Here is a 54,605-nt window from a genome sequence, read left to right as displayed (position 1 = left end):
AAAAGCACCCGATCCCCGAGACAGGCATGACGGTTCAGCCCCGTCACTTCGACCACTGCCTCGCGCAATGCGGAGACATGTCCAGAGATCCGATGGAAGCTGTGACCGTCAATAGAAGCGGCGAGGCTGGAGAAATCGGTCTGCATGGGCGGCCTTTCTGTGCCGGGGAATGTTCACTTACTGTTTCTAAAGGAATCGGGGTTAAGCGTTGGTTGAAGCCATCGAGGGAGAAGCCCCGATATGAAAAATTTGACGATCCTTAACACTGCGAGCGCAATGGCGGCCCACGCCACTGAGCGACACAGTGCCATCGCTCGAAACATCGCCCACGCGGACACGCCGGGCTACCGCGCGCAGGACCTGCGCAGCTTTGCCGAGAGCTATCGCGAGATCTCGTCCTCGGGTCTGCGCGCGACGCGGGACGGTCACGCCTTTGGTGTGCATCGCGATCTCGACCTCACTCTCTTTGACATCACCGACACGCCCATCGCGCCCAACGGGAACTCCGTCTCGCTGGAGCACGAGATGGTGCGCATGGCCGAGAACCGGCACCAGCATGAGACAGCGCTCGCGGTCTATCGCAGTTCCATGAACATCCTGCGCACAAGTCTGGGTCGGGGGTGATTGATCATGAGTGACCTTCTCAAATCCCTTTCGGTGTCGGCCACAGGGCTGATCGCGCAGGCCCACCGCCTGAACGTAGTGTCCCAGAACATCGCGAACGCAGACACGCCCGGCTACCAGCGCAAGCAGTCCGAATTTGTGCAGATGCTCAACAACTTCGATGGCAGCGACGGCGTGAAAATGGCGCGCATCTCGCTTGATGACAGTGCATTGCGCAAGATCTACGACCCCGCCCACCCGTTGGCGGATGAAACGGGCCATTACAATGGCTCGAATGTCGATGTCATGGTCGAGGTGGCCGACGCGCGCGAGGCGCAACGCAGCTACGAAGCCAACCTTCGCAGCTTTGACAATGCGCGGCAGATGTCGCGCTCCCTCCTTGAACTTCTGAAACGCTAAGCCCCGAGGACAGAATGGATATCACCTCCAGCACCGCCGCCCAATTATACACCCGCTCCAGGGACGCCATGGCGCCCACGGGCTCCGGCCCCGACTTTCTCGGCGCGGCCCGGAGCTTCGCGCAAACCATCCAGGAAGGGGAGGCCGCCGCACAAGCCGCCATGACCGGCGGCGCAGATCCCCACGCTCTGGTCGAGGCTCTCGCCCAGACCGAGCTTGCGGTCGAGACCGCCGTGACCGTGCGAAACAAGGTCGTCGAAGCCTATCAGGAAATCCTGCGGATGCCCGTCTGATGACCGAGATCATCTTCTTTGACACCTTGCGGCAAGGGCTCTGGATTTCGGTCCTGATGTCTGCGCCGATCCTCACTGTGGCCCTGGTCACAGGGGTGATCGTGGGCCTCTTTCAAGCGCTCACCTCGGTGCAGGAGATGACTCTGACGTTTGTGCCAAAGGCCGCCCTGATGCTGGCCGTGTTCTGGGTCAGCATGAGCTTCATGACCGAGACCCTGACCGATTTCTTCCACGCGGAAATCATCCCGACAATCGCGTTGTTCTAGGAGGCGCGCATGGACAGTACGCAATATACAACCATCTCGCGCCAGAGCGGCCTGAAACGGGAAATGGCGATAATCGCGAACAACATCGCGAATATATCGACCACCGGCTATCGCGGCGAAGGGCTCGTGTTCTCCGAGTTTGTGCAGACGACAGGGCTCGGGCAGCCCTCGATCTCCATGACGGATACGGGCGCGAAGAACACGAACTTCGCCCAAGGCGTGCTTCGGGAAACCGGCGGCACCTTTGATATGGCCATTGAAGGCGAAGGGTTTTTCCAGATCGCCGCCCCGGAAGGCATTCGCCTGACCCGGGCGGGCGCGTTCGAGCCCAACGCCGCAGGAGAGCTGGTAACACCCGACGGCTATGCCCTGCTCGATGCTGGCGGCGCGCCGGTTTTCATCCCGCCCGATGCGCGCTCCATCGCCCTTGCCGCGGATGGCACGCTGAGCGCGGATGGCCGCCCGTTGACCAATATCGGCATGGTGGTGCCGGTTGAGCCCGAGCTGATGGAGCGCGCCAAGGGCGTGTCCTTCATCCCCAATGGGGAAGTTGCTCCGGCCGAAAACGCGACGGTGCATCAGGGCTTCGTTGAAGGCTCGAATGTGAACCCCATCGTCGAGGTGGCGCGCATGATCGAAGTGCAGCGCCGCTACGAATCCGCGAAATCCTTCCTCGAAAAGGAAGATGACCGGGTGAAAACCGTGATCCAGACCCTGGGCCGATAAACGGCCGGAAAGAGAGGCAGAATGCGTGCTCTGAAAATTGCAGCGACCGGGATGAGCGCCCAGCAGATGCGGGTCGAGGTGATCTCGAACAATCTCGCGAACATGAACACGACCGGCTATAACGCAAGGCGCGCCGAGTTCGCGGACCTGCATTACCAGCAGGTCAAACAACCAGGCACGATCAACGCCGCCGACGGCACGGCCCTGCCCACCGGCGTGCAACTGGGTCTTGGTGTCCGCGCCGCTGCTGTGACCGTCGAGCTCGCCCAGGGCTCGCTCAGCCAGACCGGCGGCGATCTGGATCTCGCGATCGAAGGCAAAGGCTATCTCGAGGTGACGCTGCCCTCCGGCGCGTCGGCCTATACCCGGGATGGCGCGCTGAAGCGATCGGCGGAGGGGCTCATCGTGACCTCCGACGGCTATTCGGTCGTGCCCGAGATCGTGATTCCCGAGGGCACATCCCGGATCTCTGTCGATGCCGAGGGCGAAGTCTATGCCTATTTCCGCGATACGGTCGAGCCGGAGCTTCTGGGTCAGTTCTCTCTCGCCGGGTTCAGCAATGCCAAGGGTCTTGAGGCCATCGGCAGCAATCTCTTTCTGGAATCCAACGCCTCGGGTCCCCCCCTGATCGGAACCCCGGGGCAAGACGGGCTTGGCACCTTCCGCCAAGGTTATCTGGAGGCCTCTTCCGTCGATGCGGTACGCGAGGTGACAGAGCTGATCGAGGCCCAACGCGGCTATGAGCTGAACTCCAAGGTGATGAGCGCAGCGGACCAGATGATGGGCGCAACGTCGCAAATCCGATGACCCGTCTGATTGCCCCTCTCCTCGTCGCACTTTGCGCGACCCCGGTTGCGGCGGATACTCTGGTCGCCGCACGGACCATCCGCGCGCAGGCCGTGCTAACGGCCGAGGACATCAAACTCGTGCCCGGCACCACGCCCGGAGGGATTTCCTCGCCTGCCGATGTTCTCGGAAAGGAGACCCGCGTGGTGCTCTATGCGGGGCGCCCCATTCGCGCGGATCAGATCGGCCTACCCGCGCTGGTAGAGCGTAATGCTCTGATTTCGCTCGTCTATGCAACACCCGTGATGCGGATCAGCACAGAGGGGCGGGCCCTGGGCCGCGCGGGCCTTGGTGAGACGATCCGTGTGCTCAACATCTCCTCCCGGAACACGGTCTCCGCGACCGTGACAGGTCCGGGCGAGGCCACCGTCAAAGCGCCCTGAGCGGAAAGGACCCCCGATGCGGATCATCACAGGCCTGATTGTGTGCCTCTCCCTTGTGTCCGCCTGTGCGCGCATCGCAGATGTGGGCAAGGCGCCGGATTTCACAACCGCTTCCGGTGGGAGCGAGTACCAGGCGATGGTGTCAGCCCCATTGCCGACCGACCGCGTTTTGCTGCGTGCCCCGGATTCGGCTTCGCTCTGGAGCGGGGCACGCAACTCGCTGCTCGGCGACCGGCGGGCGGGCCAGAACGGTGATATCCTGACGGTCGTGATCGAGATCGACGAAAGAGCGGAGATTTCCAACAGCTCCGAGCGCTCGCGCTCCGGCAGTGAGAGCCTCGGCATCGACAGCTTCTTCGGTCTGCCCGAACGGATCAATGAGGACCTGCCCGAAGGCGCAACGTTGGGCTCGGCTGTGAGCACCAATTCGACGAGCAGTTCCGAAGGCGACGGGTCGGTCACACGGCGCGAAAAGCTGACCTTGCGCGTGGCCGCGACGGTGATTGGTGTCATGCCCAACGGCGTGTTCCAGATCCAGGGCACTCAGGAAGTGCGCGTGAACTTCGAGCTCCGCGAGCTGATCGTCACCGGCTTTGTGCGGCCCGAGGACATCTCACGCCAGAACGAGATCACCTATGACAAGATTGCCTCCGCCCGGATTTCCTATGGAGGCCGCGGACAAATCACCGATGTACAGCAGCCGCGCTACGGCCAGCAAATCGCAGACATCATCCTGCCCTTCTGAGGTCGACCATGGCGAAACTCCTCCCCCTGATCCTGTTGATCATCGGTTTGGCCGGTGGTGGCGCGGCTGGCTACTTCTTGCGGCCACCGCCCCCTCCGCCGCCGGAGCCCGACGTGGCGGAGGTCGAAGAAGAGACGCCGGAGCTGACCAGCGAAGAGGTCTACGACCAGAATGGCAACTACGAATATGTAAAGCTAAACAATCAGTTCGTGGTTCCGGTGGTACGCGACGGACGTGTCTCGTCCCTGGTTGTTATGTCGATCACTCTCGAAGTCACGAACGGGGTTCGAGCGGATATCTACGCGCGCGAGCCTCGGATACGTGACGCGCTGCTGGCGGTTCTGTTCGATCACTCAAATTCGGGCGGGTTTGACGGCGTCTTTACCGAGAGCTTCACGCTCAAGACCTTGCGCGTCGCTCTGCGTGAAGCGGCCCGCTCCATGATCGGTGAAGACATCAAGGATGTGCTTGTGATGGATATCGTCCGTCAGGACGTGATCTGATTGGACAGCGCAACCCGGGCGTCTTCCCGGGCCTTGCGCTGCTCCCTCTCCGCATCATCGAGCAATGTGTCCGCAACGTCCTTGCGCGCACTCGCAGTCGCCAAAGCCGGTGAGATCTGCGCGATCCGAGCCTCCACACGGCTTAAATGAACAAGGCGCTCCTTGAGCTTTTGCTCCAAAAAATCCTTGTGAGCTGTATCTTGCAGCATGAGCACCGGATCAGATGGGTCCGTCGGCGGAGCGGCAATCCTGTCGCGCAAAGACGCAACCTCCCGGGAAATTGCCTCGCGCAAACTCAACTCCGGCTGCAGACGCCCAAGTTCGATCTGCTTTTTTAACTCCGCCAATTTCGCAAGGTCTCGCAACTCATCGGGTGTCATGTGGCGCGTCCCTTGGCTTTCTGGCGCATGGCTTCTGCGAAGCGAATAGCCGCCGCAACCGCCTTGAACTGATCGCGCGGGATCTCATCTCCGAGTTTGCACGTGGCATAGAGCGCGCGCGCAGTCGGCGGATCGCGATGGATCGGAACGCCAGCCTCCTGGGCACGTTCCCGGATGGCGGCCGCGACGTGATCCACGCCGGAGGCCACAACGATGGGCGCATGGGGCGAGAACCGATCCCATTTCAACGCAACCGCATAGTGGGTCGGGTTGACCACAACGACACTCGAGTCCGGAACATCCGCAAGCATTTGCTGGGTTGCGATCTCGACCGCACGCTGGCGTCGGTATTGCTTTGACTGAGGATCCCCTTCGGAGGCCTTGGCCTCGTCCATCATTTCCTGACGGGACATGCGGTTTTTTCGCAAGTGCTGCGCCCTTTGCCAGAGATAGTCGACGGCCCCGATGAGAGCCGTCACGACCAGCGTGAGCGCGAGGAACTCCAGCAGAAGAAAGAAGATGAAAACGATAATCGCACTCACCGGCTGTGCGGCCAGCGCAACGATTTCGTCGAGCTCCCAAAGCAAGAGCAAGCTGAGCAATGTCGTGAAGATCACCAGTTTGATCGCGCTTTTCAGGAACTCAAAAAGCCCGTCACGACCGAACTTGTTCTTCGCATTGGACAGGACCGAAATGCGGTTCAGCTTCGGTTCAAGTTTCGTGGGAGCAAAGACGAGCGCGCGCTGCAACAAGACACTTGTCAGAGCACCCGCCATGGGGATCAGGAACCATAGTCCCAAGGCGCCAACCGTCCCGACAATCAGAGATAGGGACACGGTGGATCCGCCACCAGCGAACAGCTCCTCTGCAAGGCTATCGGCGTTTCTCAAAAGCGCTTGCATGGTCCCCGCGGCCTGCGACAGCGTTCCCGCGCCGATCGCAAGCAACCCAAGCGTCAGCCCCCCATAACTGCCAGCGGCGATGAGATCCGTCGACTTGACCAATTCCCCTTTCTTGCGGGCATCCAGAAGCTTTTTCTCGGACGCTTCAAAGGGCTTATCGTCGGGATCTTCTTCGCTCATCGCACCGGACCAAAAGGCGCAAAGAGGGAGGCCTCAAATAGCTCCCACCAATGGGCCAGCAGGAAGGGAACGCTGAGTGCGGCGAGCGCCAACCCGCCCGCTGTGAGAGCCGGAGCGCCAACGAAGGCCACCATGAGCTGAGGCATGGCGCGGTTGATCGCGCCCAACGCCAGATTGTAGAGCATCGCGGCCGCGACAAAGGGCGCGGATAAGGAGAAACCGATGATGAACATGCGGCTCACATCCGAGATGGCCCAAGCGCTCAGGGTTGATGCATTCGGCAGCGTCCCGAGCGGAAGGAGCGTGAAGGACAGAAGGAACGCTTCGGTCAGATGCACGTGAAACCCCGACAAGGCCGCCAGCGCCAGACCGGACATCAGGAAAATATTGCCTAATGCGGGCTGAGGATCGGGTGTCACGCCGCCGCCAAAAACTTGCGCGAGGGAAGTGGATTGCGCTGCGATCGAGCCCGCGACTTGGAGCGCGAAGACCATCAGGCGAAAGGTGAACCCGAGAAAGATCCCGCTCAACACCTCCGCGCTGCCGCGGGTGACCCAATCGCCAGGGCCCGAGATCGGTTCGAACGGCATGACGAGAAGAACTGGGAACACGAGGGCCACGAGGGCTAAGGTCAGTGCGAGTTTGATCCGAACTGGAACGGCGCGCTCGCCAAAGGCGGGCAGGAAGGCCATTGCGGCACCAATGCGAAGGACCGCCAGAACAAGGATCGGGAAAGCCTCCCCCACCAAGTCCAGAAGGGCCATCGTCATACGCCAATCACCCCAACCAGCGCCGGTTTGCTGGTTTTTCCCAGTTCTTCGAAGGAAAGAACCGGGACCTGAATGCTCTTGCTCATCAGGACAGTCGACAGGAAGCGGCGACGCCGGACGGACGTGACGATCGCAGGTGTCTCCCCGGTTTCGCTGGCCTTGAGGACTTTCTCGGTCGCGTTCTGAACCAGCGTCTGGAAGAGCTCCGGGGGAAGAGCCACGTCAGAGGCGCCATCTTCGCGTCCGACAGAATTCGCCGCAAAGAGCGGTTCCCAGTCGGGAGCAAGTTGGATCAGGGGAATGGAGCCGTCGGCTCGCTTGATCCCGGCCACGATCTGAAACGCCAACCTTTGACGCACATATTCATGGATGCCATCGATCGAACTGCTGATCTGTTTGGCCTCGGCAATAGCCTCAAGGATCAGCGGCAGGTTCCGAATGGACACCCGCTCTTCTAGAAGAAGACGAAGAATGGCAATCAGCGTGTCATTGGTCACGCGATCCGGAATAAGCTCTTCGATGAGCATCCGGTTGCCTTCGTTGCGGGCGGCGTCGGCTGTGTTCGTCAACTCGGAGATCAGGCGCCGCAATGCTTTGAGGCTCATCAAGCGCGCGAGGTTGGCCTTCATTACCTCCAGCAAATGGGTTGCGAGCACTTCCGTCGCCGCGACGGTTGTCATGCCTAGGAGAGACATCTCTTCCCGGTCTTTTTCATCGATCCAACGGGCCGGGGCGCCATAGACCGGTTCTTTCACGTCAAAGTCGGTGGGCTCACCGTATCCTTCCTCGGGGAGAAGCAAAAGGATGCGCCCGGGGTGCAACACGCCTTGGGCTTCTTCAACACCGTGCATGTGAATGGCATAGGATGAGGCTGGCAGAGTTGGGTCATCCGTCAGACGGATCTCCGGCAGAATGACACCGAACTCCGTCGCGATATGGTTGCGCATGCTCTGGATGCGGCTGTCCAGACCGCCGGCGGAGTCAAGGATTGCAGATACGAGATCCGTCGAGAAAGTGACATGGATGTCGTCAACGTCGAGCACATCGCCCATGGTCTCCGGCTTCGCAGACGCTTCCTCAGGGGCGTCGAGCGCTGCTTTTTCCTCCTCAGGCTCGGTAGAACGATAGAGGAAGAGCGCGGCAACACCCAATAGGACAGCTCCAAGGATGAAGGGAACAAAGGGCAAACCGGGAACGAGAGCAAAGAGCACCATCATGAACGCGACCGTTGCAAGGGCGGCTGGGTGTTTACCGAATTGAGCGGTGATCGCGATGTCCGCTTTTTCGGAAGACCCGCCCTTGGCCAGCAACAGCGCGGCAGCAATCGAAATAATGACAGCCGGGATCTGGGTCACAAGCCCATCGCCTACTGTCAAAATGGAATAGCTCCGGAAGGCTTCACCGAAGGGCATATCATGCAGCGTTGTGCCGATAATCAGACCCATGATCAGGTTCAGCGCTGTGATCAGAAGACCCGCAATCGCGTCCCCTTTGACAAACTTCGACGCGCCATCAAGCGAGCCGAAGAACGTTGTCTCTGCCTGTTCTGTTTCTCGCCGTTTCTTGGCTTCTGCATGGTCGATCGCTCCTGCAGACATGTCCGCATCAATGGCGAGCTGCTTGCCTGGCATTCCGTCCAGCGCGAACCGGGCGCCAACCTCAGCCATGCGCGAAGCGCCCTTTGTAATGACGATGAAGTTCACAATGAGAAGGACAAGAAACACAACGAGCCCTAGGAACACGCTGCCGCCCATGACGAAATTCGCAAACCCCTCGATCACACCACCAGCAGCGCCAGTTCCCTCATGGCCGTTTCCGATGATCAGCTTGGTGGACGAGACGTTCAATGAGAGCCTGAGCATCAAAGATGCCAACAGAACAGTCGGGAACGCGGAAAAGTCCAAAGGCCGCTGAATGAACAAGGTGACGGTGAATATCAGAATTGCCAAGGCGAACGAGAGAGCAAGACCGACGTCCAACACAAAGGATGGCATCGGTAGGATCATCATGATGATGATGCCCATGAGTAGAACGACGAAAAAGATCGTCGGTTGTACGATCTTTCGTCCTTCTTCTGCTTTCACTGCAAGGCCTTCTGCACTCACAGGGTGTCCTCCTACCTGGCGTCGAGTGTCATGAGGACGCCGGTTTTTCTGGCTGAAAGCTTGTCCTTCAACCCTTCAACAACCGATCGGTCTCGCAGACTGCTGCGATCCAGCAGCGTTTGAGCGATTTCGAGTAAACCGCCGTCGATCAAGCGCTCGACCACGGCCCCGTAAACGGCGGCATCAGCCGTGCGCGCCTCCAAACGCCCAGCAAAGGCCAGTGCGAACCGTCCGAACGCAATCTCACTGCCAGTGTCGGTTGCCAGGTTGAGAAAGGTATCCAGCTCTTGGTCTGTGAATCCTCGTTCACTGTCCTGAAAGCGTGCCATCACAGACAGCGCATCATTGAGTCGACCCTCTCGGATAAGGAATTCGACCTCGCGGAGCGTCAATTGCGCCCCCAACGGGGTGCCTTGCAGCTCAAAACTGTAGCTCGAGATCAGCGCCATGAACTTCTCAGGGGCCGGACGATCATGCGTGCTGTAGGCGTCAAAGAGCCGAAGCAGCGCGGTCGGGGCGTCCGCTGTGTCTTGCAAGACAAGCTCTTCCAGGTGCTTCACACCATGGGCAGCATCTTTCGTTTCGAGCGCCATGGAAGCGTCAATGCTTCGCAATGCGGCAAACTCATTGGTCTCCGCACGCACAAGGCTGTTGCGAATAACCTGAGCTACTTCGACATACCCAGCTTCAGCGAGCTTCACGCCAAGTTCTGGCCCTATGCGACGGCGCAACTGCTTCGGTAGTTCAAGGAAGTGCAGCTGAATCCCGCGAAGATGTTCCTCGTCCAAGCGGCTAGCCGTATCACGAGACAAGACTTCCCAGATGACATAGCCACCCCGGCACTCGATCTGACCCCAAAAGGGGTTCTCAGTCGTGATCGGTTGTTGTTCCAAAATTGCGCCGATTGCTTTGAAGGCGATTGTGCGAGAATCGCTTTGATCCACGAGTTCGAGGATCTCGAGCGCCTCAGCACCGAAACCCAAAGAAAGATAGGCAATGGCAAGTTCAAAAGCCGAGCTTTGCGAGAGGCGTCCCATGGGATCGTATAGTTTAGCCCGCTCCGTGCGGACACCGCTCAGAGGATCAGTATTGTCGAGCGTGAATTCCAGATCCTGGAACTTTGCGCATTGAGACGTCGTTCTTTGTGGATCGGCCAGAAAACGACGCAGCCTGTCGAGTTCGACCTGAGTGAGCGTGGTACGCCCGACTGAGGCGGGTAGTTCGACCTCCTCAGAGGGTATGGGTGGGGTATCTTCCGCAGCAAAAACCGGTTTTCCTTGTGCCTTAGGCGTCACATCCAACGAGATACCAGGGGCAATCAGACCCTGGGTCATTGCTTTTGAAAGCCCTTCCACGAGCTCAGCGCGAAAGGTGTTTCGGTCGAGGCTGACTGCAACTGGTTCGGGTGGAACTGGTGTGGGTTCTGGCTCGACCAACACCAAGGCCGGCGGCTCTGGTTCTGGAGGAGGCACCAAGTCTGCAACCAGTAGGGGCACCTCGAACGCAGCAGTGGGTGGGGCTGGCCCGTCTTTGACATCAATCACAACTCGACCTTCGCGCAACTCAAACGCGTCGGCATGGCAATCGCATGAAAGCTCGACCTCGAACTCCATACGATCCTGAGCATGATCAACGCGTGCGATCCGGGTACGCGGAATGAGACGGAATACTTCTGAGAGGTCTAAGTCACTCTCAAGACCTTCGGACCTCAAAAGGTAGCCAGTATCCGTGCGCCCGAATTCCCAGTCCACAGCCTCATCAAACTGAATCACAAGCCGCGAGAAATCAGCATGCTCGCCGGATCGTATGTTCGCAGCGGCTGCTGGAACGGCGGAGACCACCGCCAGAGCGATTGGCAAGGCACGGATCATGCGGCCTCCTGCTTCAGCTGCTTGAGGGCTTCCTCAAGGTCGCTGAAAGAGGGGCGGATGTGGCTCGGTGTGTTCTGTCGACCGACCTCGATGCAGTTATTGACAGCATGCTTATGCAGGTTTGCGACAAGCACCTCGCGAATGAGGAGGTAGAAGTGCGAGTCCTCCTCCACGACTGTTTTCACTTTCGTGGAGAACGGCCCCACGAGCCCGTAGGCCAGAAACACCCCTAGGAACGTACCAACAAGCGCACCGCCGATCAGTTTACCCAGAATCTCTGGCGGCTGATCGATCGAGCCCATCGTTTTGATAACACCAAGAACAGCCGCAACAATTCCAAGCGCAGGAAGCCCGTCGGCGACCGTTTGAAGCGCGTGGCTGGAATGCAGCGCATGCTCGAGATTGGCATCGATCCGCTTGTCCAACACCTCTTCCACCTGATGCGGATCGTCATAGTTCATGGATGCGCTGCGCATGGTGTCTGCGATCAGATCAATCGCTTCGCGATCTTCCAGTATCTTCGGATATTTCAAGAAGATATTGGACTCAGAGGGGTTCTCGATATGCTCTTCCAGCCCGACCGGATTCTGCCGCGCCAGGCGGATCAACTCGAACAGCAGGCACAGCAAGTCTCGATAGTCGTCCGGAGCCCAGCGCGGCCCCTTAAAGACTTTCTTGATGTCTTTGAGCGTGTGCTTGATGCCCCCCATATCGTTACTGATCACAAACGCCCCAACGGCGGCGCCCCCGATCATCGTCATCTCGAATGGGAGCGACTTTAGGATGATCCCCATCTTGCCGCCCGCAGCGAGATACCCGCCAAAGACCATGACGAAGATGACAACGATACCGATAATACCAATCACAGTCTTACCCTTCTCAGGTGGGAGGCCGCTACGCAGCCGTCGGTTAGTTCGAGGCGTTCAGCCCGGCGCTATGCCCGGCCATCAAAACGCTGACGGAGTACGCGAAATCGGGTGACAGCCCTGCGAGAATCGAAGCAGCCGTGTCCGGGGGCATTTCCCTTAGGAAACCAGACGCGAACTCCGGCGACATCGCCTCAAAGACCTTGGCGGCATCCTTGGGTTTCATGGCCTCATAGACCGCGATCAGCTGCAGGATATCCGTCTCGCTTGCCTTTTCGACCTTCTTGACGCGCGCCGCGAAGTCCGCCTCGGCCTGCGCAAGAGCAGCTTGCCCTGCATCGAGCTCCGCCTGGAACTTGGCCATGTCTTCCTCAGCGGCGCGCACCGCAGCTTCACGGGCAACGACCGTCTTGGCCTGCTCCATGAGCTCCGCTTCGCGCGACAGCAGAGACTTCTGCAGAAGATCCAGTTCAGGCTCCGTCGGACAGCTCGCGACTTCGTAGTCATCTCCAGCCATGGCTGCTTTGGAATCCGCCATAACAGGACCGATGCCCTCGGTGATGCGAATGGCCGCGGAACCGACCAGCATGAGAGCAACGACGATCAGGGGTCGGCTCAGTGTCCTTCGCGACAAGGGTTTCTTCGCCATTACATTGCCCCCCCGACCGGTCGGCGTGTCCGCCATTGGATCGCACCTTCAGCCTCGTCTGGCGTCGCAGTGGCCGGCTGAGGCGCGGTCACCTGCGGCTGCGGCTGCGGAGCGGCTTCGTGCATTTGCGCAACAGGGGGTGGGCTCGGTGCAAGTGGAGGAGACGCAACGGGCGCCGTCGTAGCAGCGGGCAAGTCGTGCATAGACGCGAGCAGAAGCTCCAAACGTTGTGCCGCAGCCTCCGCCCGAGCCGACACCGCATCCAAATCTGTTTGCGCTGTGCTTGCTGTGCCCTGCGCCTTTGAGAGCGCCTTGGTCATGTCATCCACCTGGACGGACAGGACAGCAATCGCTCCGCCCATGCCTTTCTCGAGATCAGAAAAGCGCGCGAGCCTGCGAGACAGAACCAGGCAGTAAATGGCGGCCCCAAGTGCTCCGGCGGCCAGGAAGATATCTGCGATCAAAGCCATCTCAGCCTCTCAGTTCAACACGAATTCAGTGACAAGCAGGTCGCGGACCCGCCCTTCGCCTGTCACAATCTGCACTCGGTGGAGCATCTGCGACCGAAGCCGCATCAAAGCCGCCGGCGCCTCGATATCTTGCGCTTGCAGGGCGCGCAGGTAGCCGTTGAGCACGTCCAGCACTCGGGGACGCAAATGGGAGACCTCGGATTCGTAGCGGCTCTCAACTTCAAGCTCAGCGGTGAAGCGCAAATACGAATTGCTGCCATCGGCTCCGAGTGACACGACCAGCGGATCCAGGGGTACAAAGGCAACATCCGGCGCGTCATCCTTCACTTCCGGCGCCGCTTCTTCTGCATGTTCGGCAGGTGCAAGAATCATGCCTGAATAGACGGCGAAGAACGCACCACCACCGCCAGCCAGCAAGAGAACCAACCCTATGATCACAAACAGCTTTCCGCCCTTCTTCTTGGGGGCTTCTTCTGTTTCTTCTGCGTCTGTCTGTGCCTCGTCCGCCATGGAACCTTTCCCGCTTCGTTCTCCAATTGGATTAGCCCAACAGCACTAACCGATTATTAAGACCGACTGCTCTAGCTTGAGTTCATCGACGACCAGAAGGTCAGAAGGGAAAGAACAGTCATGGAGCAATTGCGCGCAACCTGGACCGGGATCGGTTTGCGGAACCAGATGATTGCTGCGGCTGCGGTTATTGGTGTGTTTGGGGCGCTTATTGCCCTCTCTCGAACAGCGATGGCCCCAGATTACGCGCTTCTCTACTCGGGGCTCGAACCCGCAGCGGCCGGAGAAGTGGTCGCGAATCTCGAACAGCGCGGCGTTCCGTTCGAAGTGCGGGGCAACGGGATTTACGTGGACCGGTCGCAGCAGGATCTGCTTCGAATCGCGCTTGCGAATGAGGGTCTTCCGGCGGCTGGTGGCGGCGGTTACGAGCTGCTCGACAATATCAGCGGCTTTGGCACGACCTCTCAGATGTTTGACGCCACCTATTGGCGGGCCAAAGAAGGGGAGCTCGCGCGCACCATCGCGTCGAGCCCGTCGGTTCGGACAGCCCGCGTTCATGTCTCTGCAGCAAGCGCACGCCCCTTTGAGGCCCGCAAAGCTCCCACGGCATCCGTATTTCTGACACCTGCGCGTGGCGCACTCAGCGCCAGCCAGGCCGATGCCATGCGCTACCTCGTGGCTTCCGCTGTCGCAGGCATGACCCCGGAAAATGTTTCGATCATTGATGCTGTCAGTGGCACGCTCATGACTGGTGAAGGCCCCATTTCGGCTGCCGCTGAACAAACAACGCGCGCCGACGCACTGAAGCTGCGAATCGAACGCCTGCTCGAAGCGCGGGTTGGTCGTGGAAACGCGATCGTTGAAGTGAATCTCGACACGGAACTGGACCGGGAGCGCATCTTCGAGCGCACCGTGGATCCCGATGGCGCTGTCGCGGTGAGCACTGAAACCACCGAGAGCCTGCTGCAAAGCAGCCGCGATTCCGAAGGCGCGGTCTCGGTTTCGAGCAACCTGCCCGATGGCGACGCAACGTCCAATTCCGCCAATGATTCCCAGAACGAAACCGAAACGCGGGAGCGGGTGAACTACGAAGTTTCCGAGGTGAAGCGCGAGATTGAACGCAATCCGGGAGCCGTGAAGCGCGTTACGGTCGCGGTCCTGGTGAACGGTCTCCAGACCGTCGGCGAGAATGGTGAGGTTTCCTTCGAGCCTCGCCCCGAAGCCGAGCTCATCGCGCTGGAGGATCTGGTCAAATCGACGGTCGGGTTCAACGAAACCCGTGGAGATGTGATCACGATCAAGTCTATGGAAATGCCGGGCGCGCCCGCAGGTCCTCCGCTGGAAGCGCCGGCCTGGTTCGCGCCGCCCCAGCTCGACATTATGTCACTGGTGCAGATGGGGGCGCTGGCGCTGGTCACACTGTTTCTCGGCTTGTTTGTGATCCGCCCCATTTTGCGCCCCGCAGAAGCACCGGCTCAACTCGCGGCCGCGCCGGAAACAGGTCTGCCTGCGCCCGCACCGGGCTCCACGGCTGCTGCACGTGCCGCGGGGGGACCTGCCTATGTCTCCGCTGCAGCCGCCATACCGGCCCCCGGCCCTACGCCTGTGGATGCGCCGCGTGTTCTGACCGGTGAAGTCAGCGATCTGGCCGAGCCTGAGATGGCGGACGCCCCGGCTCTGGCGGCACCAGAGCAAGAGCTCGACCCGGTTACGCGTCTGCGGCAACTCATCAAAGATCGCGAAAGCGAAACCATCGAAATCCTAAGCTCGTGGATCAATGACAGCGAGGAGGTACGCTAAATGAATGTCCTGTCTCTCGAGGATTTCCTCGACACACCTCAATCCCGGTTGCAAGCCCCCACCGGTGACGCCTCTGCCACGAATGGAGACCTCGAAAGCTCCCGGCTGGCAGGATACGAGTCCGGCTATCAGGCCGGCTGGGATGATGCGCTCAAGTCCAGCGAGATGGAGCACACGCACATCTCCGCCGAGTTCGCGCGCAACCTCGAAGAACTGTCTTTCACCTTTCTCGAAGCCCGGCGTCAGGTGTGCCTGTCCCTGAAACCACTCGTGGAAACGCTTGTTCGGCAGGTTGTGCCGGAGCTCATGCAGGCCAACTACAAGGACCTGATCGAAGAGCTCCTGCTGCCGATCGTGGAAGTGCAAGGTCAAGCGACGGTCGATTTGATTTGCGCGCCCGAGGATGAGGCCATGATGAAGCGGCTCCTCGCCGATCAGGATCGCCTGCCGGTCATGCTCAAAACGGAATCCTCCTTCAGCCAGGGGCAGGTGCGGTTCTATCTCGGCCATGAGATCCACGACGTGGACGCCTCCGGGCTCTTGGCGCAGATCAAGGATGCCGCAGAGCAATTCTATGCCCAGCTGGAGACGGAGCAGGCCCATGGATGATGTTCCCGCACGTGCCGACAGCCCCCTTGTCGGGGTCCCGATCGCCCTGAGCGTGTCCGTCGGACAGGCGCATCCCACCGTGCGCGAGTTGCTCGCGCTGGAGAAAGACGCGGTTCTCCTGCTGGACAAGAAGATCGAAGATCCGGTGGAGCTCTATGTCGGGTCTCATCTCATCGCGCGCGGCGTGCTCGAAGAGGACACGGAGAGCCACCGTTTGTCCGTGCGCCTGACCGAAGTTATCTCTCCGGAGCGCGTCGTCTGACCATGCGGTTTTGCCTGACCCTGAGCGTCCTGCTGGTTCTGGGCCTGGCAACCGGTGCCTCTGCGCAGGAGCTGGCGATCAATCTGGGGGATGACACGTCCCTCTCGGCGCGCACCTTCCAGATCATCGCCCTGATCACCGTGCTCAGTATCGCCCCGGGCCTGGCGATCATGATTACCTGCTTTCCCTTCATGGTCACTGTCCTGTCGATCCTGCGACAAGGGATCGGGCTGCAGCAATCGCCGCCCAATATGCTGATCATCAGCCTCGCGCTGTTTCTGACCTATTTCGTGATGGACCCCGTTTTTCGCGAAGCCTGGGAGGTCGGGATCCAACCCCTTGTCGATGGCGAACTGGATTGGGAGGCCGGGTTCCAACGCGGGATGGAACCCTTCATCCGCTTCATGCAAGCGCGCACCGAAGTGGAAACGCTGGAGCGCCTCGGCAATCTGCGCATGGAGACGCCCGGCGTGGCGCCCTTCGACCCAAGCGAGCCGCCCCTTTCGATACTGGTGCCTTCTTTCCTGCTGAGCGAGATCGAAAAGGCCTTCCAGATCGGCTTTCTGATCTTCCTGCCCTTCCTCATCATCGACCTCATCGTCGCGGCCATTCTGATGTCCATGGGGATGATGATGGTGCCCCCGGCGATCGTGTCGCTTCCCTTCAAGCTCGCCTTTTTTGTCGTGGCTGATGGCTGGACGCTCATTTCAGAGGCACTGCTGCGCAGCTATATGTGACGCAAGGTATGTCAACTTAAGTTGACATTTTGGCGATTTCCGGCAGTCTGAGAAAACAGACAATCTCGGATCTCGTATGCTCGACTCACAGCCGCCAAGTCTTTGGGCACCCAGCCCAGCCCCCGCCAAGGCCAGAAACATGTGCACGGATTGCGGCCTGTCGCGCAGCAAACTCGCGGGGCAATGTGGCACCGCATGCCAGTTCATCAAACCGGACTATTCGGCCCTGGAGCAGCAAGTGCATGGACGGCGCCGCGACCCTGAACGCCCGGACGAGGCCTTCTTTGGCCCCTTCCGCGCCATGTATAAAGCCGCGCTCCGCGCCCCGGCACCCGGAGCGCAGTGGACAGGGCTGACCACACGACTCGCTCAGAAACTGCTGGAGACCGGACAGGTCGACGCAATCCTCGGCATCGGCCCCCATCCGGAGGACAGTTGGCGGCCCCAGCCCGTCATCATCACAGACCCGGCTGAGGTCAAACACCTCCGCGGCATGCGGATGGGCTATGCGCCACTGCTCTCGCTCCTGGAACCCGCCGCCGCCCGAGGGCTGACCCGCCTCGCTGTGATCGGGATCCCCTGCCAAGTCTATGCACTGAGATCCATCGAGGAGCAGCTCGGCCTAGACGCCCTCTATGTGATCGGCACACCCTGTTCCGACAACACGACGACCGAGAACTTTCACGAGTTCCTGTCACGCCTCTCGGAGACACCCGAACAGATCACCTATCTCGAGTTTCGCGCAGACTACCATGTGGAGCTTCGTTTCGAGGATGGCACGCAGCGCGACATCCCGTTCCTGAAGCTCCCGCTCTCGGATCTTCCACCGGATTTCTTCCCAATGACCTGCCGCACCTGCGTCGACTACACGAATACGCTGGCGGATATCACCGTCGGGTATATGGGCGGCGAAGGGGCGCAATGGATCATCGCGCGCAACCAGCGCGGCGAAGATCTGCTGGCCTCGCTCGGCGATGAGGTCCGGCTTGAAACACCCGGCAGTTCGGGCAAACGCGCAGGCTCTGTCAAAGGCTTCGCCCAGAACACGGTCAGAGCGGCAGGGGGGCTTCCCCTCCGGAAAATGCCCGACTGGGCGCGAGGCATTGTCGCCTGGCTGATGCCGCGTATCGGCCCAAAGGGCCTCGAGTTCGCGCGGGCGCGGGTGGAGATGAAGGCCGTGGAGACCGTCCTCCATCTGCGCCGCGCCCATCCCAAACGGATGCGCTACATGATCCCGGACCATGTCTGGTCGCTGGCCGCGCCCTACGACCTGCACCCAGAAACGGGGGAGACCGGCAAGGACTAGTCGCGCGGCAAAATCGGCGCGGAGCGCGCCAGATCAAGCTCTGCATCCGAGAACCGCCAAGGCCCCCGCACCCCCGGCACACCTTCCGGCGCAATCTCCATCCCGCGCGCGCGCAGCTGCGGATCGGCAAAGACCTGATCCAACTGATTGATCGGCCCGGCGGGCACACCTTGCCCCTCAAGTGCCGCCAGCAAATCCGCCGATGTCCAGCGCGCGATCCGACCGGATAGGAGATCGGTAAGGGCTATGCGATTGGCCACCCGAGCCGCATTGGACAGGAAGCGTGGATCCTCCGACGTCCCCGGCAGATCCAGTACCGCGCAAAGCTTGTGAAACTGTCCGTCATTGCCCACGGCGACGATCACGTGGCCATCCGAGGTCGGAAACACCTGATAGGGCGCAATGTTGGGATGGGCGTTGCCATGTCGCGCCGGCGGGCTGCCCGTCACAAGCTGGTTCATCGCTTGATTGGCCAGCAGCGCCGTGGCGCAGTCGAGAAGGGACATGTCGATATGCTGCCCGCGCCCCGTGCGATGACGTTGTTCGATCGCAGCGAGAATACCGATGGTCCCGTAGAGCCCCGTCACGATGTCCGTCACCGCGACCCCAACCTTCTGGGGCATGCCATCGGCCTCGCCAGTGATCGACATCAACCCGCTCATGCCCTGGATCATGAAGTCATACCCGGCGCGATGGGCATAGGGTCCGTCCTGCCCAAACCCGGTGATCGAACAATAGATCAAGCGCGGGTTCAGCTCGGCGAGTGACGGGTAATCCAACTGATACTTGGCCAGCCCACCGACCTTGAAATTCTCGATCAGGATGTCCGCGTCCGCCACCAGCTCCCGCACCCGTGCCAGCCCCTCGGGCGTCCGGAAATCCGCGATGACCGAACGCTTCCCCCGGTTGGCACTGTAGAAATACGCGGCACTCCGGTCTCCGTCCCGCTCCACAAAGGGCGGCCCCCATTGGCGCGTGTCATCCCCCGACGGCGCCTCGACCTTGGTGACCTCCGCGCCCAGATCCGCGAGGCTCTGCCCGATCCATGGGCCCGCCAAAATCCGCGCCAGTTCGACGACTTTCAAACCGTATAGTGGTGTCATATGTGCCCCCTCGACCCGAGGGTAGCGCAGGGCAGCCCGAGCGCAAGCGCGCGGCTCAGGCGACGCGGCGCAATCCTGCGGCGAGCGTCTCCAGCGCGGAGCGGCTTTCGATCACCAGCCGGCTCGGCGAGCGCTGCGAGATCGCGCCTTCGGTCACCAGCGCCTTGATCTTGCGGCTGAGCGTTTCCGGCTGCATGCCGAGATAGCGCGCGAGATCATAGCGCCGCATCGGCAGATCGAAACCAAGATGGGCATCGCCTACCCCGGAGACCTGCTCGAGCCAGAGCAGAAACGCCGCCAATCGCTGGTCCGGCGCCTTGATGTAGAGCTCCGCCGCATGCTCCCGCAGATTGAAGGCCTGCCGCTTGAGATTGGCACAGGCGATCAGGGCCAGTTCCTGATGTCGCTGCATCGCAGCAGTGAATCCTTCGACCGGAAAGAACACAGCGCGCGTCGGGCGGAGGGCGACCAGACGGTCGGACGCGTCAAAGGGCCCGGGCTGCAGATCGACCAGATCCCCGACGAGATAGAGCGCTGTGACCGCACTGCGATCTGCATGCGCACCCCGCATGACACCGATAAGTCCCTCGGAAACAATGTAAGTTCCAACAGGAAGAACGTCGTCTTGCGAGAAACTCTGGATCGCGGCAAGCTTGGCAAGATCCTGCAGACATGCATCCGTCAATCCTTGCCACTCCGTTCCTGGAAGGAAACGGGCAAGTTGAAGCGCAGATACAAAGGACATGGACAAGCCTCTTTTGGGGACGGCACCATTATAAATGCTGCACGTGCATAATTCCCTTGACCTGTATCAATTTTAAAGATTTGTCGAACCACGACATTCGTCGTGAGACAGCATGCCGCGCCGCAGCATGATCAATCGTCGAGAGATCCGTGGATTGCAAACTGATCGAGACCAGCGGCATCCGGCTTGATCACGCGGTAGGCTTCGCGCACGCCGCTTTCGCTCAATTCCCGCGCCACCGTCAGAAGCGTGTTGGGATCGTGATCCTCGCAGAGCTCAACCATCTGCCCGATCTCCTCGGCCGCGACCCCGCGCGCGGCCTCCAGGGATGGCGCGCCGTAGAGGTCCACGAAATGCTGGGCGAGCGCCGTCTCGAGCGCGTCGATCTCGGCCTGCTCCACCTGTGTGACGGCGACAAAGGTCACCCGCCCGAATGTCTCCAGCCCGAGCCAGCCATTGGCAAAGGCCTGCCGCGCCTTGCCAACCAGATCCGCCTCGCTCCAGTTCGAAAACTCGAACCCCCCGCTCAGGCACCATTCGCCAGTACGCGCCGGGGAGTGATAGACCCTCTGATCGCTCTCATCGAAATGGATCGCTCTGGCCAGTTTCATCGGGCGTCTCCTGTAGAAAGAATGCAGCGCAGCGGGAGGGAGGTCGTGTCGTCCCCGACCCGCAACAGCATTCCAAAGTGCTCATCAACACCGAGAAAGGTGCCCTCATGGGCGGCATCTGCCAACGCGACCGTGACATCCTCGCCAAGATTGCGGGCCAAACCGCGCCACTCGCCATGCAGGGCACGCGGCCCCTCGTCTTCCAACCGGCTGATCCAGACGAGCGTATGGCGCGCCCAGGCCTCGAGCAGGCGCACCTGATCGACCTCGGCACAGCCCTCTTCATAGAGGGAGGTCGCATCGGGCGTGGCCCCAGGCGCGTCCGGGTTCTCCGGCAGGAACGGCACTTCGAGACCGACCACGATCCAGTCCGGTTCCGCATCCCCCTCCTGATGGGAGGCCGCGACCTGCAACCCGCCGCAGCGCGCTCCATTCACAAAGACCCGCCCATCCCAATCGAGATGCACAGCCACCTCGGGCGGCGCGAGCGCCCCCAACGCGTTCTGAAATCCAACGCCGCAGGCCGGCAGGACCGCCATTGCTTCATCCAGCGGGCTCTCGGGCGCAAAGACAATCGCCGCGCTCAAGCGATCCGCGCCCTCGGCATAGACGATCAACCCGGAATCGCAGCCAAGGGTCGCTTCGGCAATCGCCTTGGCGAAGGGATCCACCTTGGCGGCCACGGGCATCCCGACAAAAAGCGGTGGGAAGCTGGGCGCAGTCTCGATCATGCGTTTCCGTCTGCAATCAGTTGCCGGGCCACCTTGCGGAAGGCATCGGCCTGGGGGCCATGGGGGGTCGAGACCACGATGGGCGCGCCGCCATCGGCCGCCATGCGGATCGACATGTCGAGCGGGATCTCCGCCATGACCGGGACACCCAGCTTGGCGGCCTCGGCCCCGACACCGCCATGACCAAAGACATGCTCCTCATGACCGCAATTGGAGCAAATATGCGTGCTCATATTCTCGATCATCCCGAGGATCGGCGTCCCCAGCTTGTTGAACATGTCTATCCCCTTGCGCGCATCGAGCAATGCGATGTCCTGGGGGGTCGAGACGATGATGGCCCCCGTCACATCGGCCTTCTGGGCCAGGGTCATCTGCACATCCCCGGTCCCCGGCGGCAGATCCACCAGCAGGACGTCGAGCGCGCCCCATTGCACCTGGCTCAGCATCTGCTGCAGCGCGCCCATGAGCATCGGCCCTCGCCAGACGACCGCTTCATCCTCGCCCATCATCAGGCCGAGAGACATCATCGTCACCCCGTGGTTGCGCATGGGCAGGATCGTCTTGCCGTCAGGGCTCGCCGGGCGTCCGGAGACCCCCAGCATGCGCGGCTGGCTCGGGCCGTAGACATCCGCGTCAAGCAAGCCGACGCGCCGCCCCTCGGCGGCCAGGGCCGTGGCGAGATTGGCGGCCACGGTGGACTTGCCCACCCCGCCCTTGCCGCTCGCCACCGCAAGGATCCGGTCGATGCCCGGGATCTTCTGCGGCCCCTTGGGCTCAGACGCTTTGGCCGCGTTGCGCGGCTTGAGGTCCGGGGGCGCGGCAGGCGCGGAATGGGCGGTCATCACCGCCGAAACACTGGCGACACCGGCCAGGGCCTTGAGCTTTTGCTCCGCTTCGAGCCGCGCAGGCTCAATCTCCGCCGCGCGCTTGGGGTCCACTTCGATCACGAAGCGAACCGCGCCGCTGTCCACGGTCAGCGCGCGCACCATGCCCGCCGAGACCAGATCGCCACCGCCCAGCGGGTCCTTGACCTGCTTCAGCGTGTCCAGAACGTCGTCCCGCGTGAGTGTCATGTGCTCGGCCCCTCGATTGTTCCCGTCACCGTATGTTCTAGATCGACGCCCTCAATCGTCAGGACCATCTTGGCCTCGAAACTCTTGCCAGCGGTGCCTTCGGTGTTGCGCATGGCGTCTTCGATCGCCTGCTGCGAGGTGACGCCCACCTGTTTGAGAAACTTGCGCATCGTCATGTTGAAGTCATCGCTCATGGCTTCGGTCCTTTGCTTTGGCTGCTGCGGCCCAGTTGTTGACGGATCGCTCAACGCCCGTCTAGGCTGGCAGTCTGCACAACCACGACGGGAGGTTCCGGATGCTGACCCGCACGCGAGCACGGTGTTTTTTGATTTTGTTCTGGGCAGTTACGGCCACGACCGCCGTAGACGCCGAGGAGAAACGCTTCACGCTGCACGCGGATCCCGCGCTGGTCGAAACCGGGCTGATCAAGTTTCTCTTGCCGCGGTTTTCCATGAAAACCAACACGCGCATCACGCTGTCGGACACGGCCGAAGCGGGGGCGGCGCAGCTCGTTCCCGACGGGGCGGGCGGACAAGAGGTCCTCGCTTCGGGCGCGCAGGTCTGGTCCCTGTCGGTGCCCGAGGGTGATACCCATGCGGCACGCTTCGCGGATTGGCTGACCTCCGATATCGGCAAGCGCACCATCGCGAGCTTCACGCCCGAAAGTGGCCCGGGCTTCACCGCCGCAGCGGATCGTCCGGTCGAAACCGTGGCCCTGGATCTCAGCCGGGATACGACCGAGGGGGTCAGCCTGTCGTTGGTCCATTGCGGCCGCTGCCATGTGATCGGCCCCCAGAACCGTCATAACAGCATTGGCTCCACGCCGTCCTTCGGCCTGCTGCGCAGTTTCGAAAACTGGCAGGAGCGGTTCGAGACCTTCTATGTCCTCAACCCGCATCCGGCCTTCACCCAGATAGACGAGGTGACGGCCCCGTTCGATCCCGGCCTGCCCTCGCCGATCCATCCGCTGAGCATGACCCTCGAGGAGCTGGACGAGATCCTGGCCTATGTCGCCACCATGACGCCGGCCAATCTGGGGGCTCCGATCCGACATCAGTGATCCTTGCGGTCGCTGTAATAGTCGGCGGTTGTGCGCGGCTTGGGGCGTTCCCCCCCGGCGAAAGGATTGTTCTCGCTATGGAACTGGGCGTTCACCCGGCAATCATCGCACATCCGGATCATCTTCGCGGCGTCTGAATTGGCGAACATGTGGTGCTTGCCCTCGAGCTTCTCGACGATCTTCTCGATGGTCGATTTCACCCCGAACAGCGCGCCGCATTCGATGCAGGCCGCGGGCTCTTCCTCATGCTTGACCACCTCGCTCAGGGCGCTGTCGCCAAGGTTGAATTGCGGCGCCAGCGTGATCGCCTTCTCCGGACAGATATTGGCGCAGAGCCCGCATTGCAGGCAGGCATCCTCCTGAAACTTGAGCTGCGGCATATCCGGGTTGTCGGTCAGCGCGCCCGAGGGGCAGAGTGAGACGCAAGACAGGCACAGGGTGCAGCTGTCTGTATTCACCAGCACGGCCCCATACGGCGCGGACTCGGGCAAGGGCAGCACCACATCGCTCTCGGCCCCGTGCAGCGCCTTGGCCGCAAGCCGCGTGATCTGCCGGCGGTCGCCCATGGGCAGCACCGGCTGGGCCGTGTTCGCCGCGACCTCCGCCCCATAGAGGTGATCGGACAGGGCATCGGGATCGGCCACATCGATCAGGCCCATCCGCGGTTGATCGCTCAGCGCATTGGCAAGCGCAACTTCGCGTTCCAACGCCTCGCGCTCGGTCGTGGGCGCGATCAGGACATCCACCGCCGCGAACCCGCTGGCCAGCGCGCCAAGCGCCTCGGCATGACCAAAGCCCGACACTTTCTCCAGCGACATGGGGATCACATCCGCGGGCAAACCACGCCCGAAGCGCGCCGCGAGCGCGATCATCTCCGCCCCATGGCCCGCATCATGGACCAGCAAGCGCGGCGCGACCCCGCCCGCCTTGGTATAGGCCTGCACCATCGCCCCGGCCCGGCGCATCAGATAGGGCACAGGCGGGTCCTGCGCCGTGATCGCCCCGGACGGGCAAAGCGCGGCACAGGCCCCGCAACCCGCGCAGATCATGGGATCAATGGTGACGTGGTCGCCATCCGGGCTGATCGCGCCGGTCGGGCAGATGTCGAGGCAATTGCGGCAAGCCTCCTGCCCGGCCCGGGAATGGGCGCAGAGCGGTTGGGTCAGGCCCACATAGAGCGGCTTTTCATAGGTGCCGACCATATGGCTCGCGGCCAGAACTGCGCCCGCCACGAGGTTCGGCGCACCGGGATCCGCCCGAAGATAGCCGTCGCGCTTTTCCGGCGCGGGAAAGAGCGGCGCATCCCCTCGCAGATCCAGGATCAAGTCACATTCCGTGCGCGCGCCATCCTGCGCCGGTGTCAGGGCAAAGGCGCCCCGTCCCCCCGGCTGCACCTGCTGCAGCGCGTCGATCGTCACCGCGAACTGGCCCAAGGAGCCGCTCGCCTTGCGCAGCTTGCCCACAACCACGTCAAAGCCGCGATGCAGGGGCAGATCCTCCGCCCCGTCCAGCAAGACCGTGACGCTCAGATGCTCGGCCAATTGCTCCGCTGCGGCGACCGCAACTTCCGGGCGACCAAGGACCAGACACTGGCCTGCGCTGGAGATGTCCACTGCCGGGGTTGCGGGCGCCTCTATCAGGGCATCCGCTACCAGCGCGGCCATCTTGGGGCCCGCCTGCGCCCCCTCATCGGACCAGCCCGCGCGGTCTCGCAGATCCAGGGTTAGCGGGGCCTCAACGCCCAGATCGTCAGCCAGTTCTTCGAAGAGCTGCGTCTCCTGCGCACAGGCCACAACCGTCTCTCCGGTGGCGATTGCCTGGGCCAGCGTTTCGGTCTGATGCATGCAGAGCCCGGTATGGACCTTGCTGCAGCCCATCCCCGTCGCCTCGGAGAGCGCATCGGCATCGACGGATTGCGAGCCGAGACAATCGCATAATAACAGCGTCTTGGACATCGCGCGTCTCCCCTACTCCCTGAAAACGGCTCTGCTTGGCCGCTCGAACCGCCTCACAAAGTCACGATTTCCCGGGATGGTAAAGGCGAATCGGACTGAGACCTTTGCACTATGCAAACCGCACCCGCCCGGGCGGGTCCTGCCGCGAAAGGCAAAACCCATATACAACACTCGTCTTTTCCAGCAAAACCAGTTTCTTGCCGAAAAACATCGACCAAAGTCCCGTGCCCGCAGCGCGCTGAACCACGGCAATCGGGGTTTTTTGCTTTGCAGTTGCAACGATTTCGTTTCATCCTAGAGGCGAGGGCACACAAAAAACGGCACGACAAAAGGCCTTCGGAGTCGGGAGGACTCATGGACACATCGGAGCGATCGCTCACCATTCCGCTCGGAGTGGTCCTACGGCGAGTGCCAGGCGTAACCCGCTGGGCCAAATGGTCGTGGCGTGCGGTGGCCGTGCTGCCCGGAGCTCCCGAAGCCAGTTGGCGGGAACTGCGCCGCGAGGGCGACAGTGTCGAGTACCACGCCGCCACGCTGCCGCTAGAGCTTTGGCGCACGGATACCGAAGCCTATCAGACCGGGCTCAACGTGGCGGAACCATCGATCTATGTGATCATGCGCGCGACCGAAGATCCTGATGCGGAGCATGAATTCGACCTGCTGCTTGTCACCGCCTCGCCCTACGAGGCGCAGGATTACACCGATAGCGGCGAAGAAATTGTTGAACGGGTGCCCACGCCCCCGGCCCTGATCGCGATGATCCGCGACTTCATCGACACCCATCACGAGGACGAGGTCTTCGTGAAACGCCGTCGGGACAAGAAACGGATCGATCTGGCCGAAGATGGCAAGGGCGACGCCCGGATCCAGCAGCTCTCGGATGTCTACCGCGCGCCCCGTCGGGCCGGGCGGGTCCATTGAGTGATACCGGGGATTTCTGGTCGCGGCGCAAAGCCCGCGTCGCCGCCGAGGCCGAGGCCGATGCGGCGGAGGTCCTGCACTCCGAGCGCGCCGCCGAAAAGGCCGCGATGGAGGAGAAGCCCGATGAGGTTGTCCTCGAAGAGCTTGGCCTGCCCGATCCGGAGACCCTCCAGCCCGGGGATGACTTCTCGGCTTTCATGAAATCGGCCGTCCCCGACCGGATCCGCCGTCGGGCGCTGCGCAAGCTCTGGCTGAGCAATCCGGTGCTCGCCAATGTGGACGGCTTGCTGGACTATGGCGAGGATTTCACCGACAGCGCCAAGGTCGTGGAGAACATGCAAACCGCCTATCAGGTGGGCAAAGGCATGCTCAAACACGTGGAAGAGATGGCCCGCAAGGAGGCCATCGCCAGAGGCGAGCTTGAGCCCGACACGCCGGACGCCCCCGAGGCCGAGGTGGATTTGTCGCAGACAATCCCCGCAGAACCCCCTGAATTGGAGACTGAATCGCCCGTCTCTACGACCTTCGTCGCAGAGGCCCCTGCGGAACCTGCTGATACAGTCACGGAGATGGACACGGATCCCGGCGTGACTTCATTGACCGAAACACCGCCCGCGAGGCGGCGTCTGCGTTTTCAGTTCGAAACGTGAGCGCAGAGACCAAGACATGACAGACGACGCCGAGAGGACACCGATGACCGCCACCGCACAGACCCTGCAGATTGCCGAGGAAGACAAGCTGCGCGCGGATCTCTACGACTTCCTGGGTGTCCTTCTGGCGGGCCCGCCCAATGGGGCGCTGCTGAAACAGGCGGCGAGCCTTTCGGGCGACGAGAGCGAGCTCGGCCAAGCCATCGGCGCCCTGTCGCGGATCGCCAAGGTCACCTCCGCCCGCGCGGTCGAGAGCGAGTTCAACGCGCTCTTTATCGGGCTCGGGCGCGGCGAGCTTCTGCCCTATGCGAGCTACTACCTGACCGGGTTCCTCAATGAGAAGCCTTTGGCGACCCTGCGCGGGGATATGGCCGCGCTGCAGATCACCCGTGCACCGAATGTTTACGAGCCCGAGGACAACATCGCCTCCATGATGGAGATCATGGCCGGGCTGATCACCGGGCGTTTCGGCGACCCGGCTCCGATCGCAAAACAAAAAGAGTTTTACAACAAGCATATCGGCCTATGGGCCGGTCATTTCTTTGCCGATCTCGAGGCCGCCAAGAACTCGGTGCTCTATGCCGCCGTGGGCGCCACCGGCAAGGCCTTCATGGCCATCGAATCCGAAGCCTTTCGCATGACAAGCGACTGACAAGGCTCCCAGCCAGGGCGCATGCCCAAGCCAGACCACCCAGCCGGGGCCGTCACCCCAGCCAGGACACATGGAGGAGAAACATGTCCAAGCAAAGCAAAGCCGGCGAAACCGCCAGCCGCCGCGACTTCCTGAAGCTCGCGTCGACCTCGGTTCCCGCGGCTGCAGCTGCCGTGGCGCTCGCGCCCGACGCTGCCGAGGCGGCAACGACCGACGCTGCTGGCGAAGGCCTGCGCGACACTGCGCATACCCGCGCCTATCTCGACAGCGCGCGCTTCTAGGCGCGAGACCTGCTGCCGCCCGGGATCCCTCGGTCGGAGGCCAAAACCGTTCCAGCGACTGGTTGCGTGACGCCCGACTGACTGGAGCCAAAGCAAACCCAAGCAAGCTCACGTGCAGGCCGCGTGGCGCGAGCAAGGAGAACGAAAATGCTCAGGAAAAAGACCAACGGGGTTGCGCGACGCCCCCAGCGGACGACGCTCCTGTCCAACCTCGCGGAGAAGACCGTCGACAGACGTAGCTTCCTGCGCACATCGGGTCTGGCCATTGGTGGCCTCGCCGCGATCGGCGCGACCGGAGGGACAGTTACCAAAGCAGATGCTGCAACCGCCGTGAAAGGGGCCGTCGAGACCGTCAAGTCCGTCTGCACCCACTGCTCGGTTGGCTGCACCGTGATCGCCGAAGTGCAGAATGGTGTCTGGACGGGTCAGGAACCCGGCTGGGACAGCCCGTTCAACCTCGGGGCCCACTGCGCCAAGGGTGCCGCGGTCCGCGAGCACGCCCATGGCGAACGCCGCCTCAAGTACCCGATGAAGAAAGAGGGTGGTGAGTGGAAGCGCATCAGCTGGGAACAGGCGATCAACGAGATCGGCGACGGCATGATGCAGATCCGGGACGAAAGCGGTCCGGACAGCGTCTACTGGCTCGGCTCGGCCAAGCATAACAACGAACAGGCCTACCTGTTCCGCAAGTTCGCCGCCTATTGGGGCACGAACAACGTGGATCACCAGGCGCGGATCTGTCACTCCACCACCGTTGCGGGTGTTGCGAACACATGGGGCTACGGCGCCATGACCAACAGCTACAACGACATCCACAATTCCAAGGCCATCTTCATCATCGGCGGCAACCCGGCCGAGGCACACCCTGTCTCGCTGTTGCACCTGTTGAAGGCCAAGGAGCAGAACAACGCTCCCGTCATCGTCTGCGACCCGCGCTTCACGCGCACCGCGGCCCATGCTGACGAGTATGTCCGCATGCGTCCCGGCTCGGACGTGGCGCTGATCTGGGGTATCCTGTGGCACATCTTCGAGAACGGCTGGGAGGACAAAGAGTTCATCCGCACCCGTGTCTGGGGGATGGATCAGATCAAGGAAGAAGTTGCCCGCTGGACCCCGGAAGAGGTTGAGCGCGTCACGGACGTGCCCGGCAGCCAGCTGCAGCGTGTGGCCCGGACCCTCGCCAATAACCGTCCCGGCACCGTGATCTGGTGCATGGGTGGTACCCAGCACACCACCGGCAACAACAACACCCGCGCCTATTGCGTGCTTCAGCTCGCACTTGGCAACATGGGGACCTCCGGTGGCGGCACCAACATCTTCCGCGGCCATGACAACGTTCAGGGCGCGACGGATCTCGGCGTTCTCAGCCACACCCTGCCGGGCTATTACGGCCTCGCAGCCGGCTCCTGGGCCCATTGGGCGCGGGTCTGGGGCGAGGATCTGGATTGGCTGAAGGGTCAGTTCCAGACCGTCAAGGCGGCCGATGGCAAGGACAAGAACCTGATGAACCTGACGGGCATTCCGGTGTCCCGCTGGATCGACGGCATCCTTGAAGATCCCGAGAACATGGATCAGCCGAACAACGTGCGGGCCATGGTGCTCTGGGGCCACGCCCCGAACTCCCAGACCCGTATGAAAGAGATGAAGACGGCGATGGAGAAGCTCGACATGCTTGTCGTGGTGGACCCGTTCCCGACGGTCTCTGCGGTTCTGCATGATCGCGAGGATGGCGTGTACCTGCTGCCGGCAGCCACGCAGTTCGAGACCTATGGCTCGGTCACAGCATCCAACCGTTCGATCCAGTGGCGCGACAAGATCATGGACCCGCTCTTTGAGTCCAAGACCGACCACGAGATCATCGGCCTCTTCGCCAACAAGTTCGGCTTCGCCGACCGCTTCTTCCGCAATATCGAGATGGACGACGAGAACACGCCGAACATCGAGAGCGTCACGCGGGAGTTCAACGCGGGCATGTGGACCGTGGGCTACACGGGCCAGTCGCCGGAGCGGATCAAGCTGCACATGGCCAACCAGCACACGTTCGACAAGACGACGCTGCAGGCTGTGGGTGGTCCCGCGGATGGCGATTACTACGGTATGCCGTGGCCGTGCTGGGGCACGCCGGAGATGAAGCACCCGGGCACCCCGAACCTCTACGACATGTCCAAGCCGGTCTCCGAGGGGGGTCTGACCTTCCGCGCCCGGTTCGGCGTCGAGCGGGATGGCGACAACCTGCTGGCCGAAGGCGTCTACTCGGCGGGCTCGGAGATCCAGGACGGATATCCCGAGTTCACCATGCAGATGCTGATGGATCTCGGCTGGGACGGCGATCTCACCGATGAAGAGCGGGCGGCAATCGATGCCGTGGCCGGTCCGAAGACCAACTGGAAAACCGACCTCTCGGGCGGCATCCAGCGGGTCGCGATCAAGCATGAGTGTGCGCCCTTCGGGAACGCCAAGGCCCGTGCCGTCGTCTGGACCTTCCCGGATCCGGTGCCGGTGCACCGCGAGCCGCTCTACACCAACCGGCGTGACCTGGTGGCGGATTACCCGACCTATGAGGATCGGAAATTCTACCGTCTGCCCACCATGTACGCGTCGATCCAGAAGAACGACTACTCCAAGGACTATCCGATCATCCTCACCTCCGGCCGTCTGGTCGAATACGAGGGTGGCGGCGACGAGACCCGGTCGAACCCCTGGCTTGCTGAGCTTCAGCAGGACATGTTCGTCGAGATCAATCCGCGCGATGCCAACAATCTTGGTATCCGGGATGGGGCTCAGGTCTGGGTCGAAGGCCCCGAAGGCGGCAAGGTCAAAGTTATGGCCATGGTCACCGAGCGGGTCGGGTCCGGTGTGGCGTTCATGCCCTTCCACTTCGGCGGGCATCTCGAGGGTGAGGACCTGCGGTCCAAATACCCGGACGGCGCAGACCCCTATGTCCTTGGGGAAAGCACCAACACAGCCCAAACCTACGGCTATGACAGCGTAACCCAGATGCAGGAGACGAAGGCCACTCTCTGCAAAATCTGGTCGGCGTAAGGAGAGCGACCAATGGCAAGAGCAAAGTTCCTTTGCGACGCTGAACGCTGCATTGAGTGTAATGCCTGCGTCACAGCGTGTAAGAACGAGCATGAGGTGCCCTGGGGCATCAACCGGCGCCGCGTGGTGACCATCAATGATGGTCAGCCCGGCGAGCGGTCGATCTCCGTGGCCTGCATGCATTGTTCGGACGCGCCCTGCATGGCGGTGTGCCCCGTGGACTGCTTCTACCAGACCGATGACGGTGTGGTGCTGCACTCCAAGGATCTGTGCATCGGCTGCGGCTATTGCTTCTACGCGTGCCCCTTCGGCGCGCCGCAATATCCGCAAGCGGGCAATTTCGGCTCCCGCGGCAAGATGGACAAGTGCACCTTCTGCGCCGGCGGCCCGGAAGAAACCCACTCCACCGCCGAGTTCGCCAAGTACGGGCGCAACCGCATCGCGGAAGGCAAGCTGCCGATCTGCGCTGAGATGTGCTCCACCAAGGCGCTTCTGGCGGGTGACGGCGACGTCGTCTCGGGCATCTACCGCGAGCGCGTGGTGGCCCGTGGCTTCGGCTCCGGCGCCTGGGGCTGGGGCACCGCCTATGAGCAGAAGAGCAACTAAGCCCCTTCTGCATCCAAGTTGATCGAACGCCCCGGGCTCAGCCCCGGGGCGTTTTTCTTTGTCCCCTGCCAGAGCTCTTTACACAGCGCCCGCGGCAGGCCACATCTGAACCTGCCCCCGAGACAGGACTTCCCCGTGGCCCTCAGTTTTACCCGTTTCAAGGATCGTATCTGGTTCCTCTTCGATGGCATCCTGCGCCGGATCCGCACTGCGCCCGATTGGGTGGAGCGGGCGACCTATGGCGCGTTCGGCGGATTGCTCAGCGTGGCCTATCATCTGCCCGGCGCGCCGCTGAAGCCGACCAATGTTGCGCTCGCCAAGATCCTCGGGCGTACCAAGCCCTCGGATCTGCATCGGGATTGGATCGCTCAGATGAAATTGGGTCTCGCGCGGATGGAGATGCTCCGCAATGGCGAAACCGACGCGCTGGATGCGATGCTCGAAATCCCGGATGTCGCCACGCTAGAGGCCGCCTTGGCCGAGGGGCACGGCGCGGTGCTGGTGATGCCCCATTGTCAGGCCTCGATCTCGATGGTGCGGGGGTTGGCGGCCCGCTATCCGACCCTGATGCTGGTCCGCGAGAGCAAGCAGGACGCCCGCGCCGCGACCCAGCACAGCTACTACGTGCATCTGGGCTGCGAATGCATCGATGTGCGCCGGACGCCCGAGGCCAAGGTCGCCCGCGCGGTGCTCAAGGCGCTGAAATCGGGGATGCTCGTGGTGGGCGTGGTGGACCGGATCAAGGCCACCCCGCCCAAGGACACGACCTATGACAAAACCCGCGACATGGTGCGGGTGACGAGCTTTGGTCAACCGATCGGCATGGTGGGCTGGCCCGCGCGCTTCGCCGGAAAGCTCAAAAGCCCGATCCTGCCCGCCATGGTCGTGCAAACCGATACGGCCATCACCCTGGAGCTCGGCGCGCCCCTCACCCCGGGGAGCCTCGAAGAGACCACCCAAGGTGTCGCTTCCGCGCTGGAATCCTTCGTTCGCAAGGCCCCTCAGGACTGGCTGTTTATCTATGATAAACAATGGGCACGGGTCCTCCGAGCAGCGGCGGCGCAACTTCCTTAAAAATCCAGACGCATTCATGAAAAAAATCTCTGGCAGGATTTGATTTTTTCAATGGATTTTTTGGTGATTGCTTCAATATTGTCATAGGAGAACACCGCACCGAAAATAGGTCCCCATGCAACGCACAGACAGTGCGCCCTCTCAGAGTCGCGTACCCGATCCCAAATTGCTGACCCGTCTTGCCTGGGAATGCAGATGGACGGACCGCGTGCGCAGCGCGGAGCTGGCGCGGCAAGCTTTGGCGCTGGTAGAGCAGCAGACCTCCTATGACGCGGTGGATCGGTGTAGCGCCCTGCGCACGCTGGCATGGCAGGCGAAATGGCGCGGCGATTTCGAACAGACCACCTCCTATTGCCTGCAAGCGAAACAGGGGATGGACCGGCAGATCGCGAAACACCTGCTGGTGGATGTCTTCTCCTTGCTAGGGGTCGTGCATTACAGCGCCGGACGGCGGGACTTTGCGAGCCGCATGGTGCGCCGGGGCTTCGATCTGGTGGATGACACCATCCCGGATGAGGCGCTCGTGGACCTCTACATCACCCAATCCACCATTCAGCGCTATCGCGGCCGGATCGAAGAGTCCCGCCACGCGCTCGAGAACGCGCTACAGCTCTCCAAGGGGGCCGAGCGCGCCCGTGTGGAGCACAATATTGCCAGGACCCTGAACTACGAGCGGGACTATGTGCAGGCGCTGGAGCGGGCTGAGGAATCGCTCGCCCTCGCCCGTCAGTTCAAGAACCGGATTATCCTGCCCTATACGCTGGAGGTGCTGAGCGCGGCCCAAATCGCCCTTGATCGCCCGGTGGACGCCCTTCCCCATCTGGAAGAAGGGTTGGAGATCGCCCAGGCCGATGGAGATCAGCGCGCCGCCTGCCAGCTGCTGCATCAGCTTGGGATCGCACAACAAAAGCGCGGCGAAATGGGCCATGCCTGCGAAGCCCTGACCGAAGGCCAGCGGATCGCCCAGGCCATCGGCTATCCGATCTGGCTGACCCGCTTCACCGAGGCGCGCGCCCAGCTTTACGAGGCCGAGGGCGAGTTTCAGAAGGCCGCCTCCGCCTATAAGGAAGTGGTCCGCCTGAAGGATTCCATGCGCGATTAGACCCGGCACCAAAGTCGGGTCTTTTCCGGGCCAAGCCCCCCTAACGCCCCCCGGCCGGAGCGCCTATAGTCGCGCCGGAATTCGATGGACAGTCGGCGCAAAAAACCTACTCTTCAGTACATATTTGCGGCTTAGAACCGCATCACATGGGAGGCCACGATGATTTTACGCAGCTTGCTCGCGCTCGTGCTGTCGCTGACCCTTGTCAGCATGGCACCTGCCCAGGACACCCCCACCGCCGCAGAACCGGATCGCTCGGCGACCGGCGGCGCGCCAACGCTGGAGGATATTCTGGCCCGGCAGCGCGGCGAGAATGTGGACCTCTCCTACCGTCTGGACAGCACCGGCAACAATGCTGCCGACATGGCAGCACAGCTGGGGACCCTCGGTGGCGCCTCGGATAGCGACGTCTATCTCGCCCTGCGCTACGGCACGGCGGATGTGACCGTCTCGGCTCGCGGTCCGGCCACGGGCGTGCTGATTCAGGATCGCGGCATGTGGTGGTTGGAGTTCCGTCAGGGCCCGCTCCTCAAGTATGGCGGCTATCTGCTGCTCGGCACCCTTGGCGCGCTGGCGCTCTTCTTCCTGCTGCGCGGGCGCATCACGATCGACGGCACGAAGACCGGGCGCACGATCCAGCGTTTTGCGTCCATCGAGCGCTTTGCCCATTGGCTGCTCGCGGGCAGCTTCATCGTCCTCGGGATCACCGGCCTCGTATCCCTCTTCGGACGGCTCTATCTGATCCCGGTCTTCGGCAAGGACAGCTTTGCCGTGCTCGCCGGGGCCTCAAAATGGGTGCATAACAACATCTCCTGGGCCTTTATGCTCGCGATCTTGATGATCCTCGTCCTCTGGATCAAAGAGAACATCCCGAACAAGACCGACCTGAAATGGATCGCCGTGGGTGGCGGGATCTTCAAGAAGGGCGTCCATCCGCCCGCCAAGAAGTTCAATGCCGGCCAAAAGGTGATCTTCTGGTCCGTGATCCTGCTGGGAGGCTCGATCTCGTTGTCCGGTCTGTCCCTGCTCTTCCCGTTCGAGCTGCCGATGTTCGCCAAGACCTTCGCGGCGCTGAACAGCACGGGCATCCCCGAGATGCTGGGTCTCGGCATCCTGCCCGAACAGCTCGCCCCCCATGAAGAGATGCAATACGCGCAGCTCTGGCACTCCATCGTCGCCTTCGTGATGATGGCGATCATCCTGGCCCATATCTATATCGGGTCCGTCGGGATGGAGGGCGCCTATGACGCCATGGGCTCCGGTCAGGTCGAAGAGCAATGGGCCCGCGAGCACCACTCGCTCTGGGTGGATGAGGTGAAGGCCAAGGAGGCCGCCGCCCCGAAATCCGCGACCCCCGCCGAGTAGCCCGATGCGGCTTTGGCTTGCGCTCTGCTGCGCGCTCTGGCCGGGTCTCGCCCCGGCCGGAGAGTTCTATACGCTCAAGGGCCATGGCGGTCCGATCATGGGGGTGGCGGTGTCGCCCTCCGGGACGGTCGCCACGGCGAGCTTCGACAATGCGGTCGGGCTCTGGCAGGCGCGGGAGCCGCGCTGGCTGGATGGCCATGAGGCGGCAGTGAAGACCGTGACCTTCGTGGATGACCAGACGCTCGTCTCCGCCGGGGACGACTTCGCCGTGCTTCTCTGGGATCTGGAAACCGGCACCGCGCAGGAGATTGGGCGCCACCTGGGCAAGGTCTCGGACCTCGCGGCCAGCCCGGATGGTCGCGTGATCGCCTCGGCCAGCTGGGACGGCACGATCACCCTCTGGTCCCGGGATGGCGCGCCGGCGCGCACCCTGTCCGGCCATGATGCGGGCGTGAACGCTCTGGTCTGGATCGAAGAAGGTGCAACGCTACTGTCAGCCTCGATCGACGGCACCCTCCGCGCCTGGGACGTGGCCTCTGGCACCGAGACGCGGATCCTGCTGCGCCACGGCTTCGGCATCAACCGCATGGTTGTGAACGAGGCCAAGGGCTGGCTCGCCTATGGGTCCGTTGATGGGGTCACCCGCGTGCTCGATCTCGCAAGCGGGACCGAGATCGCCGACATCACCCTCGGGCGCCGCCCGATTCTCGCGCTGGCGCAGTCGCGCGATGGCAGCCAGATCGCCATGGGCGATGGCGAGGGATACATCTCGCTCCTCAACACGTCCGATTGGTCGATCGGGTCGGACTTCCGCGCCACCACCCGTGGGCCGATCTGGGCGCTCAGCTTCTCCCCCGATGGGGAGAACCTGCTGGCAGGGGGGCTCGACGAGGCGCTCTATAGCTGGCCGACGGACCGCCCCTCGGATGCGCCGCAGATGGATGTGAGCGGCAAGAAGTTCCTCAACGGGACCGAGACCGCCTCCAATGGCGAGCGGCAGTTCAACCGCAAATGCGCAATCTGCCATACGCTGGGCCCCGATGGACAGCGCCGGGCGGGTCCGTCTCTCTATGGCCTCTTCGGGCGCGAGGCCGGCGGCCTGCCGGACTACACCTATTCCGAGAGCCTGCAAAACTCGGACATCATCTGGTCCGCCGAAACCGTCGACAAGCTCTTCGATCTCGGGCCGGACAATTACACGCCCGGCACCAAGATGCCCATGCAACGCATCACCAAGCCGCAGGATCGCGACGACCTGATCGCCTTCCTGCAGGCCAACACCACACCCAAGGGAGAGACAGAATGAAACCCATGCTGCTGGCCTTCGTCGCAACCGCTGTGATCACTTTCGCCGCGCCCTATGTGCTCGACAATTTCGGCTTCTCGACCGAGAGCCAGACCACCAGCCCCTGGGTCCGGGGCGGCTGAGCGCGGCGGCTCAGCCGATCTGACCGCGCAGGCCTGCGCCCACCTGGCCCCGGTGGAGCAGCAGGTGATCGAGCAAGACGCAGGCCATCATGGCCTCGCCCACGGGCACCGCACGGATCCCCACGCAGGGGTCGTGCCGGCCTTTGGTGATGATCTCTGCCGGGTCGCCAGACTTGGTGATCGTGCCGCGCGGGGTGAGGATCGAGGAGGTCGGCTTCACTGCAAAACGCACGACCACATCCTGCCCCGTCGAGATCCCGCCGAGAATCCCGCCCGCGTGGTTCGAGCTGTAGACCGGACCGTCCGGGCCCATGGAGATCTCATCCGCATTCGCCTCCCCCGTCAGGGCCGCCGCTGCCATCCCTTCACCGATCTCAACGCCCTTCACCGCATTGATGCTCATCATCGCGGCGGCAAGATCCGTGTCCAGCTTGCCATAGATCGGCGCGCCGAGACCCGCAGGCACGCCCCGCGCTGTCACCTCGATCACAGCACCAACGGAGCTGCCGGACTTGCGCAGCCCGTCGAGATAGCCCGCCCAGTCCTCCGCCGCTTGCGGGTCCGGGGTCCAGAACGGGTTCTGCTCGATCTGGTCCCAGTCGAACTTGGCGCGGTCGATGCCATGGGGGCCCATCTGGGTCATGTAACCGGTGATCTGCAGCCCCGGCGCCAGCGCCTCAAGCGCGGCGCGGGCCACGCCCCCGGCGGCCACGCGCGCCGCGGTCTCGCGCGCGCTGGAGCGGCCCCCGCCCCGGTAGTCGCGGATCCCGTATTTCTGCCAATAGGTGATGTCCGCATGGCCCGGGCGAAACTTCTCAGCAATATCGCCGTAGTCCTTGGAACGCTGGTCCGCATTGCGGATCATCAGCTGGATCGGCGTACCCGTGCTCTGGCCTTCGAAGACACCGGAGAGGATCTCCACCGCGTCGGGCTCGCGCCGCTGGGTGGTGTACTTGTTCTGACCCGGCTTGCGCTTGTCGAGCCAGACTTGCAGCGCCTCAGCCGTGATCGGCACCCCCGGCGGGCAGCCATCCACCGTCGCCCCCAGAGCGGGCCCGTGGCTTTCCCCCCAGGTCGTGACGCGGAAGAGATGACCGAATGTGTTCATGGACATGGGGTATGCTCCTGAGCCTTGGCCCGCCTCATGTACCGGCCCCTCGGGGTCCGCTCAAGCGGTCATTGGACGCGCGCGCCCGTGCAACAAAAAAAGCGCGCCCCGAGAGGGACGCGCCGGAATTGGATATGGCTCGACTTACTCGGCCGGGGTCGCCTTGGCCCGTGCCTTGACCGGTGCCCAGATCCGCTTGTTCGTCAGATAGAGCAGCACCGACAGCACGATCAGGAAGGTGACCGCGATGAAGCCGGTTTGCTTGCGGGCGTTCTGCTTGGGCTCTGCCGTCCACATGAGGAAGGCTGCCACGTCCTGCGAGATCGCCTCAAGCTCGGTGGAGGAGCCATCGGCAAATTCCACGTCATCGCCATAGAGCGGCGGCGCCATGGAAATCCAGCCACCCGGGAAAGTCACGTTCTCATAGAGAACCGTGCCGGCCTCTTCCTTCTCTTCACCGGTGTAACCGGCCAGCAGGGACGCGATGTACTCTGCGCCGCCCATACCGTTGAAGAGCTGAGCCAGACCCGTGCCATAGGGCCCGTGGAAGCCAGCGCGGGCCTTTGCCATGAGGCTCAGGTCCGGTGCGTTCTCCAGCGAGCTGGCCGGGAAGTGATCCGTCGGACGTGCCGCGCGGAAATCATCGATCTCCGCGTCGAACACTTCGTAGAACTCTGCATAGGCGCGCACCTGGTCTTCGGGCAGGGCAGGACCGCCCTGATCGCCCAGCGTCCGCAGGGGGACGAATTTCAGACCGTGGCAGGCCGCACAGACCTCCGTATAGACCTGTAGACCGCGTTGCAGCTGCATCTGGTCATAGGTGCCGAAGGGGCCTTCAAACGAGAAGGCGTAGTCGTCCACATGCCCAGCGCCACCTGCCGCCAGCGCCGCGCCCCCGGAGAGGGAGAGCGCCGCCGCAACGGTGAGTGCGAGTTTCCTGATCATGATGTGATCCTTTCTCTCGCCCGGTTATTCGGCAGGCGAAGCAGCGGGTGCGGACCCTGCAGCGTCGTCAGCTTTGCCGTAATGGGCGTTGAAGTCGTCTTCGATGGTGGCTGGCTGCGCCGTGGGCTTCTCGATCACACCGAGGAGCGGCAGCAGCACGAGGAAGTAAGCGAACCAGTAGACCGACGCGATCAGAGCGATGTAGGGATAGATCCCCTCGGCAGGCATGGCGCCCACCCACATCAGCACGAAGAAGTCGACCACCAGCAGCGCGAACCACCACTTGAACATCGGGCGATACTTGCCGGAGCGGACCGACGAGGTGTCGAGCCACGGAGCCAGCGCCATCACGGCGATCGCGCCGAACATGGCCAGAACCCCGAAGAACTTCGCATCCACGATACCGCCGGTGATCCAGTCCACGGCGATCACGAGCCACACTTCGGTGTCGAAGGCGCGCAGGATCGCGTAGAAGGGCAGGAAGTACCATTCCGGAACGATATGCGCAGGTGTCGCCAGCGGGTTCGCCTCGATATAGTTGTCCGGGTGGCCCAGGTAGTTCGGCATGAAGCCCACGATCGCGAAGAACACGACCATGATCAGCGCCAGGGCGAAGAGGTCTTTCATCACGAAATAGGGCCAGAAGGGCAGCGTGTCGCGCTCGGCTTCTTCCTTCGAGGTGCGGCGCACTTCAACACCGGTCGGGTTGTTGTTCCCGGTGGTGTGGAAGGCCCAGATATGCACGATCACGAGACCGGCAATCACGAAGGGCAGCAGATAGTGCAGCGAGAAGAAGCGGTTCAGCGTGGAGTTGTCCACGGCCGGCCCGCCCAGCAGCCAGGTCTGCAGCGCGTCGCCCACGAAGGGGATGGCGCCGAAGAGGCCGGTGATCACGGTCGCACCCCAGAAGGACATCTGACCCCAGGGCAGAACGTAGCCCATGAAGGCCGTGCCCATCATCATCAGGTAAATCAGCATCCCGATGATCCAGGTGATCTCGCGCGGCGCCTTGTAGGAGCCGTAGTAGAGACCGCGGAAGATGTGCAGATAGACCGCCACGAAGAAGAGCGACGCGCCATTGGCGTGCAGGTAGCGGAGCATATAGCCGCCATTCACGTTGCGCATGATGTGCTCAACGGAGGCGAAGGCCAGATCCACATGGGGGGTGTAGTGCATCGCAAGGATGATGCCGGTGACGATCTGCAGAACGAGGCAGAAGGTCAGCACGATGCCCCAAATCCACATCCAGTTCAGGTTCTTGGGTGTGGGGATCATGATGGTGTCGTAGATGAGCCCGATCACCGGGAGACGGGAGTGAACCCACTTCTCACCGCCGGTCTTCGGCTCGTAATGGTCGTGCGGGATGCCAGACATGCGTGTTCTCTCCCTTAACCCAGTTTGATGGTGTCAGCGTCGACGAATTCGGCAACCGGAACCGGCAGGTTCTCGGGCGCCGGACCGCGGCGGATACGACCGGAGGTGTCATAGTGCGAGCCGTGGCAGGGGCAGAACCAGCCGCCGAAATCGCCTGCATCGCCGAGCGGAACGCAGCCCAGATGGGTGCAAACGCCCATCTGCACGAGCCATTCGCCGGTGTTTTCGCCGTCGAAGGTCGTCAGCGACCGGTTTTCATCCGTGGCCGGAGCCGCGCCAATATTGTTGTTGCGGGCATCGCCATCGGGCAGCTCGCTCAGATCGACAGCGCGGGCTTCGGCGATCTCTTCTTCCGTGCGGCGACGGATGAAGACGGGCTTGCCGAGCCATTTGACAGTGATCTGCGTACCGGGCGCCACGCTATCGACCGCAACGCGGATCGAGCTGAGGGCCTGCACGTCGGCAGACGGGTTCATTTGGTTCACAAGCGGCCAAACAGCGGCACCCGTGGTGACGACACCTGCGCCGGCCGTGGCATAGTACAGAAAGTCACGGCGTGTGCCGGTCTGATCCTCTGCGTGGGACACGTGGGTTCTCCTTACTCCGGGCGCAAATAGGCGCCAGCGATGACGCGGTACCTGCAAGGCAGGCCCAGCTCCATTGGGGTTATAGGGGGGTTGCTCGGACCGTCGAGGGGACATAGGAGCGCAGTTTTGTCGCAGTCTGCGAACTTCTTAACGCTCACGGGAGAATGGGGGCGCTAACGGGCGCTATGCCGCAGCGCGGCATCCCCGTTGACCCTTGGGAACCCCGCATTTTCGCGCCCCAAGGACCCGTTTGGCGCGACTCAGTCCGACGGGGCCGTGGCCAGCATTGCCTCTGTCTGCAGAAAGCTCTCGGCCCAGGCCGCAAGCTCGGGCCGTGTCGCCCGCCAGTCCCGCGCCCCGTGCCGGAAATCGAGATAGCCCAGCGCACAGCCGATCGCGATGTGGCTCATGTCCTTGGGGCCGGTCAGATGGCTCATCCAGCGCCCCTCGATCACATCCAGCGCCCGCTCGATCTTGGTCCATTGCCCCTCGACCCAGCCATCGAACTGTTTCTCCTCGGGGCGGAAGCGGGCCTCATAGACCATGAGCACCCCGGCCTCCATCATGGCATCCGCCGTCGCCTCAAGGGTCAGCACTTCCCACAGGCGTGCCTCGGGATAGGCGTCGAGGCTGAAATGCGCGTCGAGATAGCGGCAGATCACCCGACTGTCATAGACCGCCGGCCCATCCGTGCGCAGCAGGACCGGGATCTTGCCCAATGGGTTCGCCGCCGTCAGGGCCGCATCGGCCTGCCCCACCGCCGCAGCGGTCACGGGGGTGAAGGTCACCTTGTCGTCATAGTCGGTCTCGGCCAAGAGGGTCCGCACCTTGCGCACAAAGGGCGAAGCGGTCGCGCCAAGCAGCTCCATCCTCAGACCCGCCGCAACCGGACACGGCCCAGAAGGCTCATGTCGAGCTCGACCCCGGCCCCATTCGGCATCCGCACGGAGCGGCGATAGCGCCCGGCCCCGTTGACCTGACGCCCATCCGGTGATCGGGTGAACTCCATCCCGTCGGAGACATCATCCATCAGATCCTCGGCAGTCTGGTTGACGGCACGGGGCTTGGCGCGGGCATAGGCCACGGTGGCCAGAGCAGCCGCCGCAAGCGGTCCGTATTTCAGGACAGCACTGGCAATCGGGACAACGGGAATGGGCATGGCGACCTCCTTGTTGTCTTAAAGGTAGGGGCTCCTCCCCGGTCCTGCAAAGCTTAAACCGCACATCCGGGTGCTTTGGGGCTCACTCCGCCCCAGCTTGGGCGGCGCGATAGGCCGCCAGCAGCGCGTCGAGCGGCACCCCGTCAATGGTCGCCCCGGCAAGATTGCAATCGCGATCTCGAGCCCGGAGAGGTTCGCATTCCGGATCCGAGCGCCCGACAGGTTCACATCATTGATCTGCCAGCCGGTCATGTTGCTGTCGTTGAAGGCCGCCCCCGAGAACTCGATCTGATTGAAGCGACACCCCGAGAGGTTGGCGTTGTTGAACCGCGATCCTGTCAGGTTCGCATCATCAACGCTCAGGGTTTCGGTGACGTGATGCAGATCCATGATCCTCTCCTCCGGGATATGTGCAAAAAAGAAGGGGCCGCGCAAACGGCCCCTCCCCTCGTCTGTGCGTCTTTAGATAAAGGCAATGTCATCCGCATCGGTGATGCCCACCACGCGGATCAGGTCCACCGTGTCGGTCTCGAGCCGGATGGTCGTGCCGCGCGGCCCTTCGACGATCTCGCGGATCTCGAGCCCGCCCAGATCGATCACATCCTCCCCGACGGTATAGTCGGTGATCCGCAGGCGGTTGCTGAGCCCCTCTTCATCGGTGAAGACGAAGATGTCATCGCCGCCATTGCCGGTGACAAAGTCGATGAAGCCGCCCTTGCCGTCGATCCGGTCATCCTCGTCCGTGCCCCGCAGCACGTTGATGCGGACATTGCCGACGATCTCGTTGATCCGGTCATTGTCCAGATCGAGCCCGATGATCACAGGATCATGGTCCGAGTTGCGCGCCGGGTTGGACCCGTCGAACAGGTCCTGATCCTCGGGCCGCAGGATCGGCGTGCTGAAGGTGGATTCCTCGTTGTAGTCATAGACCACGAACTCGTCGGAGTTGATGTTCCACTCCGTGGCCCCGGTGACCTGCGCCGTGAGGCTCTCGGAGCCCATGGCGTAGTCGAGCGTGCCGACCGCCCCGCTGAAGCGGTAGCCATAGGTGTCCTCTCCCGCGAGTTCCGCCACGAGATTGGTGTAGCCCGCCTCCTCGAGGATCACGATCGGCTCTTCCTTGGCGTAGGAGTTGAGATCCCCGAGGATCACCACATCCGGATCGTCCGAGCCTGTCGGGTTGGTCTCAAGCCAGGCTGCCAGTTCGGCCGCGGCCGCCGCGCGGGTGGCGTTGTTGTTGCCCGCGCCATCCCCCTGATCCGCGTCCTCGGCCGCGCCGGTCAGCGAACCCTTGGATTTGAAGTGGTTGACCACGGCGGTGAACTCGCCGCCGCTCTCGATCTCGACAAAGGTCTGGGCCACGGCGGCGCGGTTGAAACTGTCGCCATTGGGGGTCTCGTCGCCATTGCTGTCATCGCCGTCATCCAGCGGATCGAGGAAGGCCTGGGTGTCGAGGATCGCCGCGTCGCCCACCAGCTCCACCGTCTGGGTGTTGTAGATGAAGCCCACGGCGATCGCGTCCGTCCCAACGAACTCCTGCCCCGGATCGACGACGGCATAGACGTCCTCACCCAGCGCGGCATTGATCCGGTTCACCAGATCCTGGATCGCGGTGACATCGGTCGGGTCCGTCGGGTTGCTGAGGAAGTCGTTTTCCAGCTCGATCAGGCCGTAGACATCCGCGTCCATCTCGAGGAAGGCGGTGACGAGCTTTTCGGCCTGCCGCTCCAGCTCCTCGGGGCTGTCGGCCCCGCGCGGGTTGTTGCCATTGTCGGTCTGACCTTCGAGCGTGGTGAAATAGTTCAGCACGTTGAAGCTCACGACCTTGAGGCTGCCGCCCACATCCTCGGGGCCTTCCGGGCGCGGATTGCTGTCCTCGATGGCCTCGAACTCGCCCGATTGCGGCACGCGCAGCTTGTACTCGCCAAAGCCGAAATCCATGACACCGACCAGCGGCTCAAGCTCCTGCCCATGGCGCGGGCCATCCTCGACACCGCCCAGCAGATCGCCATCGGGCTCAAAGAGCGGATCGAAATCGCTGCGCCGCCCGTCCGTGCCATCATCGATCTGGATCGTGTTGTCGGCGATGAAGTCCTGATAGGCCGCGTTGCCGTCCACATCCGGGTCATTGAGCTGGCTGTATTGATAGATGATCCCCTCGGAGGAGACGGTGATCTCGCCAAACTGCTCGTAATCAAAGCTCTCGGTGATGGTCAGCGTGTCGGTGATCTCGACCAGCATCGACTCAAACGCCTCGCGCTCATCAAGCCCGGGCAGTTCGGTCTGCACCGCGAGGTCAGAGACATCCGGGAAGGCGCCCGCCTCCTCAATGCGGATCTGGCTGGCGACGAGAACCGTGCGGCCGAAATCCTCCTGCACGACGCCGACCACGCGGATGATATCGCCCTCGGACACATCGAGCCCGTCCACGATCCCGCTATCATCCACGAAAATGCCTTCGGACGTACTGGTATCCGCATCGAAATCCTCGAGCTCTTCCATGGCGAAGAAACCGCCGAGATCGCGGAACGTGTCCGCATCTCCGTCCTGATAGTCGCCGGTCACCACAACCTCGATCACCACTTCCGTGCCCGCAAGCGGGCTGGCATCGCCACTGCCCTGGATCGTGGACAGCAAGGTCGGGTCGTCATCCAGCGTGACATCCCCGCCCCCCGTGGAGCCTCCACCCCCGGCAGTGGGCGTGTTGGGCGGCGAGTCGTTGAAGAAGTTCAGGAAGTCCCAATCCTCGACCGTGTCCGTGTCGACCCCGTCTTCGACACGGCCCACGCCTGCGGGCAGGAAGTCCCCATCCGGGCCAAGGGTCGGCGCGTCAAAGAAGGTTGCATCGCCCTCACCGCCATCGGAAACCCCGACCGCATCCACAACGACCTCGTTGCCGGTAACCGTGTCCCCCTCGATCGAGGCGGTTTCCACGAGGGCCACCGTGTAGGTCGAATTCTCAAAGAAATCCGCGGGCAGTTCGAGATCCGGGGTCACAGCATAGGTCCCCGCGGCCGTCGCATTGGCCACGAGGAAGAAACCGTTCTCACCAATCGTGTCGCCGGGGCCGAAATCGAACTGGCCGTCGATGGTGCCCTGGGTTGCTTCCACATCCCCTTCGATCACGATGATCGACAGCCCGTCCAGCGACGCGCCGGGCGTCCCAAAGAGCTCGACATATTCGCTATCCGCGCCGGTGGTGGAGCCGAGCACCTCATTGATCACCAGCGGCACTTCGACCGCCGTGCCCGGGGTCGGATCGTTCGGTGCGCCATTGTTGAAGTTCAGGATCTGCCAATCCTCGGCGGTGTCGGTATCGACCCCATCCTCGATCCGGCCCACACCTGCGGGCAGGAAGTTGCCATCGGGCCCCACAACCGGCGCATCAAAGAACACCGTATCGCCATCGCCACCATCACTGACACCGACCGTGTCGAGCACGGTCTCGGCTCCGGTCACGGCATCCCCGGTGATCGAGGCGGTCTCCACCAGTGCGATCGTATAGGTCGAGTTTTCCAGGAAGTCTGCCGGGAGCACCGCGTTCGGCGTCACGGAATAGGTCTGGGCGGCGGTCTCATTGGCGATCAGGAAGAACCCATTGCCGCCAATCGCATCCCCCGGCCCGAAATCAAACTGCGCATCGATATTGCCCTGCGGCGAGCCCGCATCCCCTTCGATGATGATGATCGACAACCCGTCCAGGGACGCACCGGGGGTGCCGACCAGCTCGATATACTCGCTATCCGGACCTGTGGTGGAGCCAAGCACCTCGTTGATCAGGATCGCCTCTTCGGCCACGTCGCCCTCGCCCAGGGTCGGGTCATTGGGCGCGCCATTGTTGAAATCGAGGAGCTGCCAATCGGTCGTCTCGCCGGTATTCACCCCGTCCTGCACGAGCCCCACACCCGCGGGTATGAAGGACCCATCAGGTCCGATCACTGGCGCACCAAAGAAGAAGGTGTCGCCATCGCCCCCGTCCGTCACTCCGACCGCGTCGATCACGACCTCTGCCCCAGTCACCTCGGTCCCGCTCAGGGAGGCGGTTTCGACCAGTGCCAGCGTGTAGGAGGAGTTCTCAAGAAAATTGGCGGGCAGTTCGAGGTTCGTACCCACCTCGTACACGGTCTGCGCCTGCACACTGGCCACAAGGAAGAAGCCGTTGCCGAGCACCGCATCGCCCGGACCAAAATCAAGCCGCTTGTCGATAGTGCCGATGGGCGAGCCGCTATCCCCTTCAACCACGATCAGCGACAGCCCGTCGAGAGAGGCGCCCGGCGTCCCGATCAGCTCGATATACTCCGCATCGGTGCTCGTGGTGTTGCCCACCACCTCGTTGATCAGAAGGCTCCCCGCCAGCGCCGCCTGCAGCGTGTCATCCTGGGTAAAATCGCGTGCCATGGTCTCAATATCCCTGTTGTCCGTTATCGCCGCGCCCAGCCAAAGCATGACTGTCGCGAGACAAGCTGCGAGAGCTTGCCCGATCACGAAACAGTCCTGACGCGTTGAACTAACAACAGCATGACAGGACACAAAGGCCTAGGGGTTTGTTAACCATTTTTTAACTGACCCTACGGCACGGCCGCCTGCTTGACACTCGGGGCCGGGCTGGCGCAACTGATCGGTGGATATCTCCGCCTGTTTTGCAGGCCCGCCGGACGAAAAGCGGGCGGAAATACGGCAGGTTGGAGGATCGGCGCAGGACCACGGGAGGATCGGCAGGCCATGGCGGCGGAAAACAGCAGCGACGACTATCTGATCGCGCCGGATCCCGGGCAGGCGCGCCTGACGCGGGCGGTGACCGGGGTCGACCAGACCGGGGCCGCCGCCGAAATCGCCGTGGTCGAGGAGCGCCCCCTGACGATCTTCCTCAACAGCCGCGAGATCGTGACCGCCATGACCATCGGGGATTACCCGGAATATCTGGCCATGGGATTTCTCAGCAATCAGGGGATGCTGTCGGAGGCCGACGTGATCACCGGGGTCGAGTATGACGAGGATCTCGACGTGGTGGTTGTGCGGACAGAGACCGAGACCGATTACGAGGACAAGCTCGCCAAGAAGACCCGAACCTCGGGCTGCGCCGTGGGCACGGTCTTTGGCGACATCATGGAGGGGCTCGAGGGGCTGACCCTGCCCGCAACGCAGGTCCGGACCTCCTGGCTCTATGATCTGGCAGCGCGGATCAACACGACGCCGAGCCTTTACCTGAGTGCGGGCGCGATCCATGGCACGGTGCTCTGCCAAGGCAATCGCCCGCTCGTCTATATGGAAGATGTGGGCCGTCATAATGCGGTGGATAAGGTCGCGGGCTGGATGCGGGCCGAGGGCGTCTCGGGCGCGGACAAGATCCTCTACACGACCGGTCGCCTGACCTCCGAGATGGTGATCAAAACCGCGCTCATGGGCATCCCGGTGCTGGCTTCCCGATCGGGCTTCACCGCCTGGGGCGTTGAAATCGCCCAGGAAGTCGGGCTGACCGTGATCGGGCGGATGCGCGGCAAGCGCTTCATGTGTCTGGCCGGGGAAGACCGCCTGATCTGGGACGCCGATCTGGCCAGCGTCGCTGAGGAAGACCCCAAGACCCGCCGCAAGAGTGCCCGCGCATGAGCACGCCGCGCTATCCGGCGGTGATCCTCGCGGGTGGGTTGGCCACGCGCATGGGCGGTGGCGACAAGAGCCTGCGCGATCTGGGCGGGCAACCGATCCTCGCCCATGTGATCCAGCGTCTGATCCCGCAGGCCGGGTCCATCGCGCTCAACGCAAATGGCGACGCGGCGCGCTTCGCGGATCTCGGGCTGCCGGTGATTGCCGACAGTATCGAGGGGTTTGCCGGTCCGCTCGCCGGGGTGCTCGCCGGGCTTGATTGGGCCGCAAGCGAGGGCGCGGAGGCGCTGGTAAGCGTGGCCGCCGATACGCCGTTCTTTCCGGAGGATCTGGTCGCCCGGCTCGATGCGGCGCGGGCGGAGACCGGGCATCCCATCGCCATGGCCGCTTCGCCCGATGGTGGACGCAAGAGCGGTCTGGGCCGGCATCCGACCTTTGGCCTCTGGCCCGTGGCCTTGCGCGATGACCTGCGCGCGGCCCTGACGGACGGGCTGCGCAAGGTCGTGCTCTGGACGGACCGGCATGGCACGGCGACGGCGCTGTTCGACACGCCCGGGCCCGACCCGTTCTTCAATGTGAACACGCCCGAAGACCTCAAGATCGCGCGCGCGCGCCTAGGCGGAGCGCTCTCATGAAGCTCTTTGGCGTCGTTGGTTGGAAGAACTCCGGCAAGACCGGGCTGATGGAGCGTCTGGTCGCCGAGATCACCGGGCGCGGGTTCCGCGTCTCGACCCTGAAACACGCCCATCATGCGGTGGATGTGGACCAGCCCGGCAAGGACAGCCACCGGCATCGGCTGGCGGGCGCGGTCGAGGTGGTGCTCGCCTCGCGCAAACGCTGGGCGATGATGCATGAGCTGCGCGAGACGGCCGAGCCGGAGCTCGAAGCGCTGCTGCCCAAGCTCGAACCCGTCGATCTGGTGCTGGTGGAGGGGTATAAACGCTCCCGCCATCCCAAGCTGGAGGCCCACCGGGTCGAGACCGGCAAGGACCTGATCGCGCGCGGGGATGATACGGTTCGCGCCGTGGCCTCGAACGGAGCGCCCGAGGGCCTGCAGGTCCCGGTGCTGGATCTGGATGACACGGGCGGGATCGCCGATTTCATCCTCGCCGAGAGTGGCCTGACCGCTGCAACAGCGCCGGACCAGCCCCCATCGCAGCTGCGCAATGACTGCTTTGCCTTGCCGCCCGGTGTCGACTGGACCCCTGTGGCCGAGGCGCTGGAGCTTTTGCGCGCGGGGCTGGATCCGGTCGCCCCGGTTGAGACCTGCGCGAGTGAGGCAGCCCTGGGTCGGATCCTTGCAACGGCGGCGATTGCGACACGGGACAATCCGCCCGCGCCGAATGCCGCGGTGGACGGCTACGGCTTTGCCCATGGCGCGCTCGGGCCCGGCGATGTGACCCTGCCTCTAGCCGAGGGGCGCGCGGCGGCAGGCGTGCCCTTCGACGGGGCCGTCCCCCATGGCAGCGCCCTTCGGATCCTGACCGGAGCGAGCCTGCCTGCCGGGGTGGATACGGTCGTTCTGGAAGAAGATGTCACCCTGACCGAGGGTGCGATCCGCTTTGCCCCCGGGCTGAAGCTGGGGTCGAACACGCGCAAAGCGGGCGAAGACATGCGGCGCGGCCATCCGGTCCTGCCCGAGGGCCACCGCTTGCGCGCGCCCGATCTCGCGCTGCTCGCCTCCGTCGGGATTGCCGAGGTTGCGGTGCACCGGCGCTTGCGGGTGGGCGTGCTGTCCACCGGGGATGAACTGGTGCGCCCGGGCGAGACCGAAGATCCGCACCGGATCTATGACGCGAACCGGCCCATGTTGCTGGGCCTCGCCGAGGGCTGGGCCTATGAGCCGGTAGATCTGGGCCGAGCGCCCGATGATCGCGACGCCCTGCGCGAGATCCTGAACAGCGCCGCAGCGCGCTGCGACGTCATCCTGACCTCGGGTGGGGCATCGGCGGGGGATGAGGACCATATGTCCGCGATCCTGCGCAGCGAGGGCACCATGACCTCTTGGCGGATCGCCCTGAAGCCGGGCCGCCCGCTGGCGCTGGCCCTCTGGCAAGGGGTGCCGGTCTTTGGCCTGCCGGGCAATCCGGTCGCGGCCCTGGTCTGCGCGCTGATCTTTGCCCGCCCGGCTCTGTCACGACTGGCCGGAGGGGCGTGGCTGGAGCCTCTGGGCCTAGATCTGCCCGCCGCCTTTTCCAAGCGCAAGAAGCCCGGGCGCAACGAATACCTGCGCGCGCGTCTTGATGCGGAAGGACGGGTGGAAACCTTTGCCTCCGAAGGCTCGGGCCGTGTTTCGGGTCTGTCCTGGGCCGAAGGGCTCGTCGCACTCGGCCCCGAGGCGCAAGAGATCACACCGGGCACGCCCGTGCGCTTTCTGCCCTATGCGAGCCTGCTCAGCCCGAGTTAGCGGACCCGGGCGAGCTGCACCGCGAGGATCCCGGCGGTGACGATCGCAACGCCCAGCACATCGCGCCCGCCCAGCGCTTCGCCCAGCAAGAGCGCCGCGATGGCCACCCCGAAGACCGGGTTGAGGAAATGGAAGGTCGCCGCGCGCACGGCCCCGATCCGCTCCACCAGCAGGAACCAGACCCAGGTCGCGGCCAGTCCCGGCACCAGCGTGGTATAGGCAAAAGCCGCGATAAGCTGCCAGCTCCAGGTCACGCTGAGCGTCTCGGTCGGCAGGCCGATCACCGCAAGGGCTGCGGCCCCGACCAGCATCTGCAACCCGATCACCATCAGAAGGTTCCCGCCCGAAGACGCGGTGCGCAAGGCCATGGTGGCAAAGGCCAGCGCCAGCACCCCGATCCCGCAATAGAGCACCCCAAGAAGGTCCACCCCCGCCTGCAGCCGCGCGCCCATGATCATGGCCACCCCGGCGATCCCGGCAAAAAGACCGACAATCGCCAAGGGACGCAGTTTCTCGCGCAGGACGATCCAACCGCCCAGCGCCACAACGAGCGGCATGGTGGAGGCGATGATCGCCGCAAGTGAGGCCTGCACCGTCTGCATCGCCACGAAATTCAGCCCGAGATAAAGCGCGTTCTGGCAGATCCCGAAGAGCATGGTCGCCCGCCATTGGGCCCGGGTCAGCCGCCATGTCTGGCCCAAGGCCAATGCGATCCCAATGGCCAAGAGCCCTGAGATCAGAAACCGCAGGGAGAGGGTCGTCAGCGGTGGTGCCGCCGAGACGATGATCCGCGCCGACGTGAAGGCGCTCGACCACATGAGGGCAAACGCCATTCCCATGCCCAATGCGCGCCAATCCATCTGCATCCTGCGTCCTTCCCGGCGCTTATCCCGCCGACAAAAAAGGGTCGCCACCGGGCGACCCTCATGTCCTTGCTCGAGCGGTCCCGGCGATCAGCCGTTCACGCTGTCCTTCAGCGCCTTGGCGATGGTCACTTTCACCACCTTGTCGGCGTCTTTCTTGATCTGCTCGCCCGTTGCCGGGTTACGCACCATCCGCTCGGGACGTTCGCGGCAGTAGACTTTGCCAATGCCGGGCAGGGTCACGGCACCACCACCGGTCACTTCGCGTGTGACGATGTTGGTCAGCGTGTCAAGCGCCGCGGAGGCCGTCTTCTTGTCGAGCTCTGCGCCTTCTGCGAGGGCTGCCACGAGTTGGGTCTTGGTGAGCGGCTTTTGGGCCATAGGTTTCTCCCTGTTCCTGTACGCCCCTTTTTCAGGGGCTCACCGGCAAGGTAAACAGGGGTTTGTTGCAAACGACAAGACTTCTCGGACGTTTTTCCTATAAAAAAAAGGGGTCTACCCGGTTCAGAGGAAGGCGGTCTCCTCAAAACTACGCAGTTTTCGGGAGTGGATCCGTTCCAAAGGCATGTCTCGCAGGGTTTCCATGGCGCGAATGCCGATCAAAAGGTGCCGCGCGACCTGGGTCGTATAGAATTCCGTGGCCATGCCTGGCAGCTTCAATTCCCCATGGAGCGGCTTGTCCGAGACACAGAGAAGCGTGCCATAGGGTACCCGGAAGCGGAACCCGTTGGCCGCGATCGTCGCACTTTCCATATCGAGCGCGACGGCCCGCGACTGGCTCAGACGCTGGACCGGGCCGGACTGATCGCGCAGTTCCCAGTTGCGATTATCGATGGTGGCCACCGTGCCCGTCCGCATCACCCGCTTGAGGTCATAGCCCGACAGCTGCGTGACCTCGCCTACGGCCTCCTCAAGGGCGATCTGGATCTCGGCCAGGGCTGGGATCGGCACCCAGATCGGCAGATCATCGTCGAGCACATGGTCCTCGCGCAGATAGGCATGGGCCAGCACATAATCCCCGAGGCTCTGGGTGTTCCGCAGTCCCGCACAATGGCCAAGCATCAGCCAGGCGTGGGGGCGCAGCACGGCGATATGGTCCGTGGCCGTCTTCGCATTGGACGGGCCCACCCCGATGTTCACGAGCGTGATACCCCCCTGCCCTTCACGGGTCAGGTGATAGGTCGGCATTTGCGGTGCCTTGGCGGGCGGCGGCAGCTCGGCATCCGGATCGGTGATCTGGAGATTGCCCGGTGCGACAAAGCTCGTATAACCGCTCTCTGGATCCGCCAGCGCTTCGCGCGCGAACTGGATGAACTCGTCCACATAGAACTGGTAGTTCGTGAAAAGGACGTGGTTCTGGAAATGCTCCGCCGCGGTGGCGGTGTAGTGCTGGAGCCGCGCGAGGGAGTAGTCGATCCGCTGGGCGGTGAAGGGGGCGAGCGGGGCAGCGCCATCCTCATGGACAAAGCCGAACCCGTTGACGATCTCGTCATGGGTGGTCGACAGATCCGGCACATCGAAGACATCGCGCAGGGTGAAGGCCAGCACGCCCTCCTGTGGGACGGCGGCGACCGGACCGTTGGTCATGGCGAAATGGAGCGGAATCGGGGTGTCCGAGGGGCCGATCTCGACTGGCACTCCATGGTTCTTGATCACCAGCCCGATCTGCTGGATCAGGTAATTCTCAAAAAGGTCCGGGCGGGTCACCGTGGTCGCATAGGTGCCGGGCTCGGCCACATGGCCAAAGGAGAGACGGCTGTCCACTTGGTCGAAGGAAGAGACGCGCACCCGGATCTCCGGGTAGTAGGCCCGGTAGCGCGCTGCGGGCATGGGACCCTTCACCGCATCGGCAAAGCTGGTCTGCAGAAACCCGATCGCCTCATCATAGAGCCGGCGCAGCTCGGCCACCGCGGCTTGTGCATCCTCGAAGCTGCGGCTGTCCGAAAGGGGTGGGGTCTTGAGCGGATGGGTCACGGCGCCGAGGGTCTCCGATGGGTCAGAAGCTGCAGCGACCATGGGCGCGACCCGGCGCCGCCGCAAGACAGAAGTTGCGGTGAGCAGGTTTTTATGTCAGCATACCTGACATATTAGGAGGAGAGACAGATGGACTTCGAAACCGCATCCGCCGACGCCTTTGGCAAACACCTGTCCGGGCTGGGGGTGAACCTGCTTGTCCGGGATGTCGCGAAAAGCGTCGCGTTTCTCACCGAGGTGTTCGGGATGCAGGTGTTTCAACCGACCGCGGATTTTGCGATCCTGACTTACCAAGACAGCGTGTTTCAGATCCATGCGGATGGGACCTACCATTCCCACCCCCTGCCAAGCCTGCTGCCGGAGGCCGGGGCGCGCGGGGGCGGGATTGAGCTGCGGCTTTATGGGTGCGATCCGGATGAAGCCGTCGCCCGGGCCGAGGCGCGGGGTGCGGTGATCCTGCAGGCGCCGATGGACAAGCCCCATGGGCTGCGCGAGGGCTATATCCTTGATGCAGACGGGTATGCCTGGGTGCCGAGCAACGCGCTGGACTAACGTCCGGTCTCTGGTCTTGCATCCTCTGGATGCCGCCGTCAACTTGCGCCCATGACACAGACACTCCTCTCCTTTGGCCATGGATATTCAGCCCGCGCTCTGGCCCGGCGGCTCTTGCCCGAAGGGTGGCGCGTGATTGGCACTACTCGGAGCGCGGAGAAGGCCGAGGCCTTGAGAGCCGAGGGGGTGGATCCCCGGATCTGGCCCGGCGCGGACCTCACGGCGGAGATTGCTGAGGCGAGCCATATTCTGATTTCTGCCGGGCCCACCGCCGAGGGCGATCAGGTTCTGGCGGCTTATAGTGAGGCGATTGCAAGGGCCGCGCCGGGTTTGAGCTGGGTCGGATATCTCTCGACAACCGGGGTCTATGGCGACCATCAGGGCGCCTGGGTCGATGAGACCACGCCGCTCACCCCTGCAACACGGCGAGGGCAGGCTCGGGTCGTGGCGGAAACCGCGTGGCGCGAGCTGGCGGAGCGCGCGGGGTTGCCGCTGCATATTTTTCGGCTGGCGGGGATCTATGGCCCCGGGCGCGGACCCTTCGCCAAGGTGCGCAACGGGACAGCGCGACGGATCATCAAGAAAGGGCAGGTCTTCAGCCGCACCCATGTGGAGGATATCGCCCAGATCCTCGCCGCCTCCATCGCGCGACCCAATCCGGGCGCGGCCTATAACGTCTGCGACGACGATCCGGCCCCGCCGGAGGATGTGATCGCCCATGCGGCGGAGCTTCTCGGGCTGCCTGTTCCGCCTGCGGTGGATTTCGAGACCGCGGAGATGACGCCTATGGCGCGGAGTTTCTACGCGGAATCAAAGAAGGTGCGGAATGACCGGATCAAGGAGGAGCTTGGGGTAGAGCTGCTCTATCCGAGCTACCGGGATGGGCTTGCGGCGTTGCTGGCCGAGGAGACCGCACGCGGCTGATCTGCGCGCCTCTGAGACATGTAACTCTGCGCGTGTCAGGGTTTGGGAGCAGGCGCGCCGGTCCAGCGCTGGGGCTTCGGGAACGCTTCGGGGCGTCAGAACAGCCCGACGAACCGATCAGGCAAGATCCGCAGATCCCCGTCCACGAACCAGTCCGTGGAATAGAAGCCGGTCTTGCCCTGCACATAGGATCGCTTCAGACGCTCCCGCTCCTGCGTGAAATCAAACCCTTTGCCCTTCTTCTCGATCGTGAAGCGCAGGTAATCGTTGCTGATCCGTTGATACTCGAATTTCGACCAGCCCCATGAGCCCGCACCGAAGACCAGCGCGCTGCCATCCTCGTTGGTGCCGCGCATATTCAAGCGGTCCTGATGGCGGTCGATATGGAACTGCTGATCGAACCATTTGAGGTGAAAGAGGTAGAGATCCTCGCTCAGCGTGTAGGTCCCATGCTCCGACCCATGACCGTCCGGCCCCCATTGCAGCGGGATCTGCGTCAGGCAGGGT

60 protein-coding genes (2 of these 60 cut by a window edge) are annotated in these 54,605 nt (G+C 62.9%); 31 read left to right on the top strand and 29 right to left on the bottom strand.

Annotation, left to right across the window (positions count from 1 at the left end):
- Positions 1–146 carry the 5' end (the start) of a FliI/YscN family ATPase gene (locus tag ACP153_RS18160; RefSeq protein ID WP_424972432.1) on the bottom strand. 1,192 nt of this gene lie to the left of the window's left edge, so only the first 146 of its 1,338 coding nucleotides appear in the window; it begins with the start codon at positions 144–146; its stop codon lies beyond the left edge, outside the window.
- 130 nt (positions 147–276) lie between these two features.
- On the opposite strand from ACP153_RS18160, the gene ACP153_RS18155 reads away from it, so the two are divergent.
- Genes ACP153_RS18155 through ACP153_RS18115 form a run of 9 tightly spaced genes read left to right on the top strand, consistent with a single transcriptional unit; the run spans position 277 to position 4,785 of the window.
- The gene (locus ACP153_RS18155; RefSeq protein ID WP_424972431.1) at positions 277–624 is read left to right on the top strand and encodes a FlgB family protein; all 348 of its coding nucleotides are present in this window, start codon (positions 277–279) and stop codon (positions 622–624) included.
- Between the two features lie 6 nt (positions 625–630).
- Positions 631–1,023, top strand: a complete 393-nt coding sequence (flgC, locus tag ACP153_RS18150) for a flagellar basal body rod protein FlgC (protein WP_424972430.1) — start codon at positions 631–633, stop codon at positions 1,021–1,023.
- A gap of 14 nt (positions 1,024–1,037) precedes the next feature.
- Positions 1,038–1,316 carry a flagellar hook-basal body complex protein FliE gene (fliE, locus tag ACP153_RS18145; RefSeq protein ID WP_424972429.1) on the top strand — a complete coding sequence of 93 codons (279 nt, stop codon included), beginning with the start codon at positions 1,038–1,040 and terminating at the stop codon, positions 1,314–1,316.
- Positions 1,316–1,582: a flagellar biosynthetic protein FliQ gene (locus ACP153_RS18140; RefSeq protein ID WP_424966444.1), complete on the top strand. Its 267-nt coding sequence runs from the start codon at positions 1,316–1,318 to the stop codon at positions 1,580–1,582. Before fliE ends, ACP153_RS18140 begins: the two co-directional genes overlap by 1 nt.
- A gap of 9 nt (positions 1,583–1,591) precedes the next feature.
- On the top strand, positions 1,592–2,308 hold the full coding sequence (locus ACP153_RS18135; protein WP_424972428.1) for a flagellar hook-basal body complex protein: 717 nt from the start codon (positions 1,592–1,594) through the stop codon (positions 2,306–2,308).
- 21 nt (positions 2,309–2,329) lie between these two features.
- Positions 2,330–3,115, top strand: coding sequence for a flagellar basal-body rod protein FlgG (gene flgG, locus ACP153_RS18130; RefSeq protein ID WP_424972427.1), 786 nt, complete (start codon positions 2,330–2,332; stop codon positions 3,113–3,115).
- Complete coding sequence (gene flgA, locus ACP153_RS18125; RefSeq protein ID WP_424972426.1) at positions 3,112–3,537, top strand: flagellar basal body P-ring formation chaperone FlgA; 426 nt, start codon at positions 3,112–3,114, stop codon at positions 3,535–3,537. Before flgG ends, flgA begins: the two co-directional genes overlap by 4 nt.
- Before the next feature lie 16 nt (positions 3,538–3,553).
- A complete protein-coding gene (gene flgH / locus ACP153_RS18120; RefSeq protein ID WP_424972425.1) occupies positions 3,554–4,282 on the top strand; it encodes a flagellar basal body L-ring protein FlgH in 729 nt (242 codons plus the stop codon).
- Positions 4,283–4,290: 8 nt separating this feature from the next.
- On the top strand, positions 4,291–4,785 hold the full coding sequence (locus ACP153_RS18115; RefSeq protein WP_424972424.1) for a flagellar basal body-associated FliL family protein: 495 nt from the start codon (positions 4,291–4,293) through the stop codon (positions 4,783–4,785).
- Here ACP153_RS18115 and ACP153_RS18110 read toward each other — a convergent pair.
- From ACP153_RS18110 to ACP153_RS18070, 9 genes are read right to left on the bottom strand one after another with little or no spacing between them, the layout of a single operon-like run.
- Entirely contained in the window at positions 4,770–5,165 is a 396-nt protein-coding gene (locus tag ACP153_RS18110) for a hypothetical protein (RefSeq protein ID WP_424972423.1), read from the bottom strand. The two genes, ACP153_RS18115 and ACP153_RS18110, sit on opposite strands and share 16 nt — an antisense overlap.
- Positions 5,162–6,247, bottom strand: a complete 1,086-nt coding sequence (flhB, locus tag ACP153_RS18105; protein WP_424972422.1) for a flagellar type III secretion system protein FlhB — start codon at positions 6,245–6,247, stop codon at positions 5,162–5,164. The genes ACP153_RS18110 and flhB overlap by 4 nt, the downstream gene beginning before the upstream one ends.
- The gene (locus ACP153_RS18100) at positions 6,244–7,017 is read right to left on the bottom strand and encodes a flagellar biosynthetic protein FliR (protein WP_424972421.1); all 774 of its coding nucleotides are present in this window, start codon (positions 7,015–7,017) and stop codon (positions 6,244–6,246) included. The genes flhB and ACP153_RS18100 overlap by 4 nt, the downstream gene beginning before the upstream one ends.
- Positions 7,014–9,122 carry a flagellar biosynthesis protein FlhA gene (gene flhA, locus ACP153_RS18095; RefSeq protein WP_424972420.1) on the bottom strand — a complete coding sequence of 703 codons (2,109 nt, stop codon included), beginning with the start codon at positions 9,120–9,122 and terminating at the stop codon, positions 7,014–7,016. The genes ACP153_RS18100 and flhA overlap by 4 nt, the downstream gene beginning before the upstream one ends.
- Positions 9,123–9,133: 11 nt before the next feature.
- On the bottom strand, positions 9,134–10,993 hold the full coding sequence (locus ACP153_RS18090; RefSeq protein ID WP_424972419.1) for a hypothetical protein: 1,860 nt from the start codon (positions 10,991–10,993) through the stop codon (positions 9,134–9,136).
- Entirely contained in the window at positions 10,990–11,859 is an 870-nt protein-coding gene (motA, locus tag ACP153_RS18085; RefSeq protein WP_424972418.1) for a flagellar motor stator protein MotA, read from the bottom strand. The genes ACP153_RS18090 and motA overlap by 4 nt, the downstream gene beginning before the upstream one ends.
- A 43-nt stretch (positions 11,860–11,902) precedes the next feature.
- Entirely contained in the window at positions 11,903–12,508 is a 606-nt protein-coding gene (locus tag ACP153_RS18080) for a MotE family protein (protein WP_424972417.1), read from the bottom strand.
- Positions 12,508–12,978, bottom strand: a complete 471-nt coding sequence (locus ACP153_RS18075) for a hypothetical protein (RefSeq protein ID WP_424972416.1) — start codon at positions 12,976–12,978, stop codon at positions 12,508–12,510. The genes ACP153_RS18080 and ACP153_RS18075 overlap by 1 nt, the downstream gene beginning before the upstream one ends.
- Before the next feature lie 9 nt (positions 12,979–12,987).
- Positions 12,988–13,488 (bottom strand): flagellar basal body-associated FliL family protein, encoded by a 501-nt coding sequence (locus tag ACP153_RS18070; protein ID WP_424972415.1) that lies wholly within the window; start codon positions 13,486–13,488, stop codon positions 12,988–12,990.
- A gap of 120 nt (positions 13,489–13,608) precedes the next feature.
- Between ACP153_RS18070 and fliF the strand changes: the two genes are divergently transcribed.
- From fliF to ACP153_RS18045, 5 genes are all read left to right on the top strand, one after another.
- The gene (fliF, locus tag ACP153_RS18065; protein WP_424972414.1) at positions 13,609–15,288 is read left to right on the top strand and encodes a flagellar basal-body MS-ring/collar protein FliF; all 1,680 of its coding nucleotides are present in this window, start codon (positions 13,609–13,611) and stop codon (positions 15,286–15,288) included.
- Positions 15,289–15,897, top strand: a complete 609-nt coding sequence (locus tag ACP153_RS18060; protein ID WP_424972413.1) for a hypothetical protein — start codon at positions 15,289–15,291, stop codon at positions 15,895–15,897.
- Positions 15,890–16,159 carry a FliM/FliN family flagellar motor switch protein gene (locus ACP153_RS18055; RefSeq protein WP_424972412.1) on the top strand — a complete coding sequence of 90 codons (270 nt, stop codon included), beginning with the start codon at positions 15,890–15,892 and terminating at the stop codon, positions 16,157–16,159. The genes ACP153_RS18060 and ACP153_RS18055 overlap by 8 nt, the downstream gene beginning before the upstream one ends.
- Before the next feature lie 2 nt (positions 16,160–16,161).
- Complete coding sequence (fliP, locus tag ACP153_RS18050) at positions 16,162–16,896, top strand: flagellar type III secretion system pore protein FliP (protein ID WP_424972411.1); 735 nt, start codon at positions 16,162–16,164, stop codon at positions 16,894–16,896.
- Positions 16,897–16,972: 76 nt separating this feature from the next.
- Positions 16,973–18,202: a Coenzyme F420 hydrogenase/dehydrogenase, beta subunit C-terminal domain gene (locus ACP153_RS18045; RefSeq protein WP_424972410.1), complete on the top strand. Its 1,230-nt coding sequence runs from the start codon at positions 16,973–16,975 to the stop codon at positions 18,200–18,202.
- On the opposite strand, the gene ACP153_RS18040 is transcribed toward ACP153_RS18045, so the two are convergent.
- From ACP153_RS18040 to ACP153_RS18015, 6 genes are all read right to left on the bottom strand, one after another.
- Positions 18,199–19,305: a CaiB/BaiF CoA transferase family protein gene (locus ACP153_RS18040; protein WP_424972409.1), complete on the bottom strand. Its 1,107-nt coding sequence runs from the start codon at positions 19,303–19,305 to the stop codon at positions 18,199–18,201. The genes ACP153_RS18045 and ACP153_RS18040 overlap by 4 nt on opposite strands.
- 55 nt (positions 19,306–19,360) lie before the next feature.
- On the bottom strand, positions 19,361–19,990 hold the full coding sequence (locus ACP153_RS18035) for a Crp/Fnr family transcriptional regulator (RefSeq protein ID WP_424972408.1): 630 nt from the start codon (positions 19,988–19,990) through the stop codon (positions 19,361–19,363).
- Between the two features lie 191 nt (positions 19,991–20,181).
- Positions 20,182–20,661 carry a DUF6505 family protein gene (locus ACP153_RS18030; RefSeq protein ID WP_424972407.1) on the bottom strand — a complete coding sequence of 160 codons (480 nt, stop codon included), beginning with the start codon at positions 20,659–20,661 and terminating at the stop codon, positions 20,182–20,184.
- Positions 20,658–21,392, bottom strand: coding sequence for a DUF4444 domain-containing protein (locus ACP153_RS18025; protein WP_424972406.1), 735 nt, complete (start codon positions 21,390–21,392; stop codon positions 20,658–20,660). Before ACP153_RS18025 ends, ACP153_RS18030 begins: the two co-directional genes overlap by 4 nt.
- Positions 21,389–22,465 carry an Mrp/NBP35 family ATP-binding protein gene (locus ACP153_RS18020; protein ID WP_424972405.1) on the bottom strand — a complete coding sequence of 359 codons (1,077 nt, stop codon included), beginning with the start codon at positions 22,463–22,465 and terminating at the stop codon, positions 21,389–21,391. The genes ACP153_RS18025 and ACP153_RS18020 overlap by 4 nt, the downstream gene beginning before the upstream one ends.
- Positions 22,462–22,659: a DUF6494 family protein gene (locus tag ACP153_RS18015; protein ID WP_424972404.1), complete on the bottom strand. Its 198-nt coding sequence runs from the start codon at positions 22,657–22,659 to the stop codon at positions 22,462–22,464. Before ACP153_RS18015 ends, ACP153_RS18020 begins: the two co-directional genes overlap by 4 nt.
- A gap of 137 nt (positions 22,660–22,796) precedes the next feature.
- On the opposite strand from ACP153_RS18015, the gene ACP153_RS18010 reads away from it, so the two are divergent.
- Positions 22,797–23,525, top strand: coding sequence for a hypothetical protein (locus ACP153_RS18010; protein ID WP_424972403.1), 729 nt, complete (start codon positions 22,797–22,799; stop codon positions 23,523–23,525).
- Here the strand turns inward: ACP153_RS18010 and ACP153_RS18005 are convergent.
- Positions 23,519–25,480, bottom strand: a complete 1,962-nt coding sequence (locus tag ACP153_RS18005) for a 4Fe-4S binding protein (RefSeq protein ID WP_424972402.1) — start codon at positions 25,478–25,480, stop codon at positions 23,519–23,521. The genes ACP153_RS18010 and ACP153_RS18005 overlap by 7 nt on opposite strands.
- Before the next feature lie 354 nt (positions 25,481–25,834).
- Between ACP153_RS18005 and ACP153_RS18000 the strand changes: the two genes are divergently transcribed.
- The 11 genes from ACP153_RS18000 (at position 25,835) to ACP153_RS17950 (ending at position 36,601) form a co-directional block, all read left to right on the top strand.
- Entirely contained in the window at positions 25,835–26,401 is a 567-nt protein-coding gene (locus ACP153_RS18000; protein ID WP_424972401.1) for a DUF3305 domain-containing protein, read from the top strand.
- Positions 26,398–27,051, top strand: a complete 654-nt coding sequence (locus tag ACP153_RS17995) for a DUF3306 domain-containing protein (RefSeq protein ID WP_424972400.1) — start codon at positions 26,398–26,400, stop codon at positions 27,049–27,051. The genes ACP153_RS18000 and ACP153_RS17995 overlap by 4 nt, the downstream gene beginning before the upstream one ends.
- Before the next feature lie 43 nt (positions 27,052–27,094).
- Positions 27,095–27,703, top strand: coding sequence for a TorD/DmsD family molecular chaperone (locus ACP153_RS17990; RefSeq protein ID WP_424972453.1), 609 nt, complete (start codon positions 27,095–27,097; stop codon positions 27,701–27,703).
- Between the two features lie 83 nt (positions 27,704–27,786).
- Entirely contained in the window at positions 27,787–27,984 is a 198-nt protein-coding gene (locus tag ACP153_RS17985; RefSeq protein ID WP_424972399.1) for a ubiquinol-cytochrome c reductase iron-sulfur subunit N-terminal domain-containing protein, read from the top strand.
- 147 nt (positions 27,985–28,131) lie between these two features.
- Complete coding sequence (locus ACP153_RS17980) at positions 28,132–31,026, top strand: formate dehydrogenase subunit alpha (protein WP_424972398.1); 2,895 nt, start codon at positions 28,132–28,134, stop codon at positions 31,024–31,026.
- A 12-nt stretch (positions 31,027–31,038) separates the two neighbouring features.
- Positions 31,039–31,632 (top strand): formate dehydrogenase FDH3 subunit beta, encoded by a 594-nt coding sequence (fdh3B, locus tag ACP153_RS17975; protein WP_424972397.1) that lies wholly within the window; start codon positions 31,039–31,041, stop codon positions 31,630–31,632.
- Between the two features lie 135 nt (positions 31,633–31,767).
- Complete coding sequence (locus ACP153_RS17970) at positions 31,768–32,706, top strand: hypothetical protein (protein WP_424972396.1); 939 nt, start codon at positions 31,768–31,770, stop codon at positions 32,704–32,706.
- Between the two features lie 166 nt (positions 32,707–32,872).
- A complete protein-coding gene (locus ACP153_RS17965) occupies positions 32,873–33,808 on the top strand; it encodes a tetratricopeptide repeat protein (RefSeq protein WP_424972395.1) in 936 nt (311 codons plus the stop codon).
- A gap of 162 nt (positions 33,809–33,970) precedes the next feature.
- On the top strand, positions 33,971–35,173 hold the full coding sequence (locus tag ACP153_RS17960; RefSeq protein ID WP_424972452.1) for a formate dehydrogenase subunit gamma: 1,203 nt from the start codon (positions 33,971–33,973) through the stop codon (positions 35,171–35,173).
- Positions 35,174–35,177: 4 nt separating this feature from the next.
- Complete coding sequence (locus ACP153_RS17955; RefSeq protein WP_424972394.1) at positions 35,178–36,479, top strand: c-type cytochrome; 1,302 nt, start codon at positions 35,178–35,180, stop codon at positions 36,477–36,479.
- A complete protein-coding gene (locus tag ACP153_RS17950) occupies positions 36,476–36,601 on the top strand; it encodes a hypothetical protein (protein WP_424966407.1) in 126 nt (41 codons plus the stop codon). The genes ACP153_RS17955 and ACP153_RS17950 overlap by 4 nt, the downstream gene beginning before the upstream one ends.
- Positions 36,602–36,611: 10 nt before the next feature.
- On the opposite strand, the gene aroC is transcribed toward ACP153_RS17950, so the two are convergent.
- The 8 genes from aroC to ACP153_RS17910 all read right to left on the bottom strand — a co-directional run bounded on the left by aroC (position 36,612) and on the right by ACP153_RS17910 (position 46,172).
- Positions 36,612–37,715: a chorismate synthase gene (aroC, locus tag ACP153_RS17945; protein WP_424972393.1), complete on the bottom strand. Its 1,104-nt coding sequence runs from the start codon at positions 37,713–37,715 to the stop codon at positions 36,612–36,614.
- Positions 37,716–37,853: 138 nt separating this feature from the next.
- Entirely contained in the window at positions 37,854–38,654 is an 801-nt protein-coding gene (locus ACP153_RS17940; protein ID WP_424972392.1) for a cytochrome c1, read from the bottom strand.
- 24 nt (positions 38,655–38,678) lie between these two features.
- Positions 38,679–40,028, bottom strand: a complete 1,350-nt coding sequence (gene petB / locus ACP153_RS17935; RefSeq protein WP_424972391.1) for a cytochrome b — start codon at positions 40,026–40,028, stop codon at positions 38,679–38,681.
- A gap of 14 nt (positions 40,029–40,042) precedes the next feature.
- Positions 40,043–40,615 carry a ubiquinol-cytochrome c reductase iron-sulfur subunit gene (gene petA / locus ACP153_RS17930; RefSeq protein ID WP_424972390.1) on the bottom strand — a complete coding sequence of 191 codons (573 nt, stop codon included), beginning with the start codon at positions 40,613–40,615 and terminating at the stop codon, positions 40,043–40,045.
- 260 nt (positions 40,616–40,875) lie between these two features.
- Positions 40,876–41,484: a glutathione S-transferase family protein gene (locus tag ACP153_RS17925; protein ID WP_424972389.1), complete on the bottom strand. Its 609-nt coding sequence runs from the start codon at positions 41,482–41,484 to the stop codon at positions 40,876–40,878.
- A gap of 2 nt (positions 41,485–41,486) precedes the next feature.
- On the bottom strand, positions 41,487–41,774 hold the full coding sequence (locus ACP153_RS17920) for a hypothetical protein (protein ID WP_424972388.1): 288 nt from the start codon (positions 41,772–41,774) through the stop codon (positions 41,487–41,489).
- A gap of 18 nt (positions 41,775–41,792) precedes the next feature.
- On the bottom strand, positions 41,793–42,164 hold the full coding sequence (locus tag ACP153_RS17915; RefSeq protein WP_424972387.1) for a pentapeptide repeat-containing protein: 372 nt from the start codon (positions 42,162–42,164) through the stop codon (positions 41,793–41,795).
- Positions 42,165–42,236: 72 nt separating this feature from the next.
- Entirely contained in the window at positions 42,237–46,172 is a 3,936-nt protein-coding gene (locus ACP153_RS17910) for an ExeM/NucH family extracellular endonuclease (protein ID WP_424972386.1), read from the bottom strand.
- Between the two features lie 324 nt (positions 46,173–46,496).
- Between ACP153_RS17910 and ACP153_RS17905 the strand changes: the two genes are divergently transcribed.
- The 3 genes from ACP153_RS17905 to ACP153_RS17895 are packed head-to-tail and all read left to right on the top strand — an operon-like array spanning position 46,497 to position 49,785.
- Positions 46,497–47,381: a formate dehydrogenase accessory sulfurtransferase FdhD gene (locus ACP153_RS17905; protein WP_424972385.1), complete on the top strand. Its 885-nt coding sequence runs from the start codon at positions 46,497–46,499 to the stop codon at positions 47,379–47,381.
- Positions 47,378–48,013, top strand: coding sequence for a molybdenum cofactor guanylyltransferase MobA (gene mobA / locus ACP153_RS17900; RefSeq protein WP_424972384.1), 636 nt, complete (start codon positions 47,378–47,380; stop codon positions 48,011–48,013). Before ACP153_RS17905 ends, mobA begins: the two co-directional genes overlap by 4 nt.
- Entirely contained in the window at positions 48,010–49,785 is a 1,776-nt protein-coding gene (locus ACP153_RS17895) for a bifunctional molybdopterin-guanine dinucleotide biosynthesis adaptor protein MobB/molybdopterin molybdotransferase MoeA (protein ID WP_424972383.1), read from the top strand. Before mobA ends, ACP153_RS17895 begins: the two co-directional genes overlap by 4 nt.
- On the opposite strand, the gene ACP153_RS17890 is transcribed toward ACP153_RS17895, so the two are convergent.
- From ACP153_RS17890 to ACP153_RS17880, 3 genes are all read right to left on the bottom strand, one after another.
- On the bottom strand, positions 49,782–50,645 hold the full coding sequence (locus tag ACP153_RS17890) for a DMT family transporter (protein WP_424972451.1): 864 nt from the start codon (positions 50,643–50,645) through the stop codon (positions 49,782–49,784). The genes ACP153_RS17895 and ACP153_RS17890 overlap by 4 nt on opposite strands.
- 93 nt (positions 50,646–50,738) lie before the next feature.
- Complete coding sequence (locus tag ACP153_RS17885) at positions 50,739–51,029, bottom strand: HU family DNA-binding protein (protein WP_424966395.1); 291 nt, start codon at positions 51,027–51,029, stop codon at positions 50,739–50,741.
- A 123-nt stretch (positions 51,030–51,152) separates the two neighbouring features.
- The gene (locus ACP153_RS17880; RefSeq protein WP_424972382.1) at positions 51,153–52,664 is read right to left on the bottom strand and encodes an AMP nucleosidase; all 1,512 of its coding nucleotides are present in this window, start codon (positions 52,662–52,664) and stop codon (positions 51,153–51,155) included.
- An 87-nt stretch (positions 52,665–52,751) separates the two neighbouring features.
- On the opposite strand from ACP153_RS17880, the gene ACP153_RS17875 reads away from it, so the two are divergent.
- Together ACP153_RS17875 and ACP153_RS17870 are read left to right on the top strand one after the other, a co-directional pair.
- Positions 52,752–53,174, top strand: a complete 423-nt coding sequence (locus ACP153_RS17875) for a VOC family protein (RefSeq protein WP_424972381.1) — start codon at positions 52,752–52,754, stop codon at positions 53,172–53,174.
- Positions 53,175–53,225: 51 nt separating this feature from the next.
- Positions 53,226–54,098, top strand: coding sequence for an SDR family oxidoreductase (locus ACP153_RS17870; RefSeq protein WP_424972380.1), 873 nt, complete (start codon positions 53,226–53,228; stop codon positions 54,096–54,098).
- A gap of 95 nt (positions 54,099–54,193) precedes the next feature.
- Here the strand turns inward: ACP153_RS17870 and ACP153_RS17865 are convergent, their stop codons facing one another.
- Positions 54,194–54,605: the 3' end of a glycosyltransferase family 2 protein gene (locus ACP153_RS17865; RefSeq protein ID WP_424972379.1), read on the bottom strand. Its footprint extends 470 nt past the window's final position; 412 of the gene's 882 nt are visible here — the last part of the coding sequence; its start codon lies off the right edge, out of view — the gene reads right to left on this strand; its stop codon occupies positions 54,194–54,196.

The organism is Dinoroseobacter sp. S76 (assembly GCF_049801095.1).
In the GTDB taxonomy this organism is placed as follows: Bacteria; Pseudomonadota; Alphaproteobacteria; order Rhodobacterales; family Rhodobacteraceae; genus Dinoroseobacter.
Note: the sequence above shows the minus strand (reverse complement) of the source record. Positions and strands in the feature narration are given on the sequence as shown.

What these genes read in the sequence shown, in the direction of transcription:
- ACP153_RS18155 (WP_424972431.1), top strand. Translation starts at nt 277, where the DNA reads ATGGCGGCCCACGCCACTGAGCGACACAGTGCCATCGCTCGAAACATC.
- flgC (WP_424972430.1), top strand. Translation starts at nt 631, where the DNA reads ATGAGTGACCTTCTCAAATCCCTTTCGGTGTCGGCCACAGGGCTGATC.
- fliE (WP_424972429.1), top strand. Translation starts at nt 1,038, where the DNA reads ATGGATATCACCTCCAGCACCGCCGCCCAATTATACACCCGCTCCAGG.
- ACP153_RS18140 (WP_424966444.1), top strand. Translation starts at nt 1,316, where the DNA reads ATGACCGAGATCATCTTCTTTGACACCTTGCGGCAAGGGCTCTGGATT.
- ACP153_RS18135 (WP_424972428.1), top strand. Translation starts at nt 1,592, where the DNA reads ATGGACAGTACGCAATATACAACCATCTCGCGCCAGAGCGGCCTGAAA.
- flgG (WP_424972427.1), top strand. Translation starts at nt 2,330, where the DNA reads ATGCGTGCTCTGAAAATTGCAGCGACCGGGATGAGCGCCCAGCAGATG.
- flgA (WP_424972426.1), top strand. Translation starts at nt 3,112, where the DNA reads ATGACCCGTCTGATTGCCCCTCTCCTCGTCGCACTTTGCGCGACCCCG.
- flgH (WP_424972425.1), top strand. Translation starts at nt 3,554, where the DNA reads ATGCGGATCATCACAGGCCTGATTGTGTGCCTCTCCCTTGTGTCCGCC.
- ACP153_RS18115 (WP_424972424.1), top strand. Translation starts at nt 4,291, where the DNA reads ATGGCGAAACTCCTCCCCCTGATCCTGTTGATCATCGGTTTGGCCGGT.
- ACP153_RS18110 (WP_424972423.1), bottom strand. Translation starts at nt 5,165, where the DNA reads ATGACACCCGATGAGTTGCGAGACCTTGCGAAATTGGCGGAGTTAAAA.
- flhB (WP_424972422.1), bottom strand. Translation starts at nt 6,247, where the DNA reads ATGAGCGAAGAAGATCCCGACGATAAGCCCTTTGAAGCGTCCGAGAAA.
- ACP153_RS18100 (WP_424972421.1), bottom strand. Translation starts at nt 7,017, where the DNA reads ATGACGATGGCCCTTCTGGACTTGGTGGGGGAGGCTTTCCCGATCCTT.
- ACP153_RS18090 (WP_424972419.1), bottom strand. Translation starts at nt 10,993, where the DNA reads ATGATCCGTGCCTTGCCAATCGCTCTGGCGGTGGTCTCCGCCGTTCCA.
- ACP153_RS18080 (WP_424972417.1), bottom strand. Translation starts at nt 12,508, where the DNA reads ATGGCGAAGAAACCCTTGTCGCGAAGGACACTGAGCCGACCCCTGATC.
- ACP153_RS18075 (WP_424972416.1), bottom strand. Translation starts at nt 12,978, where the DNA reads ATGGCTTTGATCGCAGATATCTTCCTGGCCGCCGGAGCACTTGGGGCC.
- ACP153_RS18070 (WP_424972415.1), bottom strand. Translation starts at nt 13,488, where the DNA reads ATGGCGGACGAGGCACAGACAGACGCAGAAGAAACAGAAGAAGCCCCC.
- fliF (WP_424972414.1), top strand. Translation starts at nt 13,609, where the DNA reads ATGGAGCAATTGCGCGCAACCTGGACCGGGATCGGTTTGCGGAACCAG.
- ACP153_RS18060 (WP_424972413.1), top strand. Translation starts at nt 15,289, where the DNA reads ATGAATGTCCTGTCTCTCGAGGATTTCCTCGACACACCTCAATCCCGG.
- ACP153_RS18055 (WP_424972412.1), top strand. Translation starts at nt 15,890, where the DNA reads ATGGATGATGTTCCCGCACGTGCCGACAGCCCCCTTGTCGGGGTCCCG.
- fliP (WP_424972411.1), top strand. Translation starts at nt 16,162, where the DNA reads ATGCGGTTTTGCCTGACCCTGAGCGTCCTGCTGGTTCTGGGCCTGGCA.
- ACP153_RS18045 (WP_424972410.1), top strand. Translation starts at nt 16,973, where the DNA reads ATGCTCGACTCACAGCCGCCAAGTCTTTGGGCACCCAGCCCAGCCCCC.
- ACP153_RS18040 (WP_424972409.1), bottom strand. Translation starts at nt 19,305, where the DNA reads ATGACACCACTATACGGTTTGAAAGTCGTCGAACTGGCGCGGATTTTG.
- ACP153_RS18030 (WP_424972407.1), bottom strand. Translation starts at nt 20,661, where the DNA reads ATGAAACTGGCCAGAGCGATCCATTTCGATGAGAGCGATCAGAGGGTC.
- ACP153_RS18025 (WP_424972406.1), bottom strand. Translation starts at nt 21,392, where the DNA reads ATGATCGAGACTGCGCCCAGCTTCCCACCGCTTTTTGTCGGGATGCCC.
- ACP153_RS18020 (WP_424972405.1), bottom strand. Translation starts at nt 22,465, where the DNA reads ATGACACTCACGCGGGACGACGTTCTGGACACGCTGAAGCAGGTCAAG.
- ACP153_RS18015 (WP_424972404.1), bottom strand. Translation starts at nt 22,659, where the DNA reads ATGAGCGATGACTTCAACATGACGATGCGCAAGTTTCTCAAACAGGTG.
- ACP153_RS18005 (WP_424972402.1), bottom strand. Translation starts at nt 25,480, where the DNA reads ATGTCCAAGACGCTGTTATTATGCGATTGTCTCGGCTCGCAATCCGTC.
- ACP153_RS18000 (WP_424972401.1), top strand. Translation starts at nt 25,835, where the DNA reads ATGGACACATCGGAGCGATCGCTCACCATTCCGCTCGGAGTGGTCCTA.
- ACP153_RS17990 (WP_424972453.1), top strand. Translation starts at nt 27,095, where the DNA reads ATGACCGCCACCGCACAGACCCTGCAGATTGCCGAGGAAGACAAGCTG.
- ACP153_RS17985 (WP_424972399.1), top strand. Translation starts at nt 27,787, where the DNA reads ATGTCCAAGCAAAGCAAAGCCGGCGAAACCGCCAGCCGCCGCGACTTC.
- ACP153_RS17980 (WP_424972398.1), top strand. Translation starts at nt 28,132, where the DNA reads ATGCTCAGGAAAAAGACCAACGGGGTTGCGCGACGCCCCCAGCGGACG.
- fdh3B (WP_424972397.1), top strand. Translation starts at nt 31,039, where the DNA reads ATGGCAAGAGCAAAGTTCCTTTGCGACGCTGAACGCTGCATTGAGTGT.
- ACP153_RS17955 (WP_424972394.1), top strand. Translation starts at nt 35,178, where the DNA reads ATGCGGCTTTGGCTTGCGCTCTGCTGCGCGCTCTGGCCGGGTCTCGCC.
- ACP153_RS17950 (WP_424966407.1), top strand. Translation starts at nt 36,476, where the DNA reads ATGAAACCCATGCTGCTGGCCTTCGTCGCAACCGCTGTGATCACTTTC.
- aroC (WP_424972393.1), bottom strand. Translation starts at nt 37,715, where the DNA reads ATGTCCATGAACACATTCGGTCATCTCTTCCGCGTCACGACCTGGGGG.
- ACP153_RS17940 (WP_424972392.1), bottom strand. Translation starts at nt 38,654, where the DNA reads ATGATCAGGAAACTCGCACTCACCGTTGCGGCGGCGCTCTCCCTCTCC.
- petB (WP_424972391.1), bottom strand. Translation starts at nt 40,028, where the DNA reads ATGTCTGGCATCCCGCACGACCATTACGAGCCGAAGACCGGCGGTGAG.
- ACP153_RS17925 (WP_424972389.1), bottom strand. Translation starts at nt 41,484, where the DNA reads ATGGAGCTGCTTGGCGCGACCGCTTCGCCCTTTGTGCGCAAGGTGCGG.
- ACP153_RS17920 (WP_424972388.1), bottom strand. Translation starts at nt 41,774, where the DNA reads ATGCCCATTCCCGTTGTCCCGATTGCCAGTGCTGTCCTGAAATACGGA.
- ACP153_RS17915 (WP_424972387.1), bottom strand. Translation starts at nt 42,164, where the DNA reads ATGGATCTGCATCACGTCACCGAAACCCTGAGCGTTGATGATGCGAAC.
- ACP153_RS17910 (WP_424972386.1), bottom strand. Translation starts at nt 46,172, where the DNA reads ATGGCACGCGATTTTACCCAGGATGACACGCTGCAGGCGGCGCTGGCG.
- ACP153_RS17905 (WP_424972385.1), top strand. Translation starts at nt 46,497, where the DNA reads ATGGCGGCGGAAAACAGCAGCGACGACTATCTGATCGCGCCGGATCCC.
- mobA (WP_424972384.1), top strand. Translation starts at nt 47,378, where the DNA reads ATGAGCACGCCGCGCTATCCGGCGGTGATCCTCGCGGGTGGGTTGGCC.
- ACP153_RS17895 (WP_424972383.1), top strand. Translation starts at nt 48,010, where the DNA reads ATGAAGCTCTTTGGCGTCGTTGGTTGGAAGAACTCCGGCAAGACCGGG.
- ACP153_RS17890 (WP_424972451.1), bottom strand. Translation starts at nt 50,645, where the DNA reads ATGGATTGGCGCGCATTGGGCATGGGAATGGCGTTTGCCCTCATGTGG.
- ACP153_RS17885 (WP_424966395.1), bottom strand. Translation starts at nt 51,029, where the DNA reads ATGGCCCAAAAGCCGCTCACCAAGACCCAACTCGTGGCAGCCCTCGCA.
- ACP153_RS17880 (WP_424972382.1), bottom strand. Translation starts at nt 52,664, where the DNA reads ATGGTCGCTGCAGCTTCTGACCCATCGGAGACCCTCGGCGCCGTGACC.
- ACP153_RS17875 (WP_424972381.1), top strand. Translation starts at nt 52,752, where the DNA reads ATGGACTTCGAAACCGCATCCGCCGACGCCTTTGGCAAACACCTGTCC.
- ACP153_RS17870 (WP_424972380.1), top strand. Translation starts at nt 53,226, where the DNA reads ATGACACAGACACTCCTCTCCTTTGGCCATGGATATTCAGCCCGCGCT.